Annotated in this window: 58 protein-coding genes, 1 tRNA gene and 1 pseudogene (1 of these 60 cut by a window edge); 33 read left to right on the top strand and 27 right to left on the bottom strand. The window is 64.8% G+C overall.

Features of this window, described 5'->3' with window-relative positions; translation table 11 throughout:
* Positions 1 to 70, top strand: partial view of a hypothetical protein gene (locus OQ789_RS18405; RefSeq protein WP_324687502.1) — the end only. The gene continues 179 nt to the left of window position 1, outside the view; 70 of the gene's 249 nt are visible here — the last part of the coding sequence; its start codon lies off the left edge, out of view; its stop codon occupies positions 68 to 70.
* A gap of 98 nt (positions 71 to 168) precedes the next feature.
* Here OQ789_RS18405 and uvrA read toward each other — a convergent pair whose 3' ends face one another.
* A complete protein-coding gene (uvrA, locus tag OQ789_RS18400) occupies positions 169 to 3,084 on the bottom strand; it encodes an excinuclease ABC subunit UvrA (protein ID WP_324687501.1) in 2,916 nt (971 codons plus the stop codon).
* Positions 3,085 to 3,286: 202 nt separating this feature from the next.
* Between uvrA and OQ789_RS18395 the strand changes: the two genes are divergently transcribed.
* Positions 3,287 to 3,964 carry an MBL fold metallo-hydrolase gene (locus OQ789_RS18395; RefSeq protein WP_324687500.1) on the top strand — a complete coding sequence of 226 codons (678 nt, stop codon included), beginning with the start codon at positions 3,287 to 3,289 and terminating at the stop codon, positions 3,962 to 3,964.
* 28 nt (positions 3,965 to 3,992) lie between these two features.
* Here OQ789_RS18395 and OQ789_RS18390 read toward each other — a convergent pair whose 3' ends face one another.
* The gene (locus OQ789_RS18390; RefSeq protein ID WP_324687498.1) at positions 3,993 to 4,436 is read right to left on the bottom strand and encodes a universal stress protein; all 444 of its coding nucleotides are present in this window, start codon (positions 4,434 to 4,436) and stop codon (positions 3,993 to 3,995) included.
* Positions 4,437 to 4,720: 284 nt separating this feature from the next.
* On the opposite strand from OQ789_RS18390, the gene OQ789_RS18385 reads away from it, so the two are divergent.
* Positions 4,721 to 6,304, top strand: coding sequence for a glycosyltransferase family 39 protein (locus OQ789_RS18385; protein ID WP_324687497.1), 1,584 nt, complete (start codon positions 4,721 to 4,723; stop codon positions 6,302 to 6,304).
* Between the two features lie 15 nt (positions 6,305 to 6,319).
* On the opposite strand, the gene OQ789_RS18380 is transcribed toward OQ789_RS18385, so the two are convergent.
* From OQ789_RS18380 to OQ789_RS18370, 3 genes are all read right to left on the bottom strand, one after another.
* On the bottom strand, positions 6,320 to 7,738 hold the full coding sequence (locus OQ789_RS18380; protein ID WP_324687496.1) for an MFS transporter: 1,419 nt from the start codon (positions 7,736 to 7,738) through the stop codon (positions 6,320 to 6,322).
* Positions 7,739 to 7,795: 57 nt separating this feature from the next.
* Complete coding sequence (gene uvrB, locus OQ789_RS18375; protein WP_324687495.1) at positions 7,796 to 9,955, bottom strand: excinuclease ABC subunit UvrB; 2,160 nt, start codon at positions 9,953 to 9,955, stop codon at positions 7,796 to 7,798.
* 249 nt (positions 9,956 to 10,204) lie between these two features.
* Positions 10,205 to 12,262, bottom strand: coding sequence for a serine/threonine-protein kinase (locus OQ789_RS18370; RefSeq protein ID WP_324687494.1), 2,058 nt, complete (start codon positions 12,260 to 12,262; stop codon positions 10,205 to 10,207).
* A 306-nt stretch (positions 12,263 to 12,568) separates the two neighbouring features.
* Between OQ789_RS18370 and OQ789_RS18365 the strand changes: the two genes are divergently transcribed.
* Both OQ789_RS18365 and OQ789_RS18360 read left to right on the top strand, forming a co-directional pair.
* Positions 12,569 to 15,328: an FHA domain-containing protein gene (locus tag OQ789_RS18365; RefSeq protein ID WP_420716148.1), complete on the top strand. Its 2,760-nt coding sequence runs from the start codon at positions 12,569 to 12,571 to the stop codon at positions 15,326 to 15,328.
* Between the two features lie 96 nt (positions 15,329 to 15,424).
* Positions 15,425 to 15,874, top strand: a complete 450-nt coding sequence (locus OQ789_RS18360) for a DUF402 domain-containing protein (protein WP_324687492.1) — start codon at positions 15,425 to 15,427, stop codon at positions 15,872 to 15,874.
* On the opposite strand, the gene OQ789_RS18355 is transcribed toward OQ789_RS18360, so the two are convergent.
* Positions 15,855 to 16,553, bottom strand: coding sequence for an anti-sigma factor (locus tag OQ789_RS18355; protein WP_324687491.1), 699 nt, complete (start codon positions 16,551 to 16,553; stop codon positions 15,855 to 15,857). The genes OQ789_RS18360 and OQ789_RS18355 overlap by 20 nt on opposite strands.
* Complete coding sequence (gene sigK, locus OQ789_RS18350; protein WP_324687571.1) at positions 16,550 to 17,113, bottom strand: ECF RNA polymerase sigma factor SigK; 564 nt, start codon at positions 17,111 to 17,113, stop codon at positions 16,550 to 16,552. Before sigK ends, OQ789_RS18355 begins: the two co-directional genes overlap by 4 nt.
* Positions 17,114 to 17,485: 372 nt before the next feature.
* On the opposite strand from sigK, the gene OQ789_RS18345 reads away from it, so the two are divergent.
* The 4 genes from OQ789_RS18345 (at position 17,486) to OQ789_RS18330 (ending at position 21,138) form a co-directional block, all read left to right on the top strand.
* The gene (locus tag OQ789_RS18345) at positions 17,486 to 18,022 is read left to right on the top strand and encodes a fasciclin domain-containing protein (RefSeq protein ID WP_420716147.1); all 537 of its coding nucleotides are present in this window, start codon (positions 17,486 to 17,488) and stop codon (positions 18,020 to 18,022) included.
* A gap of 123 nt (positions 18,023 to 18,145) precedes the next feature.
* A complete protein-coding gene (locus OQ789_RS18340; RefSeq protein WP_324687489.1) occupies positions 18,146 to 19,900 on the top strand; it encodes a cytochrome c biogenesis protein DipZ in 1,755 nt (584 codons plus the stop codon).
* Positions 19,901 to 20,011: 111 nt separating this feature from the next.
* Positions 20,012 to 20,596, top strand: coding sequence for a fasciclin domain-containing protein (locus OQ789_RS18335; RefSeq protein ID WP_324687488.1), 585 nt, complete (start codon positions 20,012 to 20,014; stop codon positions 20,594 to 20,596).
* Positions 20,597 to 20,724: 128 nt separating this feature from the next.
* Positions 20,725 to 21,138, top strand: coding sequence for a hypothetical protein (locus OQ789_RS18330; RefSeq protein WP_324687487.1), 414 nt, complete (start codon positions 20,725 to 20,727; stop codon positions 21,136 to 21,138).
* Here OQ789_RS18330 and coaE read toward each other — a convergent pair.
* From coaE to polA, 4 genes and pseudogenes are all read right to left on the bottom strand, one after another.
* Positions 21,135 to 22,358 carry a dephospho-CoA kinase gene (gene coaE, locus OQ789_RS18325; protein WP_324687486.1) on the bottom strand — a complete coding sequence of 408 codons (1,224 nt, stop codon included), beginning with the start codon at positions 22,356 to 22,358 and terminating at the stop codon, positions 21,135 to 21,137. The genes OQ789_RS18330 and coaE overlap by 4 nt on opposite strands.
* Positions 22,359 to 22,376: 18 nt before the next feature.
* On the bottom strand, positions 22,377 to 23,813 hold the full coding sequence (gene rpsA, locus OQ789_RS18320; RefSeq protein ID WP_324687485.1) for a 30S ribosomal protein S1: 1,437 nt from the start codon (positions 23,811 to 23,813) through the stop codon (positions 22,377 to 22,379).
* Positions 23,814 to 23,917: 104 nt separating this feature from the next.
* A pseudogene (locus OQ789_RS18315) lies at positions 23,918 to 24,467 on the bottom strand (carotenoid oxygenase family protein); the annotation flags it as partial.
* A gap of 153 nt (positions 24,468 to 24,620) precedes the next feature.
* Positions 24,621 to 27,281: a DNA polymerase I gene (polA, locus tag OQ789_RS18310; protein WP_324687570.1), complete on the bottom strand. Its 2,661-nt coding sequence runs from the start codon at positions 27,279 to 27,281 to the stop codon at positions 24,621 to 24,623.
* A gap of 164 nt (positions 27,282 to 27,445) precedes the next feature.
* Here polA and OQ789_RS18305 point away from each other — a divergent pair, with 164 nt between their 5' ends.
* Both OQ789_RS18305 and OQ789_RS18300 read left to right on the top strand, forming a co-directional pair.
* Complete coding sequence (locus OQ789_RS18305; protein WP_324687484.1) at positions 27,446 to 27,928, top strand: Zn-ribbon domain-containing OB-fold protein; 483 nt, start codon at positions 27,446 to 27,448, stop codon at positions 27,926 to 27,928.
* Positions 27,929 to 27,936: 8 nt separating this feature from the next.
* Positions 27,937 to 29,139: a lipid-transfer protein gene (locus tag OQ789_RS18300; protein ID WP_324687569.1), complete on the top strand. Its 1,203-nt coding sequence runs from the start codon at positions 27,937 to 27,939 to the stop codon at positions 29,137 to 29,139.
* A gap of 90 nt (positions 29,140 to 29,229) precedes the next feature.
* On the opposite strand, the gene OQ789_RS18295 is transcribed toward OQ789_RS18300, so the two are convergent.
* On the bottom strand, positions 29,230 to 29,856 hold the full coding sequence (locus OQ789_RS18295) for an ANTAR domain-containing response regulator (protein WP_324687483.1): 627 nt from the start codon (positions 29,854 to 29,856) through the stop codon (positions 29,230 to 29,232).
* 91 nt (positions 29,857 to 29,947) lie between these two features.
* Between OQ789_RS18295 and OQ789_RS18290 the strand changes: the two genes are divergently transcribed.
* A tRNA-Leu gene (locus tag OQ789_RS18290) sits at positions 29,948 to 30,024 on the top strand.
* A gap of 12 nt (positions 30,025 to 30,036) precedes the next feature.
* On the opposite strand, the gene OQ789_RS18285 is transcribed toward OQ789_RS18290, so the two are convergent.
* Positions 30,037 to 31,311: a site-specific integrase gene (locus OQ789_RS18285; RefSeq protein ID WP_324687482.1), complete on the bottom strand. Its 1,275-nt coding sequence runs from the start codon at positions 31,309 to 31,311 to the stop codon at positions 30,037 to 30,039.
* Positions 31,308 to 31,817 carry a helix-turn-helix transcriptional regulator gene (locus tag OQ789_RS18280; protein WP_324687481.1) on the bottom strand — a complete coding sequence of 170 codons (510 nt, stop codon included), beginning with the start codon at positions 31,815 to 31,817 and terminating at the stop codon, positions 31,308 to 31,310. Before OQ789_RS18280 ends, OQ789_RS18285 begins: the two co-directional genes overlap by 4 nt.
* 59 nt (positions 31,818 to 31,876) lie before the next feature.
* Between OQ789_RS18280 and OQ789_RS18275 the strand changes: the two genes are divergently transcribed.
* From OQ789_RS18275 to OQ789_RS18235, 9 genes are all read left to right on the top strand, one after another.
* The gene (locus OQ789_RS18275) at positions 31,877 to 32,131 is read left to right on the top strand and encodes a hypothetical protein (protein ID WP_324687480.1); all 255 of its coding nucleotides are present in this window, start codon (positions 31,877 to 31,879) and stop codon (positions 32,129 to 32,131) included.
* On the top strand, positions 32,128 to 32,868 hold the full coding sequence (locus OQ789_RS18270) for a DUF2786 domain-containing protein (RefSeq protein WP_324687479.1): 741 nt from the start codon (positions 32,128 to 32,130) through the stop codon (positions 32,866 to 32,868). The genes OQ789_RS18275 and OQ789_RS18270 overlap by 4 nt, the downstream gene beginning before the upstream one ends.
* The gene (locus OQ789_RS18265; protein WP_324687478.1) at positions 32,861 to 33,520 is read left to right on the top strand and encodes a DUF3102 domain-containing protein; all 660 of its coding nucleotides are present in this window, start codon (positions 32,861 to 32,863) and stop codon (positions 33,518 to 33,520) included. The genes OQ789_RS18270 and OQ789_RS18265 overlap by 8 nt, the downstream gene beginning before the upstream one ends.
* The gene (locus OQ789_RS18260) at positions 33,517 to 33,981 is read left to right on the top strand and encodes a TIGR04338 family metallohydrolase (RefSeq protein WP_324687477.1); all 465 of its coding nucleotides are present in this window, start codon (positions 33,517 to 33,519) and stop codon (positions 33,979 to 33,981) included. Before OQ789_RS18265 ends, OQ789_RS18260 begins: the two co-directional genes overlap by 4 nt.
* A gap of 24 nt (positions 33,982 to 34,005) precedes the next feature.
* Entirely contained in the window at positions 34,006 to 34,275 is a 270-nt protein-coding gene (locus OQ789_RS18255; protein WP_324687476.1) for a hypothetical protein, read from the top strand.
* A 262-nt stretch (positions 34,276 to 34,537) separates the two neighbouring features.
* Positions 34,538 to 34,669 carry a hypothetical protein gene (locus OQ789_RS18250; RefSeq protein WP_324687475.1) on the top strand — a complete coding sequence of 44 codons (132 nt, stop codon included), beginning with the start codon at positions 34,538 to 34,540 and terminating at the stop codon, positions 34,667 to 34,669.
* A 16-nt stretch (positions 34,670 to 34,685) separates the two neighbouring features.
* Positions 34,686 to 35,336, top strand: coding sequence for a hypothetical protein (locus OQ789_RS18245; protein WP_324687474.1), 651 nt, complete (start codon positions 34,686 to 34,688; stop codon positions 35,334 to 35,336).
* Entirely contained in the window at positions 35,333 to 35,908 is a 576-nt protein-coding gene (locus OQ789_RS18240) for a hypothetical protein (RefSeq protein WP_324687473.1), read from the top strand. The genes OQ789_RS18245 and OQ789_RS18240 overlap by 4 nt, the downstream gene beginning before the upstream one ends.
* A 4-nt stretch (positions 35,909 to 35,912) precedes the next feature.
* A complete protein-coding gene (locus OQ789_RS18235) occupies positions 35,913 to 36,266 on the top strand; it encodes a hypothetical protein (protein ID WP_324687472.1) in 354 nt (117 codons plus the stop codon).
* Between the two features lie 7 nt (positions 36,267 to 36,273).
* Here the strand turns inward: OQ789_RS18235 and OQ789_RS18230 are convergent, their stop codons facing one another.
* Positions 36,274 to 36,855 carry a DUF2510 domain-containing protein gene (locus OQ789_RS18230; protein ID WP_324687471.1) on the bottom strand — a complete coding sequence of 194 codons (582 nt, stop codon included), beginning with the start codon at positions 36,853 to 36,855 and terminating at the stop codon, positions 36,274 to 36,276.
* Positions 36,856 to 36,874: 19 nt separating this feature from the next.
* The gene (locus OQ789_RS18225; RefSeq protein ID WP_324687470.1) at positions 36,875 to 37,222 is read right to left on the bottom strand and encodes a hypothetical protein; all 348 of its coding nucleotides are present in this window, start codon (positions 37,220 to 37,222) and stop codon (positions 36,875 to 36,877) included.
* 1,286 nt (positions 37,223 to 38,508) lie between these two features.
* Here OQ789_RS18225 and OQ789_RS18220 point away from each other — a divergent pair.
* The 9 genes from OQ789_RS18220 to OQ789_RS18185 all read left to right on the top strand — a co-directional run bounded on the left by OQ789_RS18220 (position 38,509) and on the right by OQ789_RS18185 (position 48,369).
* Positions 38,509 to 38,673: a CopG family ribbon-helix-helix protein gene (locus tag OQ789_RS18220; protein WP_324687469.1), complete on the top strand. Its 165-nt coding sequence runs from the start codon at positions 38,509 to 38,511 to the stop codon at positions 38,671 to 38,673.
* The gene (locus OQ789_RS26030) at positions 38,670 to 39,698 is read left to right on the top strand and encodes an HNH endonuclease (protein ID WP_420716146.1); all 1,029 of its coding nucleotides are present in this window, start codon (positions 38,670 to 38,672) and stop codon (positions 39,696 to 39,698) included. Before OQ789_RS18220 ends, OQ789_RS26030 begins: the two co-directional genes overlap by 4 nt.
* Positions 39,695 to 45,358 (top strand): transglycosylase family protein, encoded by a 5,664-nt coding sequence (locus tag OQ789_RS18215; protein ID WP_324687467.1) that lies wholly within the window; start codon positions 39,695 to 39,697, stop codon positions 45,356 to 45,358. Before OQ789_RS26030 ends, OQ789_RS18215 begins: the two co-directional genes overlap by 4 nt.
* Positions 45,307 to 45,657, top strand: coding sequence for a hypothetical protein (locus OQ789_RS18210; protein ID WP_324687466.1), 351 nt, complete (start codon positions 45,307 to 45,309; stop codon positions 45,655 to 45,657). The genes OQ789_RS18215 and OQ789_RS18210 overlap by 52 nt, the downstream gene beginning before the upstream one ends.
* A 521-nt stretch (positions 45,658 to 46,178) precedes the next feature.
* The gene (locus OQ789_RS18205) at positions 46,179 to 46,370 is read left to right on the top strand and encodes a helix-turn-helix domain-containing protein (protein WP_324687465.1); all 192 of its coding nucleotides are present in this window, start codon (positions 46,179 to 46,181) and stop codon (positions 46,368 to 46,370) included.
* A complete protein-coding gene (locus tag OQ789_RS18200) occupies positions 46,367 to 46,702 on the top strand; it encodes a hypothetical protein (protein ID WP_324687464.1) in 336 nt (111 codons plus the stop codon). Before OQ789_RS18205 ends, OQ789_RS18200 begins: the two co-directional genes overlap by 4 nt.
* A 286-nt stretch (positions 46,703 to 46,988) precedes the next feature.
* Entirely contained in the window at positions 46,989 to 47,228 is a 240-nt protein-coding gene (locus OQ789_RS18195) for a hypothetical protein (protein ID WP_324687462.1), read from the top strand.
* Positions 47,225 to 47,710: a hypothetical protein gene (locus OQ789_RS18190; protein WP_324687461.1), complete on the top strand. Its 486-nt coding sequence runs from the start codon at positions 47,225 to 47,227 to the stop codon at positions 47,708 to 47,710. The genes OQ789_RS18195 and OQ789_RS18190 overlap by 4 nt, the downstream gene beginning before the upstream one ends.
* A gap of 20 nt (positions 47,711 to 47,730) precedes the next feature.
* Positions 47,731 to 48,369, top strand: coding sequence for a hypothetical protein (locus tag OQ789_RS18185; RefSeq protein WP_324687460.1), 639 nt, complete (start codon positions 47,731 to 47,733; stop codon positions 48,367 to 48,369).
* 119 nt (positions 48,370 to 48,488) lie between these two features.
* Here OQ789_RS18185 and OQ789_RS18180 read toward each other — a convergent pair whose 3' ends face one another.
* The gene (locus tag OQ789_RS18180) at positions 48,489 to 48,746 is read right to left on the bottom strand and encodes a DUF732 domain-containing protein (protein ID WP_324687459.1); all 258 of its coding nucleotides are present in this window, start codon (positions 48,744 to 48,746) and stop codon (positions 48,489 to 48,491) included.
* Between the two features lie 57 nt (positions 48,747 to 48,803).
* On the opposite strand from OQ789_RS18180, the gene OQ789_RS18175 reads away from it, so the two are divergent.
* Positions 48,804 to 49,091 (top strand): hypothetical protein, encoded by a 288-nt coding sequence (locus OQ789_RS18175; RefSeq protein WP_324687458.1) that lies wholly within the window; start codon positions 48,804 to 48,806, stop codon positions 49,089 to 49,091.
* A gap of 143 nt (positions 49,092 to 49,234) precedes the next feature.
* Here the strand turns inward: OQ789_RS18175 and OQ789_RS18170 are convergent, their stop codons facing one another.
* On the bottom strand, positions 49,235 to 49,600 hold the full coding sequence (locus tag OQ789_RS18170) for a hypothetical protein (RefSeq protein ID WP_324687457.1): 366 nt from the start codon (positions 49,598 to 49,600) through the stop codon (positions 49,235 to 49,237).
* A gap of 34 nt (positions 49,601 to 49,634) precedes the next feature.
* Here OQ789_RS18170 and OQ789_RS18165 point away from each other — a divergent pair, with 34 nt between their 5' ends.
* The gene (locus OQ789_RS18165) at positions 49,635 to 50,183 is read left to right on the top strand and encodes a hypothetical protein (RefSeq protein WP_324687456.1); all 549 of its coding nucleotides are present in this window, start codon (positions 49,635 to 49,637) and stop codon (positions 50,181 to 50,183) included.
* A 36-nt stretch (positions 50,184 to 50,219) separates the two neighbouring features.
* Here OQ789_RS18165 and OQ789_RS18160 read toward each other — a convergent pair whose 3' ends face one another.
* On the bottom strand, positions 50,220 to 50,576 hold the full coding sequence (locus tag OQ789_RS18160) for a hypothetical protein (RefSeq protein ID WP_324687455.1): 357 nt from the start codon (positions 50,574 to 50,576) through the stop codon (positions 50,220 to 50,222).
* Between the two features lie 186 nt (positions 50,577 to 50,762).
* Between OQ789_RS18160 and OQ789_RS18155 the strand changes: the two genes are divergently transcribed.
* The gene (locus OQ789_RS18155; protein ID WP_324687454.1) at positions 50,763 to 51,239 is read left to right on the top strand and encodes a hypothetical protein; all 477 of its coding nucleotides are present in this window, start codon (positions 50,763 to 50,765) and stop codon (positions 51,237 to 51,239) included.
* Between the two features lie 229 nt (positions 51,240 to 51,468).
* Here OQ789_RS18155 and OQ789_RS18150 read toward each other — a convergent pair whose 3' ends face one another.
* The 8 genes from OQ789_RS18150 to OQ789_RS18115 all read right to left on the bottom strand — a co-directional run bounded on the left by OQ789_RS18150 (position 51,469) and on the right by OQ789_RS18115 (position 55,929).
* Positions 51,469 to 51,846 (bottom strand): ion transporter, encoded by a 378-nt coding sequence (locus tag OQ789_RS18150; protein ID WP_324687453.1) that lies wholly within the window; start codon positions 51,844 to 51,846, stop codon positions 51,469 to 51,471.
* Positions 51,847 to 51,932: 86 nt separating this feature from the next.
* Positions 51,933 to 52,772 carry a Ku protein gene (locus tag OQ789_RS18145; protein WP_324687452.1) on the bottom strand — a complete coding sequence of 280 codons (840 nt, stop codon included), beginning with the start codon at positions 52,770 to 52,772 and terminating at the stop codon, positions 51,933 to 51,935.
* 272 nt (positions 52,773 to 53,044) lie between these two features.
* Entirely contained in the window at positions 53,045 to 53,209 is a 165-nt protein-coding gene (locus OQ789_RS18140) for a hypothetical protein (RefSeq protein WP_324687451.1), read from the bottom strand.
* Entirely contained in the window at positions 53,206 to 53,331 is a 126-nt protein-coding gene (locus OQ789_RS18135; RefSeq protein WP_324687450.1) for a hypothetical protein, read from the bottom strand. Before OQ789_RS18135 ends, OQ789_RS18140 begins: the two co-directional genes overlap by 4 nt.
* A 107-nt stretch (positions 53,332 to 53,438) precedes the next feature.
* Positions 53,439 to 54,017, bottom strand: coding sequence for a hypothetical protein (locus OQ789_RS18130; protein WP_324687449.1), 579 nt, complete (start codon positions 54,015 to 54,017; stop codon positions 53,439 to 53,441).
* A 118-nt stretch (positions 54,018 to 54,135) separates the two neighbouring features.
* Positions 54,136 to 54,930 (bottom strand): ArdC family protein, encoded by a 795-nt coding sequence (locus OQ789_RS18125; protein WP_324687448.1) that lies wholly within the window; start codon positions 54,928 to 54,930, stop codon positions 54,136 to 54,138.
* Between the two features lie 473 nt (positions 54,931 to 55,403).
* Positions 55,404 to 55,541, bottom strand: coding sequence for a hypothetical protein (locus OQ789_RS18120; protein WP_324687447.1), 138 nt, complete (start codon positions 55,539 to 55,541; stop codon positions 55,404 to 55,406).
* Between the two features lie 103 nt (positions 55,542 to 55,644).
* Entirely contained in the window at positions 55,645 to 55,929 is a 285-nt protein-coding gene (locus tag OQ789_RS18115) for a hypothetical protein (RefSeq protein WP_324687445.1), read from the bottom strand.
* Positions 55,930 to 56,071: the final 142 nt, after the last annotated feature.

Below are 56,071 nucleotides of genomic sequence, written 5' to 3'. Positions count from 1 at the left end.
CGAACACCAGCGCGCGGCGGCCGAGCGACTGGCCCAGATCCGGGAATCGATGCGGCCCGAGCAGGGTTGAGGACCTCGGTGTCCCCCGGCTACCCCTAGCGGATCACGAGATATACAGTACGCGAACACTTTTCGTCGCTTCGTGTGCGCAGGTTATTTGTCGCGAAGTCAGGCGCTGGCCTTGCGGCGCCGGCTCGATCGTTGCGGAGCAGTCGATGCCGCGGGGCCACGGCCGACCACCTCGGCGAGGAACTTCCCGGTGTAGCTCTCCGGCACCGCCGCGACGTCCTCCGGAGTGCCCTGCGCGACAACGGTTCCGCCCTCCGCCCCGCCTTCCGGACCCATGTCGACGATCCAGTCCGACGTCTTGATGACGTCCAGGTTGTGTTCGATGACGATCACCGTGTTGCCCTTGTCAACAAGGCCGTTAATGACTTTGAGTAGTTTGCGGATGTCATCGAAGTGCAGGCCCGTGGTGGGCTCGTCGAGGATGTACACGGTGCGACCGGTCGAGCGCTTTTGCAGTTCGGCCGCGAGTTTGACGCGCTGCGCCTCGCCGCCGGACAGCGTCGGCGCGGGCTGGCCCAGCCGCACGTATCCCAGCCCGACGTCGACCAGGGTGCGCAGATAGCGGTGGATGCCGGTGATCGGCTCGAAGAAGTCCGCCGCCTCCTCGATGGACATGTCCAGCACTTGGGAGATGGTCTTGCCCTTGTAGTGCACCTCGAGCGTTTCCCGGTTGTACCGGGCGCCATGGCAGACCTCGCACGGCACGTACACGTCAGGCAGGAAGTTCATCTCGATCTTGATGGTGCCGTCGCCGGTGCACGCCTCGCACCGGCCGCCCTTGACGTTGAACGAGAACCGACCGGGTTGGTAGCCACGGACTTTGGCCTCGGTGGTGGCGGCGAACAGGCTGCGGATCTTGTCGAACACCCCGGTATAGGTGGCCGGGTTGGATCGCGGGGTGCGACCGATCGGCGACTGGTCCACCCGCACCAGCTTGTCCAGGTGATCCAGCCCGGTGACCCGGGTGTGACGCCCGGGGACCTGGCGGGCGCCGTTGAGCCGGTTGGCCAGCACCGCGGCCAAGATGTCGTTGACCAGTGTCGATTTGCCGGAACCGGACACGCCGGTCACGGAGGTGAGCACGCCGAGGGGAAACGAGACGTCGATGCCGCGCAGGTTGTGCTCGCGGGCGCCGACGACGGTGAGCTGACGCTTGCGGTCGACCGCGCGCCGCTTCGCCGGCATCTCGATGCGTTCCTTGCCCGACAGGTAGGCGCCGGTGATCGAGTTCTCGTTCGCCAGCAGCTCGGCGTAGGTGCCGCTGTGCACGATCTCACCGCCGTGCTCGCCGGCGCGCGGGCCGATGTCGACGATCCAGTCGGCGTGCGCGATGGTGTCCTCGTCGTGCTCGACGACGATCAGCGTGTTGCCCAAACCCCTTAGCCGGGTGAGGGTTTCGATGAGCCGGCGATTGTCGCGCTGATGCAGCCCGATGGACGGCTCGTCGAGCACGTAGAGCACGCCGACCAGACCGGAACCGATCTGGGTGGCCAGCCGAATGCGTTGCGCCTCACCGCCGGACAGCGTGGCCGCGGCGCGCGACAGCGACAGATACTCCAGGCCGACGTCGAGCAGGAAGCCCAGCCGCGACTGGATCTCCTTGAGCACCTGCCCGGCGATCGCCTTCTCGCGGTGGCCGAGGGTGAGCGCGCTCAGGAAGTCCGCGCAGTCCGAGATCGAGAGTTCACACACCTCGGCGATCGACTTCTTGCCGTGCGACCCCGCGGCCAGGCTCACGGCCAGGATTTCCGGCTTGAGCCGGGTGCCCTCACACTCCGGGCAGGGCACGTCACGCATGAAGCCTTCGTAGCGTTCCTTCATCTGCTCGGACTCGGTTTGCGCCATCTTGCGCTGCAGGAACGCCAGCACGCCTTCGAAATCGGCGTAGTAGGACCGGGTCCGGCCGTACCGGTTCCGGTACCGCACATGCACCTGGTGGTCGGAGCCCTCGAGAATCGCCTTACGCGCCTTGGCCGGCAGCTTGCGCCAGGGGGTGTCGACGTCGAAGCCCAGCTCGTCACCGAGCCCGGCCATCATCCGGATGAAGTACTCCGCGGTGTGGCCCGTCGACCACGGCGCCACGGCTCCCTCCGCCAGGGTGCGCTCGGGGTCGGGCACCACCAGCTCCGGGTCGACTTCCTTGCGGATGCCCAGGCCGCTGCACTCGGGGCAGGCGCCGTAGGGCGAGTTGAACGAGAACGACCGGGGTTCCAGGTCGTCGACCGCCAGGGCGTGCCCGTTGGGGCATGCGAGCTTCTCGGAGAACCGCTGCTCCCGGTTGTGCGCGTCGTGTTCGTGATCGACGAACTCGAGCACCACGATGCCGTCGGCCAGATTCAGCGCGGTTTCCACCGAGTCGGTGAGCCGTTGCTTGGCCGACGTCTTGACGGTCAGGCGGTCCACCACCACCTCGATGTCGTGCTTTTCCTGCTTTTTCAGCTTCGGCGGATCCGTCAGCGGGTGTACGACGCCGTCCACCCGCACCCGGCTGTAGCCCTGGGCGTTGAGCTTCTCGAAGAGGTCGGCGAATTCACCCTTGCGGGTACGCACCACCGGGGCGAGCACCAGGAACCGGGTGCCCTCCGGCATCGCCAACACCTGGTCGACGATTTGCTGCGGGGTCTGGCGGGCGATCCGCTCGCCGCAGGTCGGGCAGTGCGGCGTGCCCGCGCGGGCGTACAGCAGCCGCAGGTAGTCGTAGACCTCAGTGATGGTCCCGACCGTCGACCGCGGGTTGCGGTTGGTGGATTTCTGGTCGATGGACACCGCGGGGGACAGGCCCTCGATGAAGTCGACGTCCGGTTTGTCCATCTGCCCCAGGAACTGGCGCGCGTAGGCGGACAGAGACTCCACGTAGCGGCGCTGCCCCTCCGCGAAAATCGTGTCGAAGGCCAGCGACGATTTGCCCGATCCCGACAGCCCGGTGAAGACGATCAGCGCGTCGCGGGGCAGGTCGAGATCGACGCCCCGCAGGTTGTGCTCGCGGGCGCCCTTGACGATCAGACGGTCAGCCAACGCTGCCCCTCCCAGGAACTATCTGGCGACTTCTGGTAGCCGCACAGCGGAATCCGAACTGGAACTGCGCACGGCGCATTCCATGCTATGTGTCCATACCGACAACCAACGTGCGACCAGTAACGTGACCCCTAGCGACTGGCGCCGACGACGACGATCCCGGCTCGGATGGGCGCCCGGGTGGCATCGAGGAGTGACGCGCATGACTGCAGTGGACGACAACTACACCGGACACGCCGACCCCGGTACCGCGGCCCGCCGGACCCTACCCGGCGCCACGATCCTAAAGGTCTCGGTCGGCCCCATGGACAACAACGTCTATCTGGTCACCTGTTCCGCTACCGGCGAAACCCTGCTGATCGACGCCGCCAACGACGCGGACGTCCTGATCGACCTGATCCGGCACCACGCGCCGAAGGTGTCGCTGATCGTGACCAGCCACCAGCACTTCGACCACTGGCAGGCCCTGCAGGCGGTGGCCGCCGCGACCGGGGCGCCGACCGCCGCCAGCAAGATCGACGCGAAGCCGCTGCCGGTCAAACCAGACCGGTTCCTGGCCAACGGCGACACCGTCCAGGTCGGCGAGCTGACGTTCGACGCCATCCACCTGCGTGGGCACACCCCGGGATCGATCGCGTTGGCCCTGGACGGGCCCGCGGCCGGCGGCGTCACCCAGTTGTTCACCGGCGACTGCCTCTTCCCGGGCGGTGTCGGCAAAACGTCGAAGCCCGGCGACTTCGCCCAGCTGGTCGAGGACGTCAGCACCCGGGTGTTCGACGTGTACGACGACACCACCCTCGTCTACCCCGGCCACGGCGACGACACGGTATTGGGTGCTGAGCGCCCTCACCTGAACGAATGGCGCCAGCGGGGCTGGTAGCCGGCGCCCGCGGCGGTCGAGACGGCGGCTACGCCGTCGTGTGGACGATCAACACGTCGACCTTGGCCCGGCGCGAGACGTTGGCCGGCACCGAGCCCAGCAGCCGGCCGGCGATCGTGCTCAAGCCGACGTTACCGACCACGAGCAGATCGGCGTTCTCCTCCTCGGCCAGGTGCACCAGTGCGTCGACCGGGGCCCCGACGATGGGACGCTCGTCGATGTTGCTCGCGCCGGCGGCGTGGGCGCGGTCCTTGGCGTCACGCAGAATCGCGTAGATCGGCGCGGTGCCCGCGACCTTGTAGCTTTCCTCCCGCAGGGCGTCCGCCGCCCGGGCGTCTTCATGTTGTGGCAGATAGGCCGACGCCACGATCAACTTGGCGTCCGATCCGGCGATCTGTGCCGCCCTCTCTACCGCGCGCATCGACGAGTCCGAGCCATCGGTTCCTACCACCACAGTCCGATAGGCGCCCATTTACCCTCCCAGTTTCGGTTGGTCAGCCAATCCAAGACAGTAGCGCGTTTGCTCGATGCGCAGGAGGCAGATTAACGACACCGGGCGGCGCGTCGCGTCGTCAATTTGCGGGTTCTGGCTGCGACAACGGACAATACCGCCAATGACGGAACAATCGAATGCGCACGGCCTTCGTGAAATGCATTGCACAACGCCCTTTCTCGCAAATGCGCACGGGAAAAGTGAATGCGCCGCACGCGGTTTGTGACCCGCTCCGAGAGCCGCGCCGGAAAGTAACGACCATCATGTCCATGCCCACCCTCGAGCCCGGTGTCGAGCCGCGCGCCGCGGATGTCGCTGCCAAGCCGGCGCGCGGCGGTGGGCGCGGCGGGGCATTCGACCCGTGGGTGATCGCCCTGTTCGCCATCGTGGTCAGCGCCGCCTGGGCCTGCCGGCCGTCGCTCTGGTTCGACGAGGGGGCGACGATTTCGGCGGCGGCCAGCCGGACCCTGCCGGAGCTGTGGCGGCTGCTGAGCCACATCGACGCCGTTCACGGCGCGTACTACCTGTTGATGCACGGCTGGTTCGCGGTGTTCCCGCCCACCGAATTTTGGTCGCGTTTCCCCAGCTCCCTGGCCGTAGGGGCGGCCGCCGCCGGCGTCACGGTCTTCACCCGGCAGTTCTGCACGCGGCCCACGGCGGTGTGTGCCGGCGCGATTTTCGCGATTCTGCCGCGCACCACGTGGGCGGGCATGGAAGCGCGCCCGTACGCCTTCGTGGTCGCCGCCGCCGTCTGGCTGACGGTGTTGGTCGTGGCGACCGTCCGGCGGGACGGTCCGCGTGGGTGGGTCTGGTACGCGCTAGGACTGGCGCTGTCGATGCTGCTCAACCTCAACCTGGTGCTGCTGGTGCCGGTTTACGGCGCGATGCTGCCCCTGCTCGCGGGTAAGGGCGAGCGCAGGTCCGCGGTGCTGGGGTGGGTCGCCGGCTCGGCCGTCGCCGTGGCGGTGACCACGCCGTTCCTCGTGTTTGCCCACAACCAGGTGTGGCAGGTCAACTGGATCTACCCGGTGAGCTGGCATTACGCCTTCGACATCATCCTGCGCCAGTATTTCGACCACAGCGTGGCCTTCGCGATCGCCAGCGCGGTGCTGATCGTCGCGGCGGTCGTGACGCGGCTGGCGGGCGGGCCGGCCCCGACCGGCGACCAGCGCCGGTTGCTGCTCATCGCCGCGGTGTGGATGGTGATCCCCACCGCCCTGGTCGTCGTCTACTCGGCAGTCGTCGAGCCGATCTACTACCCGCGCTATCTGATCTTCACCTCCCCGGCGATGGCCGTCCTGCTGGCGGTCTGCATCGTCACGCTGGCCCGCCGCCCCTGGCCCATCGCCGGCGTGGTGCTGCTCTTCGCCGTCGCCGCGGTGCCGAATTACCTGTTCGTGCAACGCTGGCCGTACGCCAAGGAGGGGTGGGACTACAGCCAGGTCGCCGATCTGATCAGCACCCACGCCGCCCCCGGCGATTGTCTGATGGTGGACAACACGGTGCCGTGGAAGCCCGGGCCGATTCGGGCGCTGCTGGCGACCCGGCCCGCGGCCTTCCGATCGCTGATCGACGTGGAGCGCGGCGCGTACGGCCCGAAGGTGGGATCGCTGTGGGACGGCCACGTGGCGGTCTGGCTGACGACGGCCAAAATCAACAAGTGCCCGGCCATCTGGACCATCACCAACAAGGACGGTTCGCTGCCCGACCATCAGTCCGGTCGATACCTGCCGCCCGGGAGCGCGTTCGGGCGCGCCCCGGCGTACCGGTTCCCGGCCTACCTCGGCTTCCACATCGCGGAGCGCTGGCAGTTCCACTACTCGCAGGTGGTCAAGTCCGTGCGGTGACGGCGGGCCGCCGACTCAGCTCCGGCCGCCGGCCGGCGTGGCCTGCCGGCTGGCGCGCGTCGCCGCGTACGACACCGCCACACCGGCCACGCTCAACGCGGTGAACACGGTGAACAGCAGGTGCGCGGCCATCTCCTCGCCGCCGGTGGCGGTGTTGACGACGACACCGGCCAGCCCTGCCCCGATCGCCGCGGCGGTCAGCTGGACGGTGTTGATCGCCGCGGAAGCGGCGCCGCCTTCGGCCGGGTCGTCGACGGACGCCATCGCGCGGGCCGACAGGTGCGGCCAGGCCATCCCGATCCCGATGCCTGCGACCAGCAGGGCCACCGCCCACAGCGCGGCGGTCCAGGCCGAGCCGTCGCCGCGCCGGGCCACGGCCCCCAGCGCCAGGCCGGACGCGGCCACCAGCGGCGCGACCATCACCACCCGCCCGATCGTCCGGCGGTTCTCCAGCGACGCGCTGACGATCTCGCTGACCGTCCAGCCCAGCGCGAGCGCAGCGCCCAGGAACCCGGCCGCGATCGGTGTCAGGTGGGCCAGGCGCTGACCGAACAGCGGGACGTAGGTGTTGACCATCGCCGCGGCCATCAGCACGCCCATGGTGAGGTAGATCCACTTCAGCGGCCCCGGCGAAAACACGCTGGGCGGCAGGATCGCCGCGTGCATGCGCCAGTCGACGATCACGAACACGCCGACCAGGCCGATGCCCGCCGCGAGCAGCCCGTACGTCGCGGCGGCATTGTGCGGAATCTGCGCGACGCTGACGGCCAGTGCGGCCAGTCCGATGATGAGCAGCGACCACACCGGGACCTTCATCCGCGGCAGTCCGCTCGTCGGGTTGACGCGGGACAGCGCGACGGGAACCAGCAGGGCCATCAGCAAGGTCAGAACGGCCATCGTGACAAACGCCCAGCGCCAGATCCCGAGCTGCGCAAACAGGCCGCCCGTTGTGGGTCCGACCACCGTCGCGACCCCCCACATCGCCGAGACGAGCGCCGAGCCGCGGGTCCACAACCAGCGGGGCAGCGCGGAGTTGATGACCGCGTAGCCCAGGCCGGCCAGCAAACCTCCGGCCACCCCCTGCATGGCCCGCCCGGCGATCAGGATGTGCATGGTGGGTGCCGCGGCGCAGACCAGGCTGGCGATGCCGAACACGGCGAGTCCCAGCAGATAGGACAACCGCGCCCCGATGCGCAGCAGTATCGGGTTGACCATCGTCGCGGCGACCACCGACCCGACGAGATACAGCGTGGTCACCCACGCGTAGAGGCGGCTGCCGCCGATTTCCGCGATGGTGTTGGGCAGCAGGCTGGTGGTCAGGAACTCATTGGTGGCGTACAGCGCGACCCCGCCCGCCAGCAGTACGGAAGTCCTCAGATACCTGGCGCCCAGCAGCTCACGCCAGCCGCCGGTGATAGTCGCCGCGTCGGTCACTCCTCTACCGTATGGCGTCCTGCGGCGACGCCAGCCGGAGATCGGTTGTCAGCAAACTCATTTCAGGCCGGCGGCGTCCATGCCCCGCAGTTCCTTTTTCAGGTCGGCGATCTCGTCGCGGAACCGCGCCGCCAGCTCGAACTGCAAGTCGCGGGCCGCGGCCATCATCTGGGCGGTGAGGTCCTTGATCAGGTCGGCGAGTTCGGCGCGCGGCATGTTGGCCGTGTCGCGGCCCTCGAACACCCCCGCGCTCACCGCGCGGCCCGGCTCACCCTGAGCGCGCCGGCCGCGCGACGAATTGCGCCCCGACCCGCCGATCTCCACGCTCTCGCTGTCGTCCGCTTCGCGGTATACCTGGTCGAGGATGTCGGCGATCTTCTTGCGCAGCGGCTGCGGATCGATGCCGTGGGCCTCGTTGTACGCGATCTGCTTCGCCCGCCGCCGCTCGGTCTCGTCAATGGCCTCCTTCATCGAATCGGTGATGGTGTCGGCGTACATGTGCACCTCGCCGGAGACGTTGCGGGCGGCGCGGCCGATGGTTTGAATCAGGCTGCGCGAGGACCGCAGGAAGCCCTCTTTGTCGGCGTCCAGGATCGCGACCAGGGACACCTCCGGCAGGTCCAGGCCCTCGCGCAGCAGGTTGATGCCGACGAGTACGTCGTATTCGCCCAGCCGGAGCTGGCGCAGCAGCTCGACCCGGCGCAGCGTGTCGACCTCGGAGTGCAGATAGCGGACCCGGATCCCCATCTCGAGCAGGTAGTCGGTGAGGTCCTCGGCCATCTTCTTGGTCAGCGTCGTGACGAGCACCCGCTGGTCGGCCTCGGTGCGCTTGCGGATCTCGCCGATCAGGTCGTCGATCTGGCCTTTGGTCGGCTTGACCACGACTTTCGGGTCCACCAGGCCGGTGGGCCGGATCACCTGCTCAACGAACTCGCCGCCGGACTGGCTGAGCTCGTAGGGGCCCGGCGTGGCCGACAGGTACACGGTCTGCCCGATCCTGTCGGCGAACTCCTCCCAGGTCAGCGGGCGGTTGTCGCAGGCTGACGGCAGCCGGAATCCGTATTCGACCAGGTTGCGCTTGCGCGACATGTCGCCCTCGTACATGCCGCCGATCTGCGGCACTGTGACGTGCGATTCGTCGATGACCAGCAGGAAGTCTTCTGGGAAGTAGTCCAGCAGCGTGGCCGGCGGGGTGCCCGGCCCGCGGCCGTCGATGTGGCGCGAGTAGTTCTCGATGCCCGAGCAGAAGCCGACCTGGCGCATCATCTCGATGTCGTAGTTGGTGCGCATCCTCAGGCGTTGCGCCTCGAGCAGCTTGCCCTGGCCCTCCAGCTCGGCGAGCCGCTCGGCCAGCTCCGCCTCGATGGTCGAGATCGCCTGCGCCATCCGCTCCGGGCCGGCGACGTAGTGGGTGGCCGGGAAAATCCGCAGCGAGTCGACCTGGCGGATCACGTCCCCCGTCAGCGGGTGTAGGTAGTACAGCGCCTCGACCTCGTCGCCGAAGAACTCGATCCGCACCGCCAGCTCTTCGTAGGACGGGATGATCTCCACCGTGTCGCCGCGCACCCGGAACGAGCCGCGGGTGAACGACAGGTCGTTGCGGGTGTACTGGACGTCGACCAGCAGCCGCAGCAGCGCGTCCCGGGGCACCTCGGTGCCCACCCGCAGCTCGACTGAGCGGTCCAGGTACGACTGCGGCGTTCCCAGGCCGTAGATGCACGACACCGACGCCACCACCACCACGTCACGCCGCGACAACAGCGAGGACGTCGCGGAGTGTCGTAAGCGCTCGACGTCGTCGTTGATCGAGCTGTCCTTCTCGATGTAGGTGTCGGTCTGCGCGATGTACGCCTCGGGCTGGTAGTAGTCGTAGTACGAGACGAAGTATTCAACCGCGTTGTGCGGCAACATCTCTCGCAACTCATTGGCCAGCTGGGCGGCCAGCGTCTTGTTGGGCGCCATCACCAGGGTCGGCCGCTGCAGCCGCTCGATGAGCCAGGCGGTGGTGGCCGACTTGCCGGTTCCGGTGGCGCCGAGCAGCACGATGTCGCGCTCCCCCACCTTGATCCGGCGTTCCAGCTCCTCGATGGCGGCCGGCTGGTCCCCGGCGGGATCGTGCGGGCTGACCACCTCGAAGTGGCCGCCGACGCGGACGACGTCGTCGACGGCGCGGTACTCCGAATGCGCGACTACGGGATGTTCCGTGGCGAATGCCATGGCACCAGGGTAGGACCGAGCACCGACAAGCGCGGTACAGCCGGTTTTCCCAGGCGCATGTGCCGTGGCGCCGCGGACACATCCGTCACATCGGCAGCTGGGGGAAGGACTCGAAAAAAACTCGGAAAACTCGGGAAAGGACTCGGGAAGGACTCTGGAAAAACAGGGTGATTCCCAAACCTGCTGGCACATGCGCTAGCAGGTTTGGAACTCAACTAGTGGTACCCGGATACCGACCGACGCGGACAGCTACCCCGGCGGCCGCGTCCACGTCCGGGTGATCGGATCGCATTGCAGCAGGTGGCCATCGCTGGAGGTGCTCATCGCGAACACCGGCGTGTTCGGCCGGTCGCAGGAGCCGCCCGCGGCGTGCACGCCCACCGTGATCGGCGCCTTCGCCCAGCTGCTGCCTTCGCAGACGATCTGCTCGTTGTTGGTCGGGTCGTAGGCGACTTTGCCCACGTCGCCGCACAGCCCGCCGAGCACCGCCGGGGCGGACGCGGGGGCCGAGGTGTTGATGACCTGGGTGGGGTCGCTCAACGTCAGCTTCGCGGGCACGTCGCCGGTCCGGGTGGCCACCACCGGCACCCGCACCACCGCCCCCTGCGCGCCGCACTCCCCACTGAGCACGGTCTCCGTCAGCGTGCCGCGCAGCGTGCCGTCGGCCTGCGGCGCCAGCGACCAGGCGCTGGTTTCCTGCTGGGTGGCCCTGACCTGCCCGTTGGGCTGAGTGCAGCCCACCCGCTGCTGCACCGGGGCGCCCTGCCAGTAGCCACCGACGAAGCGCAGGGTGTCGGTCTGTCCGCCGTCGGCCGTGTCGGCCACCTGGTGGGTGGCATCGTCCAGCTGGGTCCCGGTGGCCGCACATCCGTTGGCCGTGCACGCCGACCGGAACGCCCACCAGCCGGTCGCGGGCCCGCCGTGGCGGATCGAGATGCCGTTGGTGGTGCGCTTGGTCTGGTCGTAGTCCAGCCGGTAAGTCCCTTGGAGCACCGGGCCGCCCGGGGTGGGCACGGCACTCGCGGCCGGGACGGACGGTTTCGACGCCAGCGCGGGGTTGGCCGGCGGCGTATCGGGCTGGAAGGAGTAGAGGATGGACCAGGTCGCCGCGACGGCGATGAGCACCGCGCACACCAGTGCGGTCCCCCACCGGGTCTTCGACGAAAATCGTCGGCTCAGGCCGGCGCTGACGCCACCGGGCCTGCGCCGGCGATGCGGCGCCGACGCCAGGACGCCGCCGGCGACGTCGGAGCCGTCGTCCAGCGACTCGCTGACGGCGGCCGCGAACGCGCGGCACCGCTCGAACCTCTCCTCGGGTTGTTTGGCGAGGGCCCGGAAGAACACCTCGTCCAGCTCGGCCAGCTCGGGCCGCACGTCGCTGAGCCGGGGAGGCTCCTCGTGCAGGTGCTGACTGATCACCGCGATCGGGTTGGAGTGCTGAAACGGCGGCGCCCCGGTGAGGAGATGGAAAGCCGTTGCGGCCAAAGCGTATTGGTCCGCCCGGCCGTCGATGGGCGAACCCGTCAGCTGCTCGGGTGCCGCGTACGCCACGGTGCCGACGGCGACGTTGGTTTCGGTGATCCCGCTGATGTCACCCAGGTGACGGGCGACACCGAAGTCCGCCAACAGGATTCGGCGCTGCCCCTCTTCGGGATGGGTGAGCAGGATGTTGGCGGGCTTGACGTCGCGGTGTAGCAGGCCGCGGTCGTGGGCATAGTCCAGCGCGCCGGCGACCGCGTGCACGATGGCGCACACCTCGCGGATCGGCATGCCGTCGGTGTAGTTCTCCTTCACCAGCCGCGAGGCATCGGTGCCCTCGACGTAGTCCATCGAGATCCACAGATGCCCGTTGAATTCGCCACGGTCGTGCACACCGACGATGTGCGGATGCCACAGCGTCGCCGCGAGATCGGCCTCCCGGTTGAATCTTTCGCGGAATTCGCGGTCGGCGGTCACCGCCTCGGCAAGGACTTTGATCACGTCGCGGCGCGGCAGCCGGGGATGCAGCGCGAGATACACCTCGGCCATGCCGCCGGCGCCCAGCTGCCGCAGAATCGTGTAGCCGGCGAACGACGCGCCGTTGCCCACCGCGGGGCGCGACCCCGAGGATTCGTTGAGCTGTTGTGCCACCACGGGTTCGGGGCTCGGCGCCGAATCGACGGGAGGTATCCGGCGGAACAGCTGACTGATCGGCAGGGCGGGCAACGAATGAAAACCCGCGCGCAGCGCCGCACGGGCTTGGCGTGGATTGCTCAGCAACCCTCGCCCGGCGCCGATGCGCCGGGTGGTCCCCTTGTGCTCGTTCATCAAATGTCTCGCCCCCTCGTGTTCCGGCACCGCCCGGGCATCGCCGCACTGCACTGCGGATCGCGCCCCCGGGCATGTGCATCGGCGATTGGGCCCTCCGACTCCGTCTCGCTGTCGGCCGGCACGGCACTGTGCTCGGCACGCGCGGACACAATCGCAAAGCGCTACCCCCACCGAATAATGCCGCACCGCGGTAGGCGATTCGTCGTAGCAAGCTATGAACTCACTATGAGTGGCCGAATCGAAACAAAGCGAAGACACAGCCGGGTCCAATAGAGCGCGCCGCCGAACCGGGCCGATACTTGAGTGGTGACTCGACCCGCCCCGCCCATCCTGACAATTCGGCACGACGGGTCCCAACGATCCTTCGCGGCCGGCCACGAGGTGGTCGTCGGACGCGACACGCAAGCCGATGTGCGGATCGCCGATCCACGCATCTCGCGCGTGCATCTCGTCCTGCGGTTCGAGCAGGGCCGGTGGCTGGCAATCGACAACGGCTCGCTGAACGGGACCTACCTCAACGGTTACCGGATGCCGGTGGTCGATATCCACGACGGGCAGAGCATTCACATCGGAAACCCCCAAGGCCCCTGCCTGACGTTCGCTATCGGGCCGCAGACGGGTCACGCCGGCCGCCCGCCCCGGACCCGGCCGAGCCACGACTCGGGGCCGCCGACCCTGGCGTGGTCCGCGCTTGCCGAGCAAACCAACCCGACACACCCGCCGCGGCGCCCGCAGGCGCCGCCCGGCGGTCCTAACCGGGACGCGGCCCGCAGCGGTCCGCAGAGCGCGCCGTCACGCCCGGCGGCACCCCGCCGGCCGGCGAGACCACCGGCCGCACCGCCGCGGCAGCCGGCGCAGCCACCACGCCAGGGGCCACCGCCCCGCAGGCCGTCACCACAGGCGCCCCGGGCCACTCCCGCCGACGAGCTGACCGTCATCGATCCCGGCTCCCCGGCAAGGTCGCAGGTCACCCCGCCCGCGCCGAGCGAGGCCGAGGCGGCGTCGGCGCCCGCCGCCACACCCGCGGCGGAATTCACCGTGATCGATGCCAAAACCGCTGACGTGTCCAATCTGGCGACGCGCTTTGTGAAATTGCTCTCGCCGCGCGCGTCGTCGGCCGCGGGCACGGCCGGCGCCAGGACGATCGGCCGCGCCCCCGAGAACGACATCGTCGTCTCCGACGTCCTGGCCTCACGTCGGCACGCCACCCTGGTGCCCACCCCGCTCGGCACCGAGATCCGGGACAACAGCGTCAACGGAACGTTCGTGAACGGGACCCGGGTCGGGTCGGCCATCCTGTCCGAAGACGACATCGTCACCATCGGCAACGTCGACCTGCTGTTCCGCGACGGCACCCTGACCGAGCGCAGCGGCGCGACCGCCCGCACCGGCGGCCTCGAAGTGCGCAACGTCCGGTACGTCGTCGACAACGGCAAACAATTGCTGGACGACATCTCGCTGACCGCCCGCCCCGGCACGCTGACCGCCGTGATCGGCGGTTCGGGCGCCGGAAAGAGCACCCTGGCCCGGCTGATCGCCGGGTACACCACCCCGTCCTCGGGTTCGGTGACGTTCGAGGGGCACAACATTCACGCCGAGTACGCGTCGCTGCGCAGCAGGATCGGCATGGTCCCGCAGGACGATGTGGTGCATCGCCAGCTGACCGTCAACCAGGCGCTGGGCTACGCCGCCGAGCTGCGGCTGCCACCGGACACCAGCAAAGCGGACCGCGCCAGTGTCGTCGCCCAGGTGCTCGACGAACTCGACCTGACCAAGCACGCCGACACCCGCGTCGAGAAGCTGTCCGGCGGGCAACGCAAACGCGCCTCGGTGGCGCTCGAGCTGCTGACCGGGCCGTCGCTGCTGATCCTCGACGAGCCGACGTCGGGTCTGGATCCCGCACTGGACCTGCAGGTCATGACGATGCTGCGCCAGCTGGCCGATGCCGGTCGGGTGGTGCTGGTCGTGACGCATTCGCTGTCCTACCTGGACGTGTGCGACCAGGTGTTGCTGATGGCCCCCGGCGGCAAGACCGCCTACTGTGGCGCGCCCGACCAGATCGGCGGGGCGATGGGCACCGCCAACTGGGCCAAGATCTTCACCCAGGTCGGCGCGGACCCCGACGAGGCCAACCGCCGCTTCCTGGAGCGCAGCGAGGCGCAGAAGCGGCCCCAGCAGTACCTGACGGACAAGGGCGGCGAGCCGAGCAGCCTGGGCGAACCGGTGCACACCAGTGTGCGCCGCCAGATCTCGACCATCGCGCGCCGGCAGGTCCGCCTGGTGATCGCCGACCGCGCCTATTTCGTCTTTCTCGCGGTGCTGCCGTTCATCCTGGGCTCGCTGTCGCTGACCGTCCCGGGCAGCAACGGATTTCATCTTCCCGCGCCCAACGCGGGCACACCGGACGAGGCCGCGCAGATACTGGCCCTCCTGATGCCGGCAGCGGCATTCATGGGCACCGCCTTGACAATTCGCGACCTGGTCGGCGAACGCGCCATCTTCCAGCGTGAGCAGGCGGTGGGGCTGTCGACCACCGCCTACCTGCTCGCCAAGACCGCGGTGTTCTGTGGGTTCGCGGTGCTGCAGTCGGCGATCGTCACGGCCATCGTGGTGATCGGCAAGAGCGCCCCGACGCGCGGCGCGGTGCTGTTCGGGCACTCGACCGCCGGGGCCACCTTCGAACTGTTCACCACCGTTGCGGCGACGTGTGTCGCCTCGGCCATTCTCGGCCTGGCGATTTCGTCGCTGGTGCGCTCCAGCGAGCAGATCATGCCGCTGTTCGTGGTCACGGTGATGGCGCAGCTGGTGCTCTGCGGCGGCATGGTCCCGGTGACCGGCAGGCTCGGTCTGAACCAGCTGTCATGGGCGATGCCGGCGCGCTGGGGCTACGGCGCGGCGGCCTCGACGGTAGATCTGCGCCACCTGGTGCCCGATTCGCTGCTGTCGCAAGATCGGTTCTGGCAACACACGTCGAAGATCTGGCTGCTCGACATGGGCATGCTGGCCGCCCTGTCGCTGTTCTACGCCGGCTTCGTGCGATGGAAGATCCGGTTGCGCCGATAGCGAATCGCACAGCAGCGGTAGGGTGACACCATTCACCCGCCCAAGCACGAAACGTTCGACCTGCTGGCCCGCACCAACACCGATCCCAAAGGCATCGTGCGGACCGTCGACGAATACGCAGTGCAGCCGTGGGGCCTCTACATAGCCCGCCCCACTCCCGGTCGCGCCCAGTTCCATTACCTCGAGTCGTGGCTGCTGCCGTCGTTGGGCTTGCGCGCCACCGTGTTTCATTTCAATCCCGGGCACGAACGCGACCATGACTACTACCTGGACGTGGGCGAGTACCTGCCCGGCCCCACCGTGTGGCATTCCGAAGACCACTACCTGGACATCGAGGTCCGCACCGGCGCAAGAGCCGAAGTCACCGATATCGATGAGTTGCTGGACGCCGTCCGCCACGGATTGCTGACTCCCGAGGCTGCCGAGCGGGCGGTGCGACGCGCCGTTGCCGCCGTCGACGGGTTGGCGGGCAACGACTATGACCTGTCGAGGTGGCTGGCCCACCAGGGCATCACGCTGACCTGGTTCAGCTCAACGGAAGTTTGAGAAACGGTGTTGTCGTTGGCCGGGCGGATCCTCGTCCGGGTTCGGCGGTGAACGCCAGCGCGGTGCTGCGCCCAAGGTCGGGAAGTATGGCGGTAGTGGACGGCTTGATGTTGCCGGCGTCCATCGTTCCTGCCGGTCGTGGCCCATTCGGGTCAAGTAGCCACATCTCGTAGACGGTCCCGGGGCCAGGCGGGGCAACGTTGTTCATCACGACCACCGCCGCATTACGCTGCCGTGAGAACACAATGGTGGCGGTGCCACCGGTCGGCAGTTCCGCGCTCGCGGTGTGAACATCTGACGCAGCGAAGACATCTTGCGCGGTCGACGATGTGGGCGCCTTGTGCAGAGTCATGGTGATGCCGGTCGCGATCACCGCGGCGACCATGGCGGCGGCGGCGGCCAATGCGACTGTGCGCCAACGATTCCAGCGTGAACGGGTGGGTTCGACGGCCTCCAAGACCTTGCTGCGCAGCGCTGGCGGGGGGTCGAGTTCGGTGTGCGCCGACACGACTGCCATCGTCTCGCGCACCGCCCGCACTTCGGCATGAAACGCCGCGGCGACCGACGGTGGCACAGCGGCGATGCGCTGCTCGATGTCTGCTCGTTCGCTATCCGATACGGCGTCCAGCGCGTAGGCGCTGGCCAGTTCGAGCAGGGTGAAATCGGATGGGTCACTCATGGCACATCCAAACAACGACGGAGTTTGCTCAACGCATCTCGCATCCGCGATTTGATCGTCGACGGGTTCTGCGCGAGCTGCACGGAAACCTGGGCATATGTCAGACCCTGATAATAGGCCAATTCGATGCATTGACGCTGGGCCGGCGTCAGGCCCTGTAGACATTGGACAACCCGGTCGCGCTCATCGCGGGCAAGGGCCGCATCGACGACAACGTCGCGGTCGCGCTCGACATCGCCAGCGCCATAACGTGATTCGCGATCGGTAGCGGCTTGTTCCACCCGGACTCGATCGACGGCCCGACGGTGCGCAAGCGACAAGATCCACGCCACCGCACTTCCCGCCGCTGGATCATAGGCACGGGCATTGCGCCACAACTGCAGATAGATTTCCTGGGTCGTCTCCTCGCTGTATCCGGGATCACGAAGAATCCGGATTACCAAGCCGAACACTCGGGCGCGCGTCTGATCGTACAACTGCGCGAACGCATCGACATCCTGCTCGGCCACCCGGCGGAGCAACGTGTCGAGTTCGCCGCCGGTGCGCGCCGAACTGCCCATGGCGCGATAGCGTAGCGAGTCCCGCCGCGCCGCCTGCACGCGCGGCGACTCACCGACTACGACGACCTCCATAACGGGTATTCGGGGCCGAGCCAGCCCTGGACGTTGCGTGGAACCCGATTGGACGGCCCGTGCCCACTCTTGCACCCAAATTCCGTCCAAAGCCCAACCGTCTCCGAATGACTTCATGTCTCGGCCGAAAACGGTGGCTCACGGCCGCCCACGACGAATGGAGTCGAACGCATGACAAACGCTCGGGCCAGAACGGTCGCTGCCACGGGTCTGGCGGCGACCGCACTGCTAATTGGCTTATCAGGATGTTCGAGTAAGAACTCCGCGTCTGAGCCGACCACGAACTCGCCGGCCAACAGCATGGCCGGGCCCGCGTCGACGTCGGGCGCCGCCGACCCCGCGGCCGAACTGGTCGGCCCGGGTTGCGCGGACTACGCGAAACAGAACCCCGCCGGTCCGGCCTCGGTAGCGGGGATGGCACAGGATCCGGTCGCTACCGCGGCATCGAATAACCCGATGCTCACCACGTTGACCTCCGCCCTGTCGGGCAAGCTCAACCCGCAGGTCAACCTTGTCGACACCCTCAACAACGGTCAGTACACGGTGTTCGCGCCGACCAACGCGGCATTCGACAAACTTCCCGCGGCGACCCTGGACAAGCTGAAGACGGACGCACCGATGCTCAAAAGCATCCTGACCTATCACGTCGTGCAGGGACAGACGAGCCCAAGCAAGGTCGATGGCGACCATCCGACCCTGCAGGGGGCCAGTGTGAATGTGATGGGTCAGGGCAACGCGCTCAAAGTCAACGACGCGGGCCTGGTGTGCGGAGGGGTGCACACCGCCAACGCGACGGTGTACATGATCGACACCGTGCTGATGCCTCCAGGCCAGTAGGACCTTCGACGCATCAGCCAAAGGCAGCCGGGTCCATTTGCCCGGCTGCCCTTGCGCATTCCCCCGGTGCGGCCGCGCGCGGATCGACGCGATCCAAGATCGGACCGGCTGCGAATAACAGTCATGTTGGCTCTCGCTTTGGTCGGCTTTGTCGGAGGTTTAATCACCGGCGTATCGCCATGCATTCTGCCGGTGCTGCCAGTGATCTTCTTCTCCGGCGCCCAAGATGCCGGCAGTGGTGCAGCCGACCAGGATTCGTCGGGCGATGGTGTCACCGTTAGCGCCGCCCCGAAACGTCCACTGTCGCAACGGCTGCGCCCCTACCGGGTGATCGGCGGCCTGGTACTCAGCTTCAGCCTCGTCACCCTGATCGGATCGACACTGCTGTCGCTGCTCGGACTACCGCAAGACGCCATCCGGTGGATCGCACTGGCGGCATTGGTCGCGATCGGATTGGGCCTGATGTTCCCGAAATTCGAGCAGCTCTTAGAGCGCCCCTTCGCGCGCATCCCGCAGAAGCAATTCGGCAATCGCGGCAACGGATTCGGTGTCGGCCTGGCACTGGGAGCGCTCTATGTTCCGTGCGCGGGGCCCGTACTGGCCGCGATCGTAGTGGCCGGCGCCACCGCCTCGATCGGACCAGGCACGGTGGTGCTGACATGCGCCTTCGCCGTCGGCGCCGCGCTGCCGCTGCTGTTCTTTGCATTGGCGGGCCAACAAATGGCCCAGCGGATAACGGCTTTTCGGCGTCGCCAGCGCGAGATCCGAATCGCCGCAGGGGTAGTCACGTTGGTGCTCGCGGTGGCGCTCGTTTTCAATCTGCCCGCGTTGCTGCAGCAGGCGATTCCCGACTACACCAGCCGACTGCAGGACAAACTCGCCGGGATTCAACGGGTACGGGAAAAGCTCAACCTGGGCGGCATCGTCAACGATCAGAACGCTCAGCTTTCCAACTGCAGCAACGGTGCCACGGAACCGGAAAGCTGCGGTCCGGCGCCCGATCTCAAGGGCATCGCCGACTGGCTGAACACGCCGGGCGACAAACCAGTTGACCTGAAATCGCTACGCGGGAAGGTCGTGCTGATCGACTTCTGGGCATACTCGTGCATCAACTGCCAACGTGCCATCCCCCATGTCGTCGGTTGGTACAACGCCTACCACGACGACAACTTCGAGGTCATCGGGGTGCACACGCCGGAGTATGCGTTCGAAAGAGTGCCCGGCAACGTCGCCAAAGGCGCCGCCGACCTCGGCATCCGGTACCCGATCGCGCTTGACAACGGTTACTCCACGTGGACCAATTTCCGCAATCGATACTGGCCCGCAGAGTATTTGATCGACGCGAACGGCATCGTGCGGCACATCAAATTCGGGGAAGGCGACTACGACGTCACCGAGCGGTTGATCAGGAAACTACTCGGCCGCGCCAACCCTGGTGCATCGCTTCCTCCGCCGGTGGACGCGACCGATACCGCCCCCCGGTACCAAACCACGCCCGAGACTTACTTCGGCGTCGGCAAGGTCGTCAACTACGGCGGTGGCCGCCAATACGACGAAGGCTCAGCATCATTCGACTATCCCCCGACGCTGGCCCCAGACAGCTTCGCATTGCGCGGACCGTGGTCGCTGGACTACCAGGGCGCGACGGCCGACAGTGAGCAGTCCAGCGTCAAACTGAACTACCACGCCAAGCGCGTCTATATGGTCGTCGGCGGCACCGGGACCGTCACCGTGCTGCGTGATGGGCAATCGACGACCGTGCCGATCAGCGGGCCCCCGACGTCACACCAGATCGTCGCGGACGACCATCTTCAAAATGCAACACTCGAGGTGCGGCCCAGCAAAGGGTTGCAAATGTTTTCGTTCACCTACGGGTGATCACCGCCTATTGCGGAAGTGAGCAATCCAACGGTGTCACCGCTCCGAATCTCCGATGCCAGGAGCGAACGGCGCGGCACCGGGCCGCGTGACAACCGTGAGGAGAAACCGATGAAGGTGAACAAGCAATCGCTGGCGGCCACCGGTCTTGCTGCGGCAGCCGTGGTGGGCTTCGCAGTGGCCACTTCCCCCGTGGCCGCAGCGGCTGATCTGGTGGGGCCAGGATGCGCCGACTATGCGAGCGCTCATCCCAACGGTCCGGCTTCGGTGCAGGGGATGTCGCAAGACCCCGTTGCGGTCGCGGCTTCCAACAACCCGATGCTCACGACACTGACCGCCGCGGTATCCGGCAAACTCAACCCTCAGGTCAATCTCGTCGACACCCTCGACAATGGTCAGTACACGGTGTTCGCACCGACCGATGACGCGTTCAACAAGCTGCCGCCGTCGACGATCGACCAGCTCAAAACCGACTCCGCGATGTTGAACAGGATCCTGACCTACCACGTGGTGCAAGGCCAGCTCAGCCCGGCAAATGTGCTGGGAGCCCATAAGACCTTGCAGGGCGCCAACGTGACGGCTAACGGGCAGGGCAACAACCTGACCGTCAACAACGCCGGCGTCGTCTGCGGTGGTGTGCCCACTGCCAACGCGACGGTCTACATGATCGATACCGTTTTGATGCCGCCGGCATAACGGCGCGGGGGCGACACGCAGTGTCCGTGCTGGGCTCTTGGCTCGAATGTGCCCGGGCGATGCTGTCGTGTCGTACCGCGAGCACGGCACCTAGTTCGTCGGTCATGCTGGGCGTACCCTCAGCTGCTATGAGCTGCAAAGGTCCCCGGCTTCTGCCGATCGCCGTGGTGGCGCTCATCGCTGCCGGGGCACAGCTGAATCCGGCAACGGCACGAGCGGATCTGCACAACATCACCTACCGGGCCAGGGTCGACGCTCTGACGACCGGAAGCCAGGCCACGTTCGTGATCAACGGCGGCCAGACGAGCACGACCGGCCTTCCGTCCATGCCCGGCAACGCATTCGAAGCCGACACGGTGCTGCCCGATCCGCAGCAGGCCGGCATGCGCGTCGTGGTGCACTTCCCGTACTCGGCGAATGTGCACTGCGAAATCGACGTCGACGACGCCGTTTTCGTCCAGTCCGACCAGATGGTCAGGCCGGTCGCGGGCAACGCCGACCCGATGAACGGGGCGCTGCAGTGCGGCGCCCCCCTACCCTAGGGCTTCCAGCCCGTCGAGTCGGCCCATTCCCAGGCCCGGCCGTAGGCGTCGTCAAACCACGGCTCCTTGGCCTCCACGTAGGCCGCGGTGTCGGCATCGGCGCCCTCTTCGGAGGCGCGCTTGACGTTCAAGTAGTCGGCGCGGGCATCCGGGTTGGCGATCAGCCAGTCCACGAACAGCAGGGCGAACTGCTGGTTGGGCCAGCCCTCCACGCGGATGTGCACATTGGTGGGTCGGCCGGGGTCCGCCGAGGCGTGAATTCGCTTGGCCCACAACGTCGGATCGTCGTCATGGTCGTATCGTTCGACGGTGCTGCGGCCGCCGTTCTTGGCCACGTCCCCGGTGATGTGCGCGATGCGCGGGTACCCGGCGGACAGCAACGGCTCGACGAGTTCGTCTGCCACGGCCAGTGATTCGACGGTGATCTGGATGTCGATGACGTCCTTGGCCAGAAAGTCGTGGCACCCCGAAAACACAGTCGAGCCGATGTGGTCGACGCGCAGCGCTCGGTGACCGCAGCTGGTCTTAAGGCGGTTGACGATTCGGCGCGCCTGGTCGGTCCAATCCGGGTCGGGCGGCACCAACCGGGCTTGCGCCCGGGCGATCTGGTGCGCGCCCAGGTTGCGCGCGAACGGGACGATGCGGTGGTCCCACACCTCGTGAGCGCGCTGCACCAACTCCTCGGGGGTGCCCGAGTTGTCCAGCCAGATGTCGGCGACCGCGCGGCGCTGCTCGTCGCTGGCCTGCGCCGCGATCCTGGCGCGGGCGTCATCCTCGGTCATGCCGCGCTGGTCGACCAGGCGCCGCAGCCGCACCTCGGCATCGGCGTACACGATGACGACGAGCGGGAACAGCGGCGCCATCCCCGACTCCACCAGCAGCGGAATGTCCTCCACCACAACGGAATCCTCGGGCACCGAGGCGATGATCTCCGAACGGCGATTGCCCACCAGTGGGTGGACAATGCCGTTCAGCGTCTTGCGCGCCTCGTCGTCACGAAACGCCTTGGCGGCCAATGCCGGTCGATCCAGCGAGCCGTCCGCGAGCAGGATGTCGCCGCCGAACGCCTCGACCAGCGCGACCAGGCCTTCGGTGCCGGGCTGCACGACCTCGCGCGCGATCACGTCACCGTCGACGATGACGGCACCGCGCTTGGCGAAGGTGGACGACAGCGCCGACTTGCCGGCGCCGATGCCACCGGTCAAGCCGATCCGCAGCATGGCGTGGTCAGGAACGCGTCACGCGTTGCCGGCGAGTTTCTCCCGCAGAGCGGCCAATTGGGCGTCGCTGGCCAGCGATCCGCCCGCCTTCTCCGGAGGAGCGCCGTTGGCCGGCGACTGCTCGGCGTGCCCGGCGGCCTCGGCGGCGGCGAACTTCTCCATCTGCGCGGTGTGCATCTTGTGCCTGCGCTCGGCCTCGGCGTAGCGGGCTTCCCATTCGTTGCGCTGGGTGTCGAATCCCTCGAGCCATTCGTTGGTCTCGGAGTCGAAGCCCTCGGGGAAGATGTAGTTGCCCTGCTCGTCGTAGCTGTCGGCCATGCCGTACTTGGCGGGGTCGAACTCCTCGGTGTAGTCCTCGTTGGCCTGCTTGAGGCTCAACGAGATCCGGCGACGCTCCAGGTCGATGTCGATGACCTTGACCATCGCGTCGTCGCCGACGGCGACCACCTGGTCGGGCACCTCGACGTGGCGCTCGGCCAGCTCGGAGATGTGGACCAGACCCTCGATGCCCTCCTCGACGCGCACGAACGCGCCGAACGGCACCAGCTTGGTGACCTTGCCGGGCACGATCTGACCGATGGCGTGGGTGCGGGCGAAGTGACGCCACGGGTCTTCCTGAGTCGCCTTGAGCGACAACGAAACCCGCTCGCGGTCCATGTCGACGTCGAGCACTTCGACGGTGACCTCGTCGCCGACCTGGACCACCTCGGACGGGTGGTCGATGTGCTTCCAGGACAGCTCGGACACGTGCACCAGGCCGTCCACCCCGCCGAGGTCGACGAAGGCGCCGAAGTTGACGATGGAAGAGACGACACCCTTGCGGATGGCGCCCTTCTGCAGCTGGTTGAGGAACTCGCTGCGCACCTCGGACTGGGTCTGCTCCAGCCAGGCGCGGCGCGAGAGCACCACGTTGTTCCGGTTCTTGTCCAGCTCGATGATCTTGGCCTCGATCTCCTTGCCGATGTACGGCTGCAGATCGCGCACCCGGCGCATCTCGACCAGCGAGGCGGGCAGGAAGCCGCGCAACCCGATGTCGAGGATCAGGCCACCCTTGACCACCTCGATGACGGTGCCCTTGACGGCCTCGTCCTTCTCCTTGAGCGCCTCGATGGTGCCCCAGGCGCGCTCGTACTGCGCGCGCTTCTTGGACAGGATCAGGCGACCCTCTTTGTCCTCCTTGGTGAGGACCAGGGCTTCGACCTCATCACCGACGGAAACGACCTCATTCGGGTCGACATCGTGCTTGATGGAGAGCTCGCGGGCGGGGATAACCCCTTCGGTCTTGTAGCCGATATCGAGGAGCACCTCGTCCCGGTCCACTTTGACGATGGTGCCTTCGACGATGTCGCCATCGTTGAAGTACTTGATCGTTTTGTCTATTGCGGCGAGAAAGTCCTCGCTCGAGCCAATGTCGTTGACGGCTACTTGCGGCGAGGTGACGGCGGGACTCGGCATGTTGTTGGGTTGCTCCGGACAGGTTTGGTCGTAGGGACAAGAACGGGATTTACCTGTTGAGGCTACTCGACTGTGCGCACGCTGGCCAAACTCGGCCGGCCGCATCACCCGATTCGACGGGCCACCCGGTCGGTGAACGCGCCGTGGTAGCTCATCGGCACGTGAAACGGCAGCCACGCCTCGGCGACGGGACCATCGGCCACGTGGGCCGCGTCGACCACCATCAACCTGCTGCGATGCCGCGATTCGTGGTATCCGACGGTGAGCAGCCAGCCGTCGTCCTCGGCGGTTCCGCCGGGTCGCGGCACGAACGTCGGCTCCACCAGCACCTGCCCGGGCGGGCAATAGGTTTGCACCGCACCGGTGCGCTGATCGACGCGCGCTATTCCTTGCCTGGGGCCCTGCCCGCCGAACTTGGCGGGGTCCTGGACCGTCACGTAGGACACGCCGTGGCGCATGGTGGAGCGACGCTGGTCGATCTGCGGAAAACTCGCACCCGAAGTCGGCCAGCGCCTCGCTGCCCACCCGCCCCGACGGCGTGATCCGGAATCGGGTCAGCCGCACCGCGTCGTCGATCGCCCCGTAGTCGTCGACCTGCGCGATGTCCGAGCGGATGTGGGCCGAGTACGTCTTCATGCCGGCATAGGTCGTGGGGCCCTTGGCCCGGATCGCCCGCTCGGCGGCATCCAGCAGCGCCGTACGCCGCTCGCCGGGATCCACCCGCGAGCCGGCCGGACGACCACGGCGGCGCGGTTGCGGGGGCATCGGACGGGAGCCCTCAGTGCGCCGCACCGTCCGATCGCCGCGCTAATGCGCGGCGGAATCCCATGAGCGGCCGTAACCCACGGACACCTCCAGCGGGACATCGAGCGGGTAGGCGCCGCCCATCTTGTCGCGCACCAGCTTTTCCAACTGGTCGCCCTCGCCCGAAGCGACCTCGAACAGCAGCTCGTCGTGCACCTGCAGCAACATCCGCGAGGCGAGCCCGGCGTCGGCGATCGCCCTGTCGACCTCGAGCATCGCCACCTTGATGATGTCGGCCGCGCTGCCCTGAATCGGCGCGTTGAGCGCCGCCCGCTCGGCGGCCTCGCGGACGTTGCGGTTGCTGCTGTCCAGCTCGGGCAGGTAGCGCCGCCGGCCGAACACCGTGGAGGTGTAGCCGTCTTTGCGGGCCTGCTCGACGACGTTGTGTAGGTAATCGCGGATGCCGCCGAACCTGGCGAAATACTGGTCCATCTGCTCTTTGGCTTCTTCGGTGGAGATCTTGAGCTGGGCGGACAGCCCGTAGGCGCTCAGGCCGTAGGCCAGGCCGTAGGACATCGCCTTGACCCGGCGGCGCAGCTCGGCGGTGACCTCGTCGATCGGCACGCCGAATGCCCGCGCGGCGACGAACGAGTGCAGGTCCTCCCCGGTGTTGAACGCCTCGATGAGGCCTTCGTCCTTGGACAGGTGGGCCATGATCCGCATCTCGATCTGGCTGTAGTCGGCCGTCATCAGCTCGCCGTAGCCGTCGCCCACGACGAACGCATCGCGAATCCGCCTGCCCGCCTCGGTGCGGATCGGAATGTTCTGCAGATTCGGCTCGGTCGACGACAATCTGCCCGTCGCGGCGATGGTCTGATTGAACGTGGTGTGGATGCGCCCGTCCGAGGCCACCGAGTTCAGTAGCCCGTCGACGGTGACCTTGAGCCGGGTGGCGTCGCGGTGGGCCAGCAGGTGCTGCAGGAACGGGTGGCCGGTCTTGTCGAACAGCGATTGCAGGGCATCCGCGTCGGTGGTGTAGCCGGTCTTGGTGCGCTTGGTCTTCGGCATCTCCAGCTCGTCGAACAGCACCGCCTGCAACTGCTTTGGCGAGCCCAGGTTGATCTGCTTGCCGATCACCGCATACGCCGCCTCGGCCGCGTCGCGGATCTGGTGGGCGAAGTCGCTTTGCAGCTCGTTGAGCAGATCCAAATCGACTGCGATGCCGGCGTTTTCCATCCTCGCCAGCACCGCCTGCACCGGCAGCTCCATGCCGCTCAGCAACGACGTGGAGTTGATCCGGGCCAATTCCTCGTCGAGCGCGTCGGCCAGATCCAGCACCGCCACGGCGCGCAGGATCAGCGTCTGCACCGCCTGGTCGTCGGTGCCGTCGGCATCATCGAGAAGCGAAAGTTGTTGCTGCTCAGGGTTTTCGGCGCGCAATTCGCGGCGCAGGTAGCGCAGCGAAAGGTCGTCGAGGGAGAAGCTGCGCTGCCCGGGCCGCACCAGGTAGGCCGCCAGCGCGGTGTCAGACGTGACGCCCGCCAGCGTCCAGCCCCGCCCCGCCAGGTCGTGCATCGCCAGCTTGGCTTCGTGCAGCGCCTTGGGCGGACCCGGGTCGGCCAGCCACGACGCCAGCGCGGCTTCGTCTTCGGGATCCAGCGTCGCGGTGTCGATGTAGCGGCCCTCGCCGTCGGAGGAGACGATGGCCAGCGCGGTCGCGTCCGCGTCGTAGGCCAGGTGGGTACCGACGACGGACAGGCCGAATCGCTTTCCCGAGCTGTGTTCGGCCAGCCACACGGCCAGCTCGCCGGGTTCCAGCGCGCCCCCGCGCACGTCGAAGCCCTCGTCGACCTCGGGCTCCACCGCAGCCAGGGTCTCGAACAGCCGGTCGCGCAGCACCCGGAACTCCAGGTCGTCGAAGAGCCGGTGAATCTGGTCGCGATCCCACGGCTGCAGCCGCAACGTGTCCGGGGTGTGGACCAGGGGCACGTCTTTGACCAGATCGGTCAGTTCGCGGTTACGGATCACGCCGGCCAGATGTTCACGCAGCGCGTCGCCGACCTTGCCGCGCACCGAGTCGACGTTGTCCACCAGGGCCTGCAGCGACCCGTATTCGCCGATCCACTTGGACGCGGTCTTCTCCCCCACGCCGGGAATGCCGGGCAGGTTGTCGCTGGGATCGCCACGCAGGGCGGCGAAGTCGGGGTACTGCTTGGGCGTCAGCCCGTACTTCTCGACGACGGCATCCGGGGTGAACCGGGTCAACTCGCTGACCCCTTTGCGCGGATACAGCACCGTCACGTTGTCGCTGACCAACTGCAACGCGTCGCGGTCGCCGGTGACCACCAGCACCCGGTAGCCCTCGTTTTCGGCCTGCGTGGCCAGGGTCGCGATCAGGTCGTCGGCCTCGAACCCCTCCTCGGCGAGCACGGTGATGCCCAACGCCGCGAGGACTTCCTTGGTGATGTCGATCTGGCCGCGGAACTCGTCGGGCGTCGCCGACCGGTTGGCCTTGTACTCCGGGTAACGCTCGGAACGAAACGTCTGCCGCGACACGTCGAAGGCCGCGGCGATGTGGGTGGGGCCTTCGTCGCGCAGCAGGTTGATCAGCATGGCGGTGAACCCGTAGACCGCGTTGGTGGTGAGCCCGCCGCGGGTTTTGAAGTTTTCGGCGGGCAGCGCGTAGAACGCCCGAAACGCCAGGGAGTTGCCGTCCAGCAGCATCAGCGTCGGCAGGGCGTGTTCCTCGCTGGCCTTCGTGGTGGATTTCGTGGCGGGCACGGATCTCACTCTAGGCACCCGGTCCGACGAGTCACGCGGCCCGACCGTGGCGCCCGCAGAACTGCAACACGTTTCAGTTTTGGGTGGGGGCTGGGTAGTCTGACCGGGTGCCAGAGGTCACCAGTCAAGAACCCGCGATCGACGGGTGGTTCGCCACCGATGACGCCGGAAACCCGCATCTGATCGGCGCCAAGTGCCCGCAGTGCGGCACCTATGTGTTCCCGCCCCGGGAGAACAACTGCCCCAACCCGGCCTGTGACAGCGACACGCTGGAGTCCGTCGGGCTGTCGACCCGGGGCAGGCTGTGGAGCTACACCGAGAACCGGTACCCGCCACCCGCGCCCTACCCCGCGCCGGAGGACTTCGAGCCATTCGCGATCGCCGCGGTCGAGCTGGCCTCCGAGGGGTTGATCGTGCTCGGCAAGGTCGTCGAGGGCACGCTCGCGGCCGACCTGAAGGTCGGCATGGAGATGGAGCTGGCCACGATGCCGTTGTTCGTCGACGACGACGGCGTGCAGCGCATCGTCTACGCGTGGAGGCGCGCCGGCGACGATACAGAGCGAAGCGATCAAGAGGAGCGGCGCAAATGACGAGCGTCATGAGCACACCCGAACCGCTCTACATCCTCGGCGCCGGCATGCACCCCTGGGGCAAATGGGGCCGCGACTTCACCGAATACGGTGTGGTCGCCGCGCGCGCCGCGCTGGCCGAGGCGGGACTGGACTGGCGGCAGATCCAGTTGGTCGCCGGGGCCGACACCATCCGCAACGGCTACCCGGGCTTTATCGCCGGGTCGACGTTCGCCCAGAAGCTCGGCTGGAACGGCGTTCCGGTGTCGTCGTCGTATGCCGCCTGCGCCAGCGGCTCACAGGCGCTGCAGAGCGCGCGCGCCCACATCCTGGCCGGCTTCTGCGACGTCGCGCTGGTGATCGGCGCCGACACCACACCGAAGGGCGCGTTCGCGCCGGTCGGCGGCGAGCGCAAGAACGACCCGGACTGGCAGCGCTTCCACCTCATCGGCGCGATGAACCCGGTGTACTTCGCACTGCTCGCCCGTCGCCGGATGGACCTGTACGGCGCGACGTCCGACGACTTCGCCCGCGTGAAGGTGAAGAACTCCCAGCACGGCCTGCAGAACCCGAATGCCCGCTACCGCAAGGAATCCTCGGTAGAAGATGTGCTGGCCAGCCCGGTGGTCTCCGACCCGCTGCGCCAGCTCGACATCTGCGCCACCTCCGACGGCGCCGCCGCGCTGATCGTGGCCAGCGCCGAATTCGCCCGCAAGCATCTGGGGTCGTTGGATGGCGTGCCGTCGGTGCGCGCGGTCAGCACGGTCACGCCGCGATACCCGCAGCATCTGCCCGAACTGCCGGATATCGCAACGGATTCCACCGCCGCCGTGGCTGCGCCCGAGCGGGTGTTCAAGGACCAGATCCTCGACGCGGCCTACGCCGAGGCGGGAATCGGGCCCGAGGACGTCAGCCTGGCCGAGGTCTACGACCTGTCCACCGCTTTAGAGCTCGACTGGTACGAGCACCTGGGCCTGTGCGCCAAGGGCGAGGCCGAGGCGTTGCTGCGGTCCGGCGCGACGGCTTTAGGGGGCCGCGTTCCGGTGAACCCGTCGGGCGGGCTGGCGTGCTTCGGCGAGGCCATTCCCGCCCAGGCGATCGCCCAGGTCTGCGAGCTGACCTGGCAGCTGCGTGGCCAGGCCACCGGCCGGCAGGTCGAGAACGCCACGGTCGGCGTCACCGCCAACCAGGGCCTGTTCGGGCACGGCTCGTCGGTGATCGTCGCCCGCTAGCTCTCCGCCCAACTTCGAGCCGAAATTGCGGTCAGGGCTGTGAGATGCGGCTCAGCGACGACCATGGCGGCAATGTCGGCGACGAACCGGCTACTCGGCCTCGCTCTTTGACGCGTCCCCCAGGGTCTCCAGGACGACTTCGGCCACCCGCTTCATCGTGGTCCTGCGGTCCATCGCGGCCCGTTGAATCCACTTGAACGCCTCGGGCTCGGTCATGCCCTGTTCGCTCTGCAGCAGCCCTTTCGCGCGCTCCACCAGCTTGCGGGTCTCCAGCCGATCCGACAGCGAGGCCACCTCGCGTTCCAGCTCGGCGATCTCACCGAAGCGGCTGACGGCCAGTTCGATGGCCGGGATGAGGTCGCTGATGGTGAACGGCTTCACCAGGTAGGCCATCGCGCCGGCGTCGCGCGCGCGCTCCACCAAGTCGCGTTGACTGAAGGCGGTCAACACCACGATCGGGGCGATGCGCTTGCTGGCGATCTCCGAGGCCGCGTCGATGCCGTCGCGGCGCGGCATCTTCACATCCATGATCACCAGATCCGGTTGATGGCGCTCGGCCAGTTCGACGGCTTCCTGGCCGTCGCCCGCCTCCCCGACGATCTCGTAACCCTCCTCTCGGAGCATCTCGGCGAGATCCATTCGGATGAGCGCTTCGTCTTCAGCGATCAGGACCCGGCGCGGCACAGCGGCGTCGGCGTCGGTCGTGGGGCCTGTCATGACGGATATTGTGTCGTGAACCCCGCAGACCAGCGACCTCGGGGGCGGTGAGACAGGTAGGCATTCCTCATCCTTTAAGGTAGGAGGCCGCGCCCTCGTATCCCAACTGGCAGAGGAAACGGATTCAAAACCCGTCCAGTGTGAGTTCGAATCTCACCGAGGGCACCAGGAAACCCCAGCTCAGGAGGTTTTTCCGACAGGCGGCACCACGCGGAGAGACCGGCCAGTCCGCAGTTGGTCCGCAGCAGCGTCAAAGGCGTCCGCGATCCGGCCCAGGTCGTCGGGATACAAGTGCCCGTACCGGTCCAAAGTCAGGGTCGCCGTCTTGTGCCCCAGCAAGGTTTGCAGCACCTTCACGTTGGCCCCAGCGCTGATCGCCAGCGACGCGCAGGTGTGCCGAAGATCATGCGGCGTGATGACTGGGAACTCCGGTGTTTCGGCTTCGCCGCTTTCCTCGATCTCTTTCTGGCGCTCCGCTTCGACAGCGCCCGTGACGGTGCGCACGGCCGCGTCGAATCCCCAGCGGAACTCGCCGGGCGTCATGTAGCCGTCGCGACGAGACGGGAACACCAGATCTCTACTGCCGCGGCCCTTGATCTCGGTGGCCAACAACGGGACGAGGAACTTGGGGATTGGCACCGAGCGGGAGGTGTGGTTCTTCGTCTCCCCCAGCACCAGGCCGGTCTCCCGCACATAGGTCACCGATCGGCTGACCCGTATCCGGCGGGTCTTGAGGTTAATGTCGAACGCCTGCAGGGCGGTGGCCTCACCGAACCGCAGACCGCAATACCCCAGCACAAGCACCAGCGTCCGGAACTTCCCCGCGGCGACCGCGAACAGGTGCAACTGCTCGTGGCTCAGGTAGCGCTGCTCGATCTTCGGCTTGTTCGGCAGTTCGATCTCCGCGGCGGGATTCACCGACAGGTGCTTGGCCTTGATCGCGAATTTGAACACCGCGCCCATCAATTGGTGGGCCTGCACGACCCGGGACGGGGACAGTCCTTTGCCTTCAAACCGGGACGACCCGTTGACCGACAGGCTGCTGATCCACACCTGGAGGTCTTCGAACTGGATGTCGCGCAGCGCCGTGTTCTCCCACCGAGGCAGCACGACGGTGTCCAGAATCGACCGGTAGCCGGCCACGGTCTTGGGGGCGCGATGGCTTTTGGTGCTGAACCATTTCTCGGCGATCACACCGAACGTGACCGCCGACAGTTTCGGGTCGGTCCATGTCCCGGTCATGTGGCCCGTGGTCTCATCATCGAGCCACGCCTGCGCGTCGCTCTTACGGCCGAAGCTCTTGGTGCGCTCGATGCCCCGACTATCGACGTAGCGCGCCATCCACCGCAGCCCTTTGCCGTCGCGCGCGGAAGGCACAGTGCGTTTGGTGCCGTCGGCCTCGATGATGGTTTTCCGCCAACGGTCCTCGACCCCGGCACGACGATTACGTTTCACCTTCGACTCCTGTTCAACATTTCCTGTGTGATGTGGATCGAGGGCAGTGCGTCTGCCAACTCGACGGTGTCGGCCGCTAAAGCGAGGGCTTCGCGGGCGCTTTCGCTGGCCTCTACCAGGTCGGCGTAGCGACCCTCAGTGTCGGCGTCGGCGAGGGTTTCGGCGGCCTCGCGCAGCGCGCGCTCAAGTGACCTCAGCGATATCCCGGTGTATTCAACGGTTTCCGCGAGGCCCATCACCGCGTCCAGCAGATCCGCCTTCGGCCGGGCGCGCTTGCCTAGCAGCGCATCCACACTCACCCCGTACAGATCGGCCAAGACGCCGGCCTCGACAGCCCGCACGCTGCGTTCGCCCTTCTCGATGCGGTACACCTGCGCGCCGGTCATACCCTTTAACCCGTTGGCGCTCAGCTGTTCTGCCAACTGGACCTGAGTCCAGCCGTTACGCTCCCTGTACCGCTTCAGCCGATCACCAAAAGCGTGGTCTCCCCACTTATCACTACCCATAAACGTCGATTCTACGGAATTCGCTTGACCATCGCAACCAGTGCAGCCACAATTGCCGTGTGCCTAAAATCGTATATTCAGCGGAATCCGCTACGCCGCCCGACGAGGCGCAACTGAAGCGCCAACGCCTCGAAGCGGCCGACTTCTGGGACGCGGACGACCTACAATTCATCACCGGCATCTCCGCCCCAACATGGCGCTACTGGGCGCAAAACGGCGACGGGCCAACAAGTTTCAAGATCGGCAGGCGGCGCGTGTGGCGTCGGACAGTAGCCGAGGAATGGCTGCGCGAACAAGAACGGGCCGGCGCATGACCACTGTTGTTGATCCCGCCGCTACGCGAAACGACCGCCGCCAAGAGCTACTCACTACGTTGAAGAAACTTCAGGCCAAAGCCGACGATGCTGAACTCGGTGACCGGCCAGCCGAAGCCAACGCGTACCACGAGAAAATCGCACAGCTGATGGCAAAGTACGGCGTCTCTGAAGCGATGCTCCGTTCCCACGGCGGCGACAGCAAGATCAACGCGAACGCCAAGTCGGTGACCGTACACCTCGTAGGCAGCTACCTGCCGATGCAAGCCCACCTCCTAGGTCAGCTCTGTCACGCGATGCAGTGCTCATCGGTGCGGTGGCCGCAACGGGACAGAAAAATCAAGATGCAGTTGTACGGCATGGAGGACCACCTGAGGCGTATCCGCGACATGTGGGACTTGCTGATGCCGCAGGCCGATCGCGGAATCACCAACGCGCACCCAGGATTCGGGGCCAAGCCGTCTGAGGTTGCAACGCACCGCCGGAACTGGATCGACGGGTTCGGCGACGCAGTCTATTCACGCATCCAGAACGCTGAGAACACGGCGGCGCAAACCGCTGGGGCGGTGGAGTTGTACAAGTCCGACCGTGAGCGCGCCGAAATTGCGATGTACGCCGAGCATCCACGCGTCAAGGCACCCAAAGCCAGTGATCGCCAACACGACCCGTTCGGATATGAGCAGGGTTGGTCGGACGGGCAGTCCGCTCGATTGAACAAGGAAATCGACTGTGGCTAACTGGGAAGCGCAGTGGGATGGCTTCGATGATGACGAGCCGGACACCACCACCGCCAACGCAAAACGGGAGGCCAGCGCAGCGCTCGTCAAGGTGTCAGTGACCGACTTCTTCGACGGAGCGGACCTGGCGGAGTTGTCGAACTACGCGGATAAATGGCACGACCAAGCGGTAAACGGCGTGTTAGAAGCAGCGTGGCATTCCGGCAAGGCGCTGCTCTCCGCGCAGCGCAAGTTGAATCACGGCGAGTGGATCCCGTGGGTGACCAACAACTTCAAGGGCTCACGATCAACAGCGGCCGATTACATGCGAATCGCCTCCAACGCGGACACCCCGGCCGATGTAGTGAGCCTCACTACATCTGAAGACGGCACCCCGATGGAGCGACCCTCCATCAACGCCGTGTTGAAAGCCATCGCCAAACGCGACACCAAAAAGCGCGGTACCCCGAAATCCAGCACCATCTTCAACCGCTGGCTGAAGAAGTTGGACGCAGTGGCCACCGCAGCGCCGAACATTTATGTCGGACATTTGACCACGTCGTCGGCCAACGATGTCGCATCCGACTTGCGGCGCTGGATAGATGCGCTTGAAGACCTGTACGACACTATCTCCGCCATCGCCGACGCCGAGGCCGACGAGGAGCAAGCGTGAGCCGGGACTTCCAGCGCGCCAGGGTCTACAGGGCGGAGCACTGTTTCACCGCCCTGCTTGACGAGTCCGTCGAGAACCCTCAGATCTTCATGGCCGGCAGCACACTGGTGTTGCCCCCAGAAGCCAAGTTCTCGACACCGGCAACGGTGCAAGCCTACGTGGACCGGGTATCGAATCACCCCACCGTCGTAGACCGGTACGGGTCTTCCAGAGTCACCGTGAGGAAACGCAACGGGGTGTCTCGCGCCCACTACCAACTGGGCGAGATCGCTGTCCCCGACGCTAAATGGGCACTGCGGGAGACCGTGATTCTGCACGAGTTGGCGCACCACTTCAGCAGGGACGGTCATGGTCCCCAATTCGTCGGCGCGTTCTTGGACCTGATCGACGCTGCAATGGGTGTCCAGGCGCAGTTAGTCCTGCGAATTCTGTTCGGTGAAAGTGGCGTCTGTGCCTACTGATTCAGCAACAAGGAAAGGAATGAAATGAGTCAAGACAAGCCGTGGCTGCCTGAGCGGCTGGTACCGAGACCCGACACCCAGATTGAGGCCATGGAGACTGACCCAGAAGAGGCGGCGCGGGACGCCCTGGACAACCTTGCCATGGAAGTCGCGTCAGACGTGACGGAGGCTGCGCAGAACCTCGACTTTGTGGGCCACACCGACCTCGCAACCCGGCTGGTCAGCGCCCACGCCGAGCTGATAGCGGCGATTAAAGCTGCACGCGACGAACTTGGGGTGAGCCCCTATGTCTAGAACACCGAACTCCCGGCACCCAGCCAGAGAACCAAGAAAGGAAATGATGACCAACCCAACTGATTTCGAAGCCAATGCAATGACAAATGACACCGCAGAGTATCACGCAGCGGAGGACGATCTATTCAAATTGCTGCACGTTAACCCAAACCGCGTCAGTCACCTCTCGACCGACTCCATCTACAAAGCGGCTCGACGATATGTCGCTGCCGTAGACGCGATCTGCGAGACGTGATCGGCGGGTGGAACAGCGAGCCTAACGATGACTGATCTCCCTGAGCCGGTGCGCGAGCAGCGGGAGTACCACCCCACCGAGATCACCACCGCCGACTGGGCTTTCGACACCTGGTGGCACGAGCGGATCCGACAAGACGGAGAACCCGATTATGAATAAGCATGCAGTGAGAGAGGTGAATTCGGCACCGGCAGAGAACCAGGTGACCATGACAATGCCGCAGTTAAAGGAACGCGGCTGGACACAGGCGATGGTTCGCGACCTGCTCGGTGACCCCGACCAGTTGCGGCCTAACCCCCGGTATCGCAGTGCCGCACCGATGCGGCTCTACTCAGCCGACCGTGTCACCGCCGTCGAAGCGGGCGAGGATTTCACCATACGGGTGATGGCCAGCAAGAAACGGTCAGCAGCAGCAGCCGCCGCCGCCGACAAACGGCGGGAAGAACTCCTCGATGCGGTCAGCGAGATTACCATCACCGTTCCCGAATTGGGTGAGGATGAACTCGCCCGCAAGGCGATCAAGCACCGCAACGACGTCATGCAATTCCACTCCAGCGGTGATCTCCGCGAGGAATTCGCGTGGGCCGATCCCAACAAACCGTCAAGCGTCGAGGCAGGGACATTGGCCCGCTGGAAGGTGAACTACCTGCGGCACGTCTGCACCATCTACGACGCCGCTTTGGAAGATTTGTACGGCCGGGTTGGGCGAGACGCGGCAACCGACGTCATCCGTGACCGGGTTTATGACGTCATCGCAGCTTCCTACCCAGCACTGGCGGATGAGGCCCGCCGACAGTCAGCAGAACGGAAGAAATACCGATTATGAGTAGTAAGAACAGGTTTCGCCGCCAGCATGCGAGAAACGCTGGCCGGCACATGACCACCGCAAACACCACGACAGGCAAACCTAGCCCGCTTGTCTCTTCGGTTGTCGACAAGCTGATGCTCAAAACGCCGCCGGACACGACCACCATGAATCAATGCGAGATCTGGTGCTGCGGCAGGGAAATCCCGCCCGGCGACACGTTCCTCATCTCGTACCGAACCGGCCGCACATACTGCGCAGATCACGTCGACCCCGACGAAGGCGACGACGGCTGCCTCGTCGACATGAACACAATCCGTCACCGCCATCGCCTCATCGCGACCCGGCAGATCGCTGCCATCGCAGTGCGGTCCACCTCGCGGCGCGATGGAGGCCTAATCGTCCGAGAGGCTGACCCCGACAGCCTCTGGCTTATGCTCACCATCACCAACGGCAGCACCGTGGATATTCGCGGCGGCATCTGCGTGGCTGATGCCAAACGCGACGAATGGCGGCACAGTCACCACCCGGGATGCTGGTTGGTGCCGCAGTCCGCGCTGAACGCATTCGACGATGTTTTCCTGCGGAACTAAGCCCATGAAGATCGCCATCGAAATCGCCTTGCCCGCCGAACATCAGAACGTCGCTGGGGTGATGGAACACCGCGCGAAGTTGGCCGCGGCGGCAACCGAATTGGGGTGGGAGCCTGCCCACCTCACCGACACGGTAGTCCAGTTGGTCGGCGGCGTACCCGTCGCTGTGGCACTCACCCGGGAGAAGCGACCCATCGCCACCGCACTGTTCTGGAACCTAGACGCCGACCACAACACCATCCACGAGGCCCTGGCCGCAATCTGCCGGACCTTCGACGTCGTCTACGCCACCGTGGACGGGGTGTACGTCGCAGCACCCGCCGAAGCCTACGGCCTAGCAGGCTGCCTCACCGACTAACACGTGATTAGTGAGGACTTTGAACGCAATTCGGGTTGAAAATCTTATCTGGGTCAGTGCAGTCGCCTGTCACCGTAGGCGGGCTCGGCGCTTCCGTCGTCTTCTGAGCACGGAGGCCGTCCACGCAGCCCTGCATCCAGTCGGGCCACTGCTTGTTGGTCAACTGGTCCCAGACACGCGTCCTGCGTCCCTCCGCCCCGCAGCTGTACTCTTCGAGCGTGGTGGGGCTCATGTGCTCATTTCCCCACTCGTAACCCTGGTTGTAGGCGGCGCTGTGGCCGCCCGAAGGCGCGTGCCCGCCAGTTGGCGCTGGCGGGCCGGACGGCCCGGCGTTGCCGATCATCGCGACGATCACGATGGCAACCAGCCCCACCCCTGCGGTGAGAATGATCTTGGCTTTGCGTGACAATCCTGACCAGAAGCTGCGACCCTTTTCCCAGGCGGGTCGAGCCGTGTTCTCGGGGCCGGGCGCGGCGGCGGGTGCAGGGTTGTCTGTCCGCCATCGCTGACCATCCCAATACATCTGGCCAGACTTGCCGCTCGGATCTGGATACCAGCCTGCGGGTGGCTGGGGCATCTCATTTGCCATTGCTAACCCTCCATGCTGATCAGCAGAACTGTAGGTCCACGCTCCATTGCCCGTAGGCGCGGCCAGCCGCACCGTCCTGGGCAGGGCCGACCCTGGGGTTCCAGTAAGACACCTTGAACGGTCCACCCAGACTGGCGTTGGCGTCACGGATAGTGCCGGTCCCACCCACGGCTGGATAGAAGTCGTTCCAGCTGATCGACTGCAAAGCCGGCGGAGTACGCGGTGTGCAGCGAGCCTGCACCCGGTTATAGATGGCCGTCACCGCCTGCGCGGCGTCGGCTTGATCACCGCTATCGGCCTGCGCTGTTGGGGCGCAGGCGATGCCCGCCGCCACGAGGACGGCGGGCATCAACACCGCTTTGTGCATCAGGATCGCTCAACCTACACCACAGGAATTTATTGGGCAGAGCGTCACCGGCGGCTTCGTGTACGTCGGCGGTGGCGGCGGGGGCGGCCCTTGGGGGAACAGTTGATCGTTCATGTTGCCGGTCGGCGGTCCTGCGCCTGCCACCTGCGGATCAGTTTGCGGATCAGCTTGCGCCACCTGCGTTCCTGGTTGGCCGCTACCGGGATTCTGTTGCTGCTGCAATTTACACTGGGCCGGACCGACCCACTCCTGTGCTAGAGGACTGCACAGGTCGGTGGTGGCATGTGCCGCCGGTGGGCTGTTGAGCCCAGCAACCAGAACGAACGATGCACCTAGTGCTGGAATGAACTTAATTGCAAGTGTTTTCATGATCATCCCATCCCCGGCATATACCCCGGAGGGGCAGGAGCACCAGCTTCACCACAGGACAGGTTGTAGTGGATGTAGTAATCCAAATTCGCGCACTGCGGGTCATACGACGGCTGCGTGCTGGCCGCTGGCGGCGGCGGAGGGGCAGCTGGTGGCGGTGGGGCAGCCGCGGGTGGCGGAGCTGCTGGCGCTACAGGCGGTAAAGCTCCCGGTGTATTCGGTTGTGGACCGCTCCCGCAACTGGCGGGCAACGCCAGCCCGGCCATGAGGTGATCGGCGCAACAGGAGTTGTGCGCCGGCGCGTTGTTGCCCGGCCCCGTGTAATTGCAGTCGGCGGGTGAAGCGTGCGCAGGTGCCACCGCCAGCACAGCCAGCGGTGCGAACGCCACAGCGGCTGCCGCCGCGAGAGATAGTCCCGCTGATTTGATCTTCATGACACTCCTAACGTTTGAATAGCCGGACGGTTATGCCGCTCTCGGTAACGTGGCTTTTAGGTTCGTGGGTATGGATTTTCAGAAACGGTCGGGGCAGCGCTTGCTCCGCGCGCACTGATCAAATGCTGCGGCCAAAAGCGCAACATGAAAAAGTTGGGGCGTGATTACGGGCTGCGCCACTCCCCAAAAAGCGCGGGCACGGTTCGTGCACTCTTCATTGGGGCACCCACCTCCTTCGAAGGCTCCCCCCTATGAATACGTCGTAAATATCGCACACATCCAGTGACGGCACTACGGGTTTACCCAAACCAAAATATATTTACGCGAGTGCCGATTTTCCGAAGAGGTTGCGTAACCGTTCAGCGCAAACTCAACCAGCCCCTAATGCCAGCCGACTGGCACCGAAGTGCTTAAGCCGCAATTGCATTCGACGGCGTGTTGCACCGAGTTGTTATACGGCAAACCCCTTTAGCGTAGATATCCATGAACCGCCATTGGTCAACAGTCGGACTCCCCATCGACTTCATCGCCGAGATCGACGCCATCGCCCGCGCCGAAGACCGAAGCAAACACGCCGTCCTCCGACGCGCCATCAGCCTCTACCGCGAAACCGCCGAACACGGCGAAAGCCCGGTGAAAATCGGATGAACGCCAAGACGTGCACCGTCGAAGAGAACGGCGTGCGATGCGACAGGCCGCATCTCGCCCGTGGCTACTGCGGGCGGCATTACCACCAACTACGCAACAGCGGCCAACTTGAGAAACTGCCCCGACCGCAGGCTTGCGTCATCGTCGAAAACGGGGAACCCTGCGGAAAGCCGATTACAGACAGACGCGGCTGGTGCGGGAAACATTACCAACGCTTTAAGGCCCACGGCGACCCACTCCACACACTCCGGACACCACCATCCCCCACAGGACTCTGCTCAATCCCCAACTGCGGCAAACCCAACAACGCTAAAGGCTGGTGCGCCACCCACTACGGACGGTGGAGAAACCACGGCGACCCCCTCTGGGAACCACCACCCCCACCGGAAACCTGCCTCGTTGACGGCTGCCCGAAACCCCCACGCACAACCAAAGATCCCGGTTACTGCGACATGCATTACCGCCGAAAGTTGAATCGCGGCGACCCAGGCGAAGCGGAACCAGAACGCATCCTCGGCGACGACACCGCGCGATTCTGGTCATACGTGGACAAGAACGGACCCATACACGACAGGCTCCAAACCCGTTGCTGGCTATGGACGGGAGCCGCCAATGACGGTCGCGGTCAGTTCTACGCTAACGGCCGGCACGTGCTGGCGCATCGTTACTCACTTCAAATCGCGCTGGGTCTTTTTTGGCCGATGTACTCACATCTGCTATGTGATCACCGGTGCCACAACGAACGTTGTGTAAGGCCCGCTCATCTTCGGCCTGTTACGCACAGCCAGAACGAGCAGAACAGGCGCGGCCCGGCTTGCAACAACACCACCAGTGGCATCCGTGGAGTCTATTGGGATCGGCGGCGCGAGAAGTGGGAGGCCCGCCTCTGGCACAACGGAAAGCACTACCACGGCGGCTTTTTCGATTCAAAAGAGGACGCCGCGCTAGCACGACTGGAACTATCCAACCAGATATTCACTCATAGCGACGTAGAGCGTCATGAGTTTGAGGAGATGGCACGATGACCTTCCCGACTGCCGGTGTGCCACAAGAGTTGACAAGCCTATTTGTCTCCGTTATCCCCAGCTTGGCAGGGAGCCAAGAAATTTTAAGAGACGCGGCTCGTGAGGGCGCGCGCCTCTACGCGAAGGAGTTCGAATCGGCTGCTGGTGAGGCGCTTCGGCCAGCGGTAGCGCGGATCGGTGCGTCGATGGCTGAGGGTTTGAGCGCTGGTCTGGGCGCGTCGGCCGGGCAGAAGATCCTCGCGCATCTGCTGCCGGCGGAGTCTGTGGTGGCTTCGCATATGGGTCGGATCGGTGCTGCGGCGGGCGGCTCGTATGTTCGGGAATTCAACGCTAAGTATCGCGACATTGTGCCCGTCATGGAGGACGTGTCCGCGAAAGCTGTTGCTGCTTCGAAGGCTCTGATCGAAACCACCCGCCAAATGGGTGGCCACATGGGGGCTGCGTTTTACGGGTTTTCGAAGGAGACGCAGCAAGCGTCGGACGAAATGATGTCGTCGTGGATGGGGAAGGTGAAGATTGGTGCCGCGTTGGCGGGGGCTACCGCGGTTTTCGAGTTCTCTAGGAACGTCAAGAAGGAAATCGCGGCGTTCGGAAAAGTGGGTGAGGATGCTGCGCATGCGTTGGTGGGTGGTTTCCAGTCGATGGTGAAGGGTGAAATGCCTGACATCATGGGGACTTTCAACGTTTTTGAGGAGGGTGCGCGTACGGCGTTGGAGGCTCCGTTTAATTTGTTGAAGTCGTTTGTGCCGGTGTTGGGGTTGGTGGAGAAGGCGTTCCCGCCGTTGTTCGGGGTGTTTGATGAGTTTAAGGATACGTTCGCGCCGGTGGCGGACACGATTTTGGAGGTGGGTGCCCAGTATCAGGAGTTGACGCGGACTTTGGCGTCGAGCACGGTCGACACTGAGCATATTGAGGTGTTGTCCGCCGCGGTGCGGGACATCATGGCGTCTGGCGCGGTGGTGCGTTTCAGCGATGTGGCCGAGTCGATCGGCCGGTTGAATCAGAACATTAAGGGTTTGGATCTCACCCATTTGCGGGAGTTGACGACCACGTTCGCTGAGGCGGAAGAACTCGTTGGTCACATTGATGAGCAGAAGTTCGCGGGTGTTATCAACGCGTGGCAGATCCCGGCCGGGCAGGCGAATGAAACCCTGACGATGTTGGCTAATACGGCTCGGTCGACGGGCATCGACATCAACATGTTGACCGATGAGATGATCCGGACCGGCCCGGCGATGCGTGACTTCGGGTTCGACGCGCAGGACACGGCGGCGTTGTTTGGGTTGATGTCGCAGGAGGGTGAGAAGGGCATGCGGTTGCCTTTCGCCCTGAACGAGTTGGCCGACAAGTTGTCTCAGCAGGTGGAGAAGGGCACCTACAAGTCGGTCAGTGAAGGCTTGAACGCGGTGATTTCGTCGGTGTTGGCGTTGGAGCATGCCGGCAATAAGGCGGGCGCGATCGACATTTTGAAAGGGGTGGGGATCACCCCGAACACCGCGTTGCTGATTGAGGAGATCATCTCCCGCGGCATGTTGGCCACGGATGGGTTGCACGCCCATTTGCAGAATGTGGGTGCCGATCTGGGTGAGTCGGTGGAGAAGACCATCACTTTGGGGCAGGCGTTTGAACGGTTGGGGCAGCAGTTGTCGGCGGGCCTCGCCCCGGTCGGGACGGCGATGGCGAAAGCGTTGACTGAGGCCTCCGGTCATGTCAGTGACTGGCTGAAAGACAACCAGGTGAAGATCGCGCGGTGGGGTGAAGAGTTCATTGTGGTGTTCGGGCAGGTGATGGTGGCGGCGGCGCGGGTGTTCGTGGGTGTGACCGCGATGGCCGGGAAGTTCGTTGATGCGTTCAAGTGGATGTTCCGTCAGGTGATGGACACCGTGTTGGATGTGATGACCCCGTTGGCGAAGGTTTTGGACTGGGCTGGGGTGCCCGGCATGGACAAGTTCGCGGACGCGTTGGACAAGGTGCACGAGGGGTTAAACAGGTTGGGGCAGTTCAGTTTCGGGAATGTTCTCGGCGAAGCGAAAACCCAGTTGGATGATTTCGCTGTCAACACGTTCCCGAAGCTGGCGTCGGGGCTGCACGGGCTGATCGGGGATTTCGCGGCGGCGGAGGCGGTCAATGAGGCGTTCGCTGAATCGATCAACGGGAAAACGGTTCCCGCGTTCAATGCGTTGCAGAACGCGGCCGGTAATTTCGGTTCCCCCGAGAAGCCGTCGATGCTTTTGCAGGGGGACGCCGCGCAGCAGCAGGACGTCACGAACAAGTTGGCGGCGTTGGGTATCCGACTGGACACCAACGACGCCGGCTATGTGACGGGTGTTTCGTTCCCCGGTAACCCGGCGGCGGGGATCAGTTCCGATGATGCGAAGAAGAACTGGGAGAACTGGTGGGATGAGCACATCGGTGCCCAGTCCAAGCCGAACGGGGTCAGGCTGCAGCCGCAGACCGCGGACGGGCGTGACGCTAACAGTTTGACCGACATTTTCCCGAACGATCCGGCCCCGGTGGCGGTGCCGGTCACCCCGGTGCCGTCCGCGCCGTTGCAGGGGCCGGGCCTGCCGGGCCACATGTTCGGCGGGGGGATTCCCGGGTTGGAAACCGGTGGCATTCCGTGGCTGCCGGGCACCACACCCGGCCGGGATGGGGTGTTGGCGTTCGTCGCGCCGGGTGAGCATGTATTGACCGCCGACGATGTTGATTTGATGGGCGGCCAGTCCGCGGTGTATTCGATGCGGAACGCGCTGCATCAGGGCGCGAAGGTGAAAGCCTACGATTCCGGCGGGGAAGGCAGCTTCTCGGGGAAACTGATCGCGATGCTGTCCGGTCTCGGCCGCGGCTTGCTGTCCGGCATGGGGCTGGAACTCCCCCGCTCCGACCCGCGCGGTGTGGGCAGCAGCAGTCTGTTCCTGCCCACACCGGTGTTCGGTCCGCGCGCTACCGCGGCGTCAGCGTCGCAGGGCCCCCTCGGTGGGGGTGTCCCTCTGGTGCAAAACGCTGACGGCAGTTGGACGTCACCGAACCCGGACTGGGCGCACCTGATCCGGCGTGAGTCGAGCGGTCAGGCGAATATCGTGCAGCACGGCTATGTGGATGCGAACACGGGCGGCAACGAAGCCCAAGGGTTGTTCCAGATCACACCGAAGACGTGGAATGCGCACGGCGGCCAAGAGTTTGCGCCGACCCCGAATCAAGCCAGCCCTCAGCAGCAGGCCGTTGTGGCCGCCCGCATCCTCAAAGCCAACCCGAGCGGATCGGACTGGGGTGCCGGTCTGCCCGGCCGCGAGAACGCGGCGGCACTGCTCGCCGGTCTCGGCGGCTACGCCAAAGGCGGCAAGGCGTGGTTCGGCTCTACCCCCAAAACCGCGGCCGGGCCTGACACCGCCAACCTGGACAAGCACTTCGCGCACTTTGCGGGTGGCGGTCCGTGTGGGCTGTGCGGTGGTGGTCACCCCACCGGTTTGCACCACATCCCCGGGTTCGCCGGTGGCGGAGGCGGTACCGGTTCGGCGGACTGGGCGGCGTCGCATTCCGGTGACGACGATCAGGGCGTGGACGCCGAAATTTTGGGGATCGAGCAGATCGCCCACAAGTACGGGTTGAAACTCACCGCCGGCCGTTCAGGGCATGGCACCCATCAAGACGACGGCGGCTACCACGACAAAGGTGAGGCGGGTGACTTCTCCAATGGTGTTGGCACAGCGGAGGAAGCGGCGTTCGCCCACTACATGGCCGACAACTATGGCGGCTCGATCCTTGAGTTGATCCACGCCGGTCCCGGCTGGGATCCCGGCGACAACATCTTTAAGGGCCAGCGGGTCCGTGACATCAAACAATCCACACCGGTGTATGACGCGGCAACACTGGACGGTCACCGCGACCACGTGCATGTGGCGATGGCCCCGGGTGCCTCGCCGCTGCTGGAAGACTACGCGATGCAGTCCGGTAAATGGCAGGCCGGATCTTCCCCGGTGGCGGGTTCAGCCCCTGGTGCCCCCGCCGCGGGCGGGCAAGTCAGCCCCGGTGCACCGTTCGGGCCGGGCACCTCCCCCGGCCCCGGCGGCGGTGGTGGCGGTGGTGGTGGTGGTGGTGGTGCACCGGGCAGCATCATCGATTTCGGCGGATCCAACGGCGGATCCAACGGCGGATCGTCAGCAGCTATCGGCGGGGATTGGGGTGTGCCGCAAGGCATGCCGAACACACCGGAAACCCAACGATGGGCTGTCGGCGTGGAACGCTACAACGAACGCCTCCACGAGTTGCAGCAGAACATCAACGACACCCAGGCGAAGATCCCCGACCTGCAGAAAGCGGTGAACGACGCCCAGACCCTGTTCGACCAAGCCAACACCGCCTACGCGGGCATCAACATCCCCGGCGTCGACCCAGGCCAACTGGCGAACTCGCCGGAGAAGAAGGCTCTCGACGAGGCCAAGAAGAAACTCGACGAAGCCAAGAAACAACTCGATGACGCCCGAAAAGCGGTACACAAAGACACCGAGGATTTGCGGTTAGACGAAGCTGAAGGACCACCGCAGCCACCCAAGCAGGGACGGCAATTCCAGAACTACGCATCCATGTCTGATGCGCTCGGCCGCGGTCTGGTGCAAGGCATTTTCCAGCAGTTGGGTTTCCCCGACGTGTTCGGTAAGCCGTTCACCGAGTGGGGGTTATCGAAACTCGGCATGGGGCTACTCGGCTTCGGGTTAAACGTGGCTGAGCAGCGAAACCAGACAAGGGGTTTCAACGGATTCAATGTCGGGTTGCAGCCCGGCGACACCCCGCCGCTGCCCGGCCCCGCCTCCGACAGCACCCCGTCGACACCACCGAGTACACCGACAGCCGCCCCGGCGGCTCCCGCGCCGGCACCCGGGCCGGCCCCATTCGACCCCGCACACCCGCCGCCGCTGCCCCACGGAGCCATACGGTGGACCCAAAAAGACGGTCATTGGGTGCCCGAATTCCCGTCGCAGCCCGACCCAAAGAAGCCGGGATACAACGGGCCACCCATCCCGGGTGTCACAGGGCCATCATCGTTGCCGTTCCCTCAGCCGCCGCCGCTGCTTCCGCCCGGCCCCGGCACCAACCTGATCGCGCCAGGACTCAACGTTCCCACTCCGAAACCGCCAGCACCCGTTCCCCGTTCGGACGGAATGGGCGGCAAGTGGGTGCCGGGGCCGGGCGCAACACTGGAATCCCTCAACCAGCCGGGGCACCCCGGCTGGACCTACACCAACGACACACAACCCAACGCCCCTGGCGCTGCCCCCGCCGGATACGGATCAACCTCCGACTACGAGGCCGCCCAGAACACCCAGTCGCCGTTCAGTTTCGGCAAAGACGGTCTCGCCGCAGGTGGTTTGGGTGCGGGCTTCGGCCAATTCATGGATTCGCTGCCGGGCCGGTTGATCAAAATGCAGGACAAGGCGAACCTGAACTCAACGTCGAAAATCGCCGGGCACATGCAAAGCGCCACGCCGGGAGACACTCGCAGTTACACGCAGGGCGGCAACACAACCCAGATCGTCAACAACAACAACGGGATCGCCTCACCAGACCAGGTGGCGCACACCGTGAATAAAGTACTGACGGATCACAATCGTTGGCCGATCCGAACTATGGCGATGGCGGCGACGCAAATCCAAATGGCATGATGACATCGAAACCCAAACCGCCTGAGAAACCGCTTGAGCCGCCCTGGGCGCTCGTCTGGTGGTCATCCGCGACTCGTCAAACGAACGCTCAATTCTCCTGGCACGCAACGTATGCTGATGCGCTGGCGGCGGCCGACGCCCTGGAAGTTGCCGATTTCGAAATCATTGATCGCCGGATCTGCGGTACCCGCCATCACCGGCCGGTGTTCACCGACCCCGACGTTAAACGTGTGAGGCGCACCCCAAAAGCACAGCTACACACCGTCGGCGATTCCGGCCCCCAACGCAACAAAGCGTAGAACCGCATAAGGAAACCCCCGCTGCCGACGAAAAGATCGCGAAACCAAATCCGATGAGCGCGGGGGCTTGTCATCACTGTAGCAGCCGCCCCCAACCTCAATGGCGTATCTGCCACCCGCGCGTCCCTCACTGCCTCGCTTCGCTCGGTGACAAGCAAGGGTCGCTTCGCGCAGACAGACCCCTCACCCCCCAAAAAAAGACCCCCCTCTCCCCAGCCGGCGGCCTTACGCGGAAAGGAATCTGGTTTTCCACGCAGGGTTTAGCGCCGCTGCAGCGGGTAGCTGAACGGGGGGTCTTGACATGGGAGGCATGGGTTCCCACGTCTCCGGCGGGCCGTGAGTCCGGACAGGTCACCACCGGTAGCGACAGTTGGTTTGCGACGGACTCGCTTGGAACGTCGGCGGAATCAAAATTTGGTTTCGCGTCTTCCAGCCTGCGCTGGTTTTCCGTATAACAAGCCGGAGCGACACGCCGCGAAATCCCCTGTCCGGTAACGGAAAACAGGGATCAGACTGTAACCATGACGCCGATCGCTCACGACTATCCACCGCTCCTCGAAGTCGATGAGCTAGCGAAACTTCTCCGCCTGCATCCCGTCACTATCCGCGTCAAACTTCGCCGCGGTGAAATCCCCGGCGTCAAGATCAGCGCCAACCGGTGGCGCATCCCCCGCTCATACGTCGAATCAATTCTTGGAGGAGCCGGAGCATGAACACATGCAGCCATTGCCACCGCGAATTGCGCAGCGACGCTCCGTATCTCTTCTATTGCGGCGACGTGTGCCGCCGCCAGTACCACGACGGTCTGACCCGGTCGATGCCCACACGCCGCCAGCCCGCACCGCCGCAGCGGCAGCCGATCCCCGGCGAGGCGGCACTGTTGGCTGATCGGGCTGCTGCCGCGGAAGCCGCCGAAAACCGGCGACGGATCGGTCAAGCCGAAACCATGCTGGCTGGCCAGCGAAAAGCAGCAGACACAGCACGCCTGTACGCCGAGCAGGAAGCCGCCATGATTTCGAAACTCGCGCTCGGGCGCGGCAATTAACTAGGAGCCCAAATGGCTGATCATGCAATTTATGACCCCAGCACCGGCCAGGTGTCCGCCAGCGTCCTGGCACCAGGCCAACGGTTGACGCCCGCTGGCGGCCAACTGAGCCCAGCTGACCAGCCATACGAGGCGGGTAAGGAAGCACCGTCCACCGGCCCCATACCTGCAAATGTGGTCGTTTCCCCGGCGGGTCCATTTTCTCGGACGAAGCAAGGCTGAACTCCACATGTGGTTGCGAACTTCCAGCAGGGATTATCGGTGCACCCCGTGGTCGCCCTGGGCGTTGATCGACGTGCACACCAATGATGTGGTGGCATCATTTCGCTCAGCTGCGGACGTCACCAAGAACCGGGTGCTGCTCGAATCAGTTGGCCAGTTCGCCGGGAAGCGAAGCGCCGCGGAAGTTTACGAGGTGGCGTTGTCCGTGTGCGACGGACTCTTCCACACACGGAGCATCGAACAGTTGCGTCTCGGCGACTACAGCGCCCTGGCCACCGCTGTCGCGAAAGAACTCCGCCGATGAGCGACGATCCGGAACTGGTGATGCACCGCTTGCTCCACGCGGCGGTCAACAACACCGAGGAACTCGCAATATTTCTTGAGCGCATCGGCTGCCCTCCGAACTCGCTGCGAGGCCGGGTGATGGCCGAACTCGTGTACACAGTCGGCGGGTGGATACAGGACGAGGATCGCCGAGGCAGTTGGGATCAGCCGGACGATGATCCGCTGTCGTGCACATGCGAACGCCCGGTGCCGGCGGAGGTGAAGGCGCTGCGGATCCTTTTCGGGCTTGTCGCTGTCGGGGTGTCGGATCACGGTGCGACGCTTAACGATGCGCTCGTCGATGCGGCGAGATGCCCGGCCTGCAACCTCGATGTGCATGTCGCGGCGGCCAGGTTCCAGAAGAATTTGCTCGACCGTATGCATCCGTCGTGGCAGCCCGACGACAAGCTGGGCGCGTTGGAGGAACACTACCTGTCGATGCTCGACGAGGTTGAACGATGAATACAGTTGAGGATGGCGTCATGCAATTAGCGATCCGCAAGGCCCCCTGGCCTTGGCGGTCTGGGCAGTCGCAGGAGGCGACGTTGGTTGATCGGGACGCTGACGACACGATCGTGGCGGACTTCCCGTCGCTCGGCTCGGCGGCGCTCGGCAAGGTGCTCCTAGAAAGACTGTCGATGGTCGTAGAGCATGTTTCGGTTGTCGACCTGGATCGCGAACTTCGCCGGGTCTGCACCCGCGACTACGGCACCACGGATTACACGAGTATTGTGCCGAGTCAACACAAGCCGCTGATCGACGCAGTCGCCTATGAGTTCCAAAAGGACAAAGCGGACAAGACGCTGAAGACCTTCGGCTTGCGCTTGGCGAGTAGTGATCCGCGCTGCCCGTGGGATGCGCGGTATGCGTTGATCAACCGGGCCGACAACGAACTGGTGGCAACGTTCAAAACGCGTGAAGCCGCTGCGGCAGCCAAGTCGATCATCGAGGTGTGCTGGATTTTTGATCGACGTCGGTCGGCGGCTGAACTTGATCGCGTGGTGCGACACGTTTCTGAACGCGTGTACGGAACAACCGATTACGCGAGTATCGCGCGGTGGAAAACACCGCTGTTGATCGACGCTGTCGGACAAGAGCTTGTGTCGCAGGATGTTTGGTAGGTAATGGTCGTGGGATGAGGGCATCCTCCTGTCACGAGTTGCCCCTCATCCCACCCCAGCGCGGTCGCGGCGGTTTTACAGTCATTCGTTTCCCGCCGCCGCGACCGCGTATCGGGGAACTATTGAGGGCAGTACACGTCGGAGGCGGCTACCACAACAGCGTTCGTCCGCGTCCACTCCGTCGCTGGATCGAATGCCCCCGCCGCACCCGCCGCTGTGTGTTCCGCGAGGAGCCTGCGGGTGGCCGCGGCCTGGTCGGGATTCTGGGCCAGCAGTTCACAGGCGCGGTGGCCGTCATTGATAACGGCATTGGGCTTGTAGGGCTTCCCGCCCCACAGGCCGGTGACTTCGCTGACGGTGGCGTCACCAGAACTCACCGACGGGTGGAACGTGATCGAGCATGCTCGACCTGGTGAAACTGTAGGAGTAAAAGGGTGAACGACGACACCGAGGCGTCACCCGCCCCTGATGACCCTACGATGGGTGCGCCACAGCAAGCGTGGTCGCAAGCTGAGGAAAATGACGGCGTGGAGGCGCACTTTTCTTGGGAGCGCGTCGGATTCATTGTTGCCGCAGGCGCGGTCGTGGTGCTTCTGGCCTTCCTCGTCATCATGCTCATGCCTCACAACGCCACTCGACGGCCATCCCAGACCTCCGGTCCACTGTCGGGCCACCGATTCTTGGCTCTCCCCCAACTGGTCCCGTCCGATGGGTTTTTCTGAAACCCGAAGGCGGCGAAGGCACTTGGATACAGGGTGAACAAGCCCAAGCCGAGCGAGAACGTGTGGAAGCGCTGAGGAGACAATACTTCACCGCCCCGCTTATCGCTCCCGACGCTAGTCAAGATGCGCCGGAATTCTGTGTGTTAGCAATCGCCGACAATCTCCTTCTCACCGAAGAGCAAAGCGTGCCCGGAATGATCCTTAGCCCAATGACATCGGTTCTTGGCGACGACATACGGATCGTGCTGAATGAAATTCTCGCTCAGCGCGGCTTCCAGCAAGCGCTGATCAGGGACAAGTGGGTTGAGCAAATGCGGCAGGACAGGCCAGCAGTGCTGATCGAGTGCCATGTCAAAGCCGGGACCGCAGAAGCTGCAAGAAAATTCAGTAGCAACGTCATCAAGCGCATGCTCGACTTGATGACGTTGAATCGTGGGGCGGCGGCTCGGCTGATTGGGGGTCGTCGTCAGTCGACAGGCGGAGGCACACCCTGGCGAGGTGTGCGGCATTTGGATCGAGGGCAGAGGCTACACAGGAAACTGGATGGGCGGCGTCATCTCCGGCGAAAACGTCCACGCACTGCAGAGCCTGTGGAGCGATCTTCAGGCGAACCCGAGGGCTCAACTCTGGGCATCTCTATACGCCGATGCGGTACGGGACGCGCGCTGGGATTATCAGTTCTTCCGGTGTTTCAACCTGCTGGAAGCGATTGCAGACGAGGTTCTGCCTCCGAATACCCCGATTACCGATGCAGCCGGCAATCCACGACCATTTTCCAGCGGTAGAGGTAATTACACGATCAAGCAGGCAAGGGGGAAGGTCTACGCCCTCCTGATACACACCTCTGACTCTGCCGAGGATGAGCTATGGGATGAAGTCGGCATTTGGATTCAGATCCGCAATGATGTTGCCCACGAAGGCGCATGGCAGCCCCCACATGCATCGGAGAAGGCAGCACACGCCGCGGCGCGCAAGGCGATCGTAACTCGCGGTCACGATGGCACATTCGAAGCCGGGGCCAGCGTAATACTGAAGAAGATCCAAGGTGCCACGAAATCGGTCCTATACGCGGCCATACAAGGCAAATTATGAATCGAGACCACCAGGGATTGGGTTCACTCGGTGTCCTTACCAAATGACGACTTCGGCGCTGTTGTTGTCGCCGCCGATGCAGTGAGTTGAGATGTGTTGTTCGCCGTCGGTGAAGCTAGCGAGGTAATGGCCAAAGCAGGTCATCTCGTAGCGGTCGAGTGTTGCCGGTGAGAAGGCGACGATTTCGTCATTCATTCCGCTTGCGTAGAACGCACGCCGCACGTTCTCGGCGAACCCGCAAGACGTGTGACCGCCCACAACTCCCTCGTGACCGTCAGGGCACACCACGAATACGTCGCCGCTGGCTGACGGAGCCAGGCACAGAGAAGCCGCCACGAACCCCGCGAACGCTACGGCGGTAAGTTTGCATGGAATTGCATTCTTGTGATTCATCTTTCTTTCTTTCTCAACATGAACCGATTTCGTGAAAAAGGCAGCCCGATGCCTCGACCCCATCTTTATCCGCGTCGGGGTTTCCACGGTTCGGAATGGAAAAACTGCGGACCAGAAATTATCAGTCGCTCCGATGTTGTGTCGCCGCCGTTCCGCGCACTCAATAGCCGATACCGTTGAGAGACCATGACCAATCCCTATGAGGCACCTGGCGAAGTCTTCGGCTACGAGCCTGACGAAGGCGCGGGCTCGTGGGGGGCCGGCGACATCGACGACGTCGGAGACGAACGTCCGTTGAGTGGCGATCTTGGTGACGGCTTAGGCTTCATCCGCATCAATGAGGACGTGTGGCGGTCATTGTTAAGGGACCATCCGCAGGTGCAGGCAGCTGTGATGCAACGGGCGCAGGCCATCGCCGACGCCGCGAACGACAACGCAACCAGCGCACTCGATCCTCGGACCGTGGAGCGGCTAGCGCCGGGCGGCGAGCCGGCTTATCTGGTTAAAGCGCAAGATAATCCGCATGCCACTAGGTTCCGTGCGCGTGTGGTCTGCAATCCGGAGACGTTCCTGGGGGTTTTGGCGGAAGCGCAGGAATCGAGTCTGCTGGCCGCGACGCTGGCCAATCCTTCCGATCCGATCCCCGGCGCGGAGCAGGCTTAAATCCGGCCTTGGATGGCTTGAGCCGGATCGACGCAAGTCTGCGTTGGTCTTGAGGACGCGTTGTGCTTCAATGGAATCGGGCGCGCGAGGCCCTTGGCTGCAATAGTCCTGCTGTCGACAGCAGGCTTGGGACCGGCCGACATCCTCGCGTTCCCCCCAAAACTTTCCGGTGTTTATCGTTGAGCGCATCAGCCAACACGCAGATCTGGGCTGCGTGCTGGGGCTGTGCTCAAACGGATGCGGGTATCCGGTGGGCGACGTGGCGTCCCAGCCACACCGCGATCCTGAGATGCCCGACATGTCTGGTGAGGTGCACCGCCCGCGCCAGCCTGCCGACCCGGGCGATCATCACTCCGTTGCCGGCGGAGGGCAGCAACGCCACCGTGATGATGATGAGGTCCGCCACCAGCCAGGGGTCACGGAAAAACGCGGACCGTTGTTGCCGGACCCGCCATGCCAGCTCGATAGTGAACAGGGCGAGGAACACCATGTCGGCGGTGTCCCAGATCTCCTCGTGGCTGTGGTCGATCAGTCCGGCTGCCATCACGCCCGCGTTCGCCACGATCAGGATCTCGGCGATGTGGTGAATAGCAGAGTGTTTGAACATGTGTTGGTGGTTCCTTCCTTGAGAACGAAAAGGGAACCCCGCCAACGCGCATCGGGGGTCGGCGGGGTTCCGAGGTGGGTTGCTGGTTAGGCGGACTTGCGGCGACGTGTCGACGGGTGACGTGATTTGGCTGCCGTCTCAGCATCTTTCGCCGCGATCGACGCTTCCAGCCGGGCCAGCAGGTCAGCGACGGCGGGTTCCGCCTCTGCGGTGTCGTCGCCGGTCGACACCCGCACCGTGCCGGCGGCTTTCGCCTCGACAAGGTCGGCGACGGCATGCGCGTACTCGTCGCGGTAGGACTCGTAATCGAAGTCCTCAGACATGCTGTCCAACAGTTGACGGGCCAACTGGGCTTCTTTCGCCGACACGTCAACGGGTTTGGTGAGGACGTCGAAGTCCGGTCGCCGCAACTGCTCGGCCCACACCAACGGTTGCAGCGTCAACGTCGCCGCGTCGCGGTGCACACCAAGCACCGCGATGTGAGACACCCCGCGGAACGTGTAGCGCACCACTCCGACGCGGCCTGTCGACGCCATCGCGTCGCGGATCACCGCGTACGACTTCACCGCCGTTTTGCCGCGTTTCACGTCGGGCACCAAGTAGTCGGCACCGTCCAGCCACAGCGGGCTGATCTGCTCGGCGGGCACCATGGCCACAATTTCGTAGCCGGTGACCTCACCGCGGCAGTCGTCTAACTCGGCGTCGGTGAGCAGCACAACATCATCACCGTTTTGCACCCCTTTGACGATCGAACCCCACTCCACGGCCTGGTCGCATTGCTTGCACCATGCCCGGCGGCCTACTTCCCCACCGCACCCCTCGTGGTATTGGTGGAGTTGGGTGCCGCCGGTCTCGCGGGCGGTGAACGTTTGCACGGGCAGCGAGATCAACCCCACGTCCAGCGTTGTGTTCCATTTACTTCTCATTGCGGTAGACTCCTTACTGTTTTTCGTGGTTGAAAAACAGGGCTGGGCGCTCCAAACTCCGAGCGCCCAGCCCTTCTAATTTTTCGGCTAGTGGTTGATGACGAGGAAGATCACTGTGGCCAGCGTGATGATCAGCATGCTGGTGATCAGCGCCCCGATGACGCGGCCTAGTGACTGAATTTCCATGGCTACTCCTGGTTTTCGTTTTCGTGGTTGTGTGATGCTTGAGCGCATCAGCCAACGCACCGGCAAGCGGTGCGTTGGGGTTGGGCTCAAACGGGCAGCCAGACAGGGCCGGTGCGGAATTCGACGGCGTCGGCGTGCGCGGCGGCGATCCACCGCGCCACCTGCCCGTCGTCGACTCCCGGTGGTAGCGGCGACACGAAATCGACGTACTGGCCGCCGGCAAGGTGCACGCCATACACGTGGCCGCTCACCGGACTGACCTAACTCGGATCCGGTCGGCGATCCACTGCCAGCGACGGGCACCTTCCACACCGAGCACCGACACGACCGGCACCAGGTCCCCGACCCCGAAGCCGCCGTCTGGATCATCCACGGGTGACACAATTTTCTGCATAATTCGTTCTCCGTATTTTCGTGGTTGGAATTGGTGTTTGAGCACACCAGCCAACCCACAGACTCGGCCGTGGGCTGGGGTTGCGTTCAAAGCCAAGCCGGTATGTCCCAACTGGTTTCAGCGGCGCGTACCGGCATGATCAGACCGACGAAATCGCCGCCGACCCGCACCCCGACCGGCTTGGTTGGGGCACCCAACGACAGGGTGAGTTGCGGGTTTTCGGTGATCACTTTGGTGAACTTCGCCAGGTATGCCGGGTTGACAGCGACATGCCCGGCGACGCCGCCGCGCTGCTCGGTGGGGATCAGTTGCCGGTATTTCGGGAACTCATGGTCGACCGGGGTGACGGTCACCGACTCACCGGTGGTGAACACGAACACCAGCGTGTTGCCCACCGATTCGATGCTGACGTCGCGGACTGTATTGCCGTTGGTTTTGGCGAGTTTCGCGAGCCGCTCCGCGTCGCCGCGGTCGATCATGGTGGTGAACGCCTCACCGCTGTAGTCCGCCCGTGTGACACCGAGGACGAATCGGTCGGTCGCCACCGACACCACCTGGTCGGTGCTGAATTCCAGCCGTACCGCTTCGATCATCGGGAGGTGTTCATTTTTCGCGGCGAACAACACACCGTTGTGCATGATGCGGTGCAGGTCGGCTGCGCTCATTGTGTTACCCATTGTCGTGTTCTCCATCTTGTGTTTTCGTGGTTGGGTGTCTGAGCGACACCAGCCGGCACACCGAACAATGTTCGATGTGTCGGAGTTGTGCTCAGCGCTAACGGGGTTAGGCGGCGACTACCTGCTCGGTGGCCATCGTCTCGGTGGTCTGTCGGCCGGCGGTCAGGATTTTGTTGACCGCCGCGAACACCCGACTGATGTTGTTCTCGGTGACTTCGGTGTCACCGAGCCACCGTTGGATGTAGGCCCGGGACTCGGCCGGATCCCACGACACCAAACCCAATTCTTTGGCCACCAGGTAGGCGGTCGATTCCGCTTCGAATTCTTTGACGCCGCGGTGGGTTTCGTCGCCGCTGGCGCAGTGGCCAAGCATCAGGTGCGCCAACTCGTGCAGCAACGTTTTCGCCGGGTAAGCGGCGACCGGGCTGACCGCGATGTGCTTGCCCGTGTCGTCCTGGTAGCTGAATCCTTGCGTGTTGCCGTCCGCCATGGTGAACGGTCGGCGGTCGACACCGAGAACCGTCAACGCGGTGTCGGCATCCCAACCGGGCAACTCGACCGCCGGGAGTTCGTCGCCGTCGGTGTCGGAGTAGCCGAACACTGTGCGGCTCCCGCGGAACCCGACCAGGATTTGCCGCTTACGCTCGGTGCCAGTCTCGTCGGTGTCCTTGCGGGACACCAGCACCGGCGCGAGCACCGTCTTGGCTTTGCTGCCCTTGCGGACCTGCCTGCCGAGTTCCTGCCAGCGTCGATACGTGGCCACCGGTTCGGCGACACCCTGCATCATCAGCCTGATTTGATTCAGGAAGCTGTAGTTGTAGAACCGGGTGTATGTCGCGCCCAGCGCGCCCGGTGCTTCTAACGCTTCGGTCAGCGTCGCACGCCAATCGATGTCGCTCATCTCGTGTTCTCCAATCGGTGTTTTCGTGGTTGGTACTGTCTTGCGGACAGCAGAAAGCCCGCCAACAAAAAAATTGGCGGGCTTTCCTCCGTGCGCAATTCGGTTTAGCTGCAGCATCCGCAGCACGGCGCGTCCTCGCACCGACCGCGGGAGTTCTGATACACGGTCGCGCCCGAATTGAATCGGGTTGCGATCACATACGGCGCGGGCTCGCCAATACGGTGCTCCGCCCGCACCCGCAAATCCGTGCGGGTGTCCCACGGACCCGTCAACGGCTTGATGGTGGCCAACCCGTCAGCGTCGCAGCAATCCAACCGTTGACAGGTCACCGTTTTACGGCCGGCGTCCCAAAACGCCGTGTCACCCTTGGCGATGGCCGCGCCGCACACTTTGCAATGCCCCGGGTAGCGCAATGCCATCCACCGGGAACCCGCGCCGCTAGTCCGGCGGTACCGGTTGTTGTAAGCCATGATTCACCGCCAACCCTGCTCAGCGGTCCACAACACGGCGTCGGGACGCTGCTCCGCGTAGCCCTGCAGCAATCGGGCACCCGCCGAACCATAGGCGGACTGCTCCGGCGACTCCATTTCCAACCATTGATTAATACCCATGATTGATCACTCCATTGTTTTTTCGTGGTTGTACTGCCTTGCAGACAGCAGAAACCACACCAACCCGTAGTTGGTGTGGTTTCCTCCGCATGCAGACATATCGTCAGTCAAACGCCATACCGCCCGCCGGAATCATGCGGATAGCATGCGCAACCGGAAACGTCCGTTCCAACCCGCCCGAAGTAACCCACACGTGCATATCCCGCACGTCAGTACCCCACGGCGCAAACGCGAAATTGTTCGGCCCGACCACCAGGGACCGCAACTCACCGGATCGAATCTCGGTGCTGTCCTCGCTGTCAACCCAACGTACCGACCGCTTCTGCTGAATTGCGGTCAGCAGATCACCCAACGCGATAGCATCCCCTACTGACAGAACGTTACTCATGTCTCTAATCTCCATTGTGTTTCGTGGTTGTAGATGCTGAGCGCATCAGCCACCACACAGAGGTCAAGTCCAGGGACGTGGTGTACGACGTCGTCGTGTGATTCTTCGTTGTCGTGGTTAGGCGGTTAGTGCTGCGGGTGCG

This window comes from Mycobacterium sp. 94-17 (assembly GCF_035617725.1).
Lineage (GTDB): Bacteria > Actinomycetota > Actinomycetes > Mycobacteriales > Mycobacteriaceae > Mycobacterium.
Note: the sequence above shows the minus strand (reverse complement) of the source record. Positions and strands in the feature narration are given on the sequence as shown.

Bases quoted from the DNA above. Each gene is read 5' to 3' on its own strand.
- OQ789_RS18395 (WP_324687500.1), top strand. From the start codon at position 3,287: ATGACTGCAGTGGACGACAACTACACCGGACACGCCGACCCCGGTACC.
- OQ789_RS18390 (WP_324687498.1), bottom strand. From the start codon at position 4,436: ATGGGCGCCTATCGGACTGTGGTGGTAGGAACCGATGGCTCGGACTCG.
- OQ789_RS18385 (WP_324687497.1), top strand. From the start codon at position 4,721: ATGTCCATGCCCACCCTCGAGCCCGGTGTCGAGCCGCGCGCCGCGGAT.
- uvrB (WP_324687495.1), bottom strand. From the start codon at position 9,955: ATGGCATTCGCCACGGAACATCCCGTAGTCGCGCATTCGGAGTACCGC.
- OQ789_RS18370 (WP_324687494.1), bottom strand. From the start codon at position 12,262: ATGAACGAGCACAAGGGGACCACCCGGCGCATCGGCGCCGGGCGAGGG.
- OQ789_RS18355 (WP_324687491.1), bottom strand. From the start codon at position 16,553: ATGAGTGACCCATCCGATTTCACCCTGCTCGAACTGGCCAGCGCCTAC.
- sigK (WP_324687571.1), bottom strand. From the start codon at position 17,113: ATGGGCAGTTCGGCGCGCACCGGCGGCGAACTCGACACGTTGCTCCGC.
- OQ789_RS18345 (WP_420716147.1), top strand. From the start codon at position 17,486: ATGGCCGGGCCCGCGTCGACGTCGGGCGCCGCCGACCCCGCGGCCGAA.
- OQ789_RS18340 (WP_324687489.1), top strand. From the start codon at position 18,146: ATGTTGGCTCTCGCTTTGGTCGGCTTTGTCGGAGGTTTAATCACCGGC.
- OQ789_RS18335 (WP_324687488.1), top strand. From the start codon at position 20,012: ATGAAGGTGAACAAGCAATCGCTGGCGGCCACCGGTCTTGCTGCGGCA.
- OQ789_RS18330 (WP_324687487.1), top strand. From the start codon at position 20,725: ATGAGCTGCAAAGGTCCCCGGCTTCTGCCGATCGCCGTGGTGGCGCTC.
- coaE (WP_324687486.1), bottom strand. From the start codon at position 22,358: ATGCTGCGGATCGGCTTGACCGGTGGCATCGGCGCCGGCAAGTCGGCG.
- rpsA (WP_324687485.1), bottom strand. From the start codon at position 23,813: ATGCCGAGTCCCGCCGTCACCTCGCCGCAAGTAGCCGTCAACGACATT.
- polA (WP_324687570.1), bottom strand. From the start codon at position 27,281: ATGCTGCTGGACGGCAACTCCCTGGCGTTTCGGGCGTTCTACGCGCTG.
- OQ789_RS18300 (WP_324687569.1), top strand. From the start codon at position 27,937: ATGAGCACACCCGAACCGCTCTACATCCTCGGCGCCGGCATGCACCCC.
- OQ789_RS18295 (WP_324687483.1), bottom strand. From the start codon at position 29,856: ATGACAGGCCCCACGACCGACGCCGACGCCGCTGTGCCGCGCCGGGTC.
- OQ789_RS18280 (WP_324687481.1), bottom strand. From the start codon at position 31,817: ATGGGTAGTGATAAGTGGGGAGACCACGCTTTTGGTGATCGGCTGAAG.
- OQ789_RS18270 (WP_324687479.1), top strand. From the start codon at position 32,128: ATGACCACTGTTGTTGATCCCGCCGCTACGCGAAACGACCGCCGCCAA.
- OQ789_RS18255 (WP_324687476.1), top strand. From the start codon at position 34,006: ATGAGTCAAGACAAGCCGTGGCTGCCTGAGCGGCTGGTACCGAGACCC.
- OQ789_RS18250 (WP_324687475.1), top strand. From the start codon at position 34,538: ATGACTGATCTCCCTGAGCCGGTGCGCGAGCAGCGGGAGTACCACCCC.
- OQ789_RS18240 (WP_324687473.1), top strand. From the start codon at position 35,333: ATGAGTAGTAAGAACAGGTTTCGCCGCCAGCATGCGAGAAACGCTGGC.
- OQ789_RS18235 (WP_324687472.1), top strand. From the start codon at position 35,913: ATGAAGATCGCCATCGAAATCGCCTTGCCCGCCGAACATCAGAACGTC.
- OQ789_RS18230 (WP_324687471.1), bottom strand. From the start codon at position 36,855: ATGGCAAATGAGATGCCCCAGCCACCCGCAGGCTGGTATCCAGATCCG.
- OQ789_RS18225 (WP_324687470.1), bottom strand. From the start codon at position 37,222: ATGCACAAAGCGGTGTTGATGCCCGCCGTCCTCGTGGCGGCGGGCATC.
- OQ789_RS18220 (WP_324687469.1), top strand. From the start codon at position 38,509: ATGAACCGCCATTGGTCAACAGTCGGACTCCCCATCGACTTCATCGCC.
- OQ789_RS26030 (WP_420716146.1), top strand. From the start codon at position 38,670: ATGAACGCCAAGACGTGCACCGTCGAAGAGAACGGCGTGCGATGCGAC.
- OQ789_RS18215 (WP_324687467.1), top strand. From the start codon at position 39,695: ATGACCTTCCCGACTGCCGGTGTGCCACAAGAGTTGACAAGCCTATTT.
- OQ789_RS18205 (WP_324687465.1), top strand. From the start codon at position 46,179: ATGACGCCGATCGCTCACGACTATCCACCGCTCCTCGAAGTCGATGAG.
- OQ789_RS18200 (WP_324687464.1), top strand. From the start codon at position 46,367: ATGAACACATGCAGCCATTGCCACCGCGAATTGCGCAGCGACGCTCCG.
- OQ789_RS18190 (WP_324687461.1), top strand. From the start codon at position 47,225: ATGAGCGACGATCCGGAACTGGTGATGCACCGCTTGCTCCACGCGGCG.
- OQ789_RS18185 (WP_324687460.1), top strand. From the start codon at position 47,731: ATGCAATTAGCGATCCGCAAGGCCCCCTGGCCTTGGCGGTCTGGGCAG.
- OQ789_RS18170 (WP_324687457.1), bottom strand. From the start codon at position 49,600: ATGCCGCACACCTCGCCAGGGTGTGCCTCCGCCTGTCGACTGACGACG.
- OQ789_RS18165 (WP_324687456.1), top strand. From the start codon at position 49,635: ATGGGCGGCGTCATCTCCGGCGAAAACGTCCACGCACTGCAGAGCCTG.
- OQ789_RS18160 (WP_324687455.1), bottom strand. From the start codon at position 50,576: ATGAATCACAAGAATGCAATTCCATGCAAACTTACCGCCGTAGCGTTC.
- OQ789_RS18155 (WP_324687454.1), top strand. From the start codon at position 50,763: ATGACCAATCCCTATGAGGCACCTGGCGAAGTCTTCGGCTACGAGCCT.
- OQ789_RS18150 (WP_324687453.1), bottom strand. From the start codon at position 51,846: ATGTTCAAACACTCTGCTATTCACCACATCGCCGAGATCCTGATCGTG.
- OQ789_RS18145 (WP_324687452.1), bottom strand. From the start codon at position 52,772: ATGAGAAGTAAATGGAACACAACGCTGGACGTGGGGTTGATCTCGCTG.
- OQ789_RS18130 (WP_324687449.1), bottom strand. From the start codon at position 54,017: ATGAGCGCAGCCGACCTGCACCGCATCATGCACAACGGTGTGTTGTTC.
- OQ789_RS18125 (WP_324687448.1), bottom strand. From the start codon at position 54,930: ATGAGCGACATCGATTGGCGTGCGACGCTGACCGAAGCGTTAGAAGCA.
- OQ789_RS18120 (WP_324687447.1), bottom strand. From the start codon at position 55,541: ATGGGTATTAATCAATGGTTGGAAATGGAGTCGCCGGAGCAGTCCGCC.
- OQ789_RS18115 (WP_324687445.1), bottom strand. From the start codon at position 55,929: ATGAGTAACGTTCTGTCAGTAGGGGATGCTATCGCGTTGGGTGATCTG.